Here is a 57,671-nt window from a genome sequence, read left to right as displayed (position 1 = left end):
CCTGGATCAGGTGCGACGTCAGCTCGAAGCTCGGGCCGATGCGCATCTGGCGATGATCGAGCCGATTGTGCGAGAACCACTCCGCCCACGCCTGCTGGTTGCTCGTCACGCCGAGCAGCGTCTGCTTCGTCGCCCATTGCGGCGTGACGGCCGCGCCGGTCGTCGCGTCGGGGCTCGCGATCGCGACCAGGAATTCGTTGTAGAGCCGGTGCGCGCGCAGCCCGGGCCACTCGCCCGCGCCGACGGTGATGGCCGCGTCGATATCGTCGAGGTGGAAATCGACGTTGCCGATCCGCGAATGCAGATGCACGGTCACGCCCGGATGCGCGGCGTAGAAGTCGTGCAGATGCGGCAGCAGCCATTTCGAGCCGAACGTCGGCAGCGTCGCGAGGCGCAGCGTGCCGGCGCCGGCCTGATGGGACATCGCCTGCAGCGTCGCGCCGCGAATGCGGCCCAGCGCACCGCTCAGTTCGGCGAAGTAGCGGCGCCCGACCTCGGTCAGCTTGACGGAGCGCCCTTCGCGCCGGAACAGCGGCACGCCGAGCTGGTCCTCCAGCGTCTGGACCTGCCGGCTGATCGCACTCTGGCTCAGCGACAACTCCTCGGCCGCGCGCGTATAGCTTTCATGGCGCGCGGCCGCCTCGAACACGAGCAGCAGGGACATAGACGGGGTCAGGCGGCGGTAATTCATGAGTTTTATGCAAGTATCGCCGGACAAGAATTCGTTTGTCCGGCACGGGTATTACAAAGATACTGGAATTCCCGACGCGGCGAAATCTTGCTCAAAAGTCATGGTTTTGCGGAAGCGCAAGCGCCGGGGTCCAACCTTTTTGCGTCCCTGCCCATGTCGATCGCCCCGTTGCCCCGTCCCGCCGCGCCGCCGGCCCGCTCGTACACCGATTTCCTGGCCGCGTTGCGCGCGGCCGGATTCGAAGGCGAAATCCGCGCGGACCATGCGAACCGGACCGTCCAGGCGACCGACAACTCGATCTACCAGCGTCTGCCGCAGGCCGCGGTCTGTCCCGCGCACGCGCGCGACGTCGAGCTCGTCGCGCGGCTGCTCGCCGAGCCCGCGCACCGCGGCGTGGTGGTCGCGCCGCGCGGCGGCGGCACCGGCACCAACGGCCAGTCGCTGACCGACGGCCTGATCGTCGACCTGTCGCGCAACATGAACGGGATCCTCGAAATCAACGTCGCGCAGCGCTGGGTGCGCGTGCAGGCGGGCGTCGTCAAGGATCAGCTCAATGCCGCGCTGAAGCCGCATGGCCTTTTTTTCGCGCCGGAACTGTCGACGTCGAACCGCGCGACGGTCGGCGGGATGATCAATACCGACGCGAGCGGGCAGGGCAGCTGCACCTACGGCAAGACGCGCGATCACGTGCTGGAGCTGGACTTCGTGCTGATGGGCGGCGAGCGGCTGCACAGCAGCGCGCTCGCGGCCGACGAACTCGGGCGCCGCTGCGCGCGGCAGGACCGCATCGGCAAGGTCTATCGCACCGCGCGGCGCATCAGCGACGAGAAGGCCGCGCTGATCGACGCGAAGTTTCCGAAGCTGAATCGCTGCCTGACCGGCTACGATCTCGCGCACCTGCGCGAGGCGGACGGACGCTTCAACCTCAACAGCGTGCTGTGCGGCGCGGAGGGATCGCTCGGCTTCGTCGTCGAGGCGAAGCTCAACGTGTTGCCGATTCCGAAGTACTCGGTGCTCGTCAACGTGCGCTACGCGGCCTTCATGGATGCACTGCGCGACGCGCGCGCGCTGCTCGCGCACCGGCCGCTGTCGATCGAGACGGTCGATTCGAAGGTGCTGCTGCTGGCGATGAAGGACTTCGTGTGGAGCAGCGTCGCCGAGTATTTTCCGCAGGACGAACGGCGGCCGACGCTCGGCATCAACCTGATCGAATTCAGCGGCGACGATGCGGCCGAGGTCGATGCGCAGGTCCGCGCGTTCACCGAACATCTGCGCGCCGATACGAGCGTCGAGCGGCTCGGGCATACGCTCGCGGTCGGCGACGAGGCGGTCAAGCGCGTCTATGCGATGCGCAAGCGCGCGGTGGGGCTGCTGGGCAACGTGCAGGGCGAGGCGCGGCCGCAGCCGTTCGTCGAGGACACGGCCGTGCCGCCGGAGAACCTCGCGGCGTACATCGCGGAATTCCGCGCGCTGCTCGACAGTCACGGATTGCAGTACGGGATGTTCGGCCACGTCGATGCGGGCGTGCTGCACGTGCGGCCGATCCTCGACATGAAGGATCCGCGGCAGGCGGCGCTGGTGCGTCCGGTATCGGACGGCGTCGCCGCGCTGACGCAGCGTCACGGCGGGCTGCTGTGGGGCGAGCACGGCAAGGGCGTGCGTTCCGAGTATGCGCCGGCGTTTTTCGGCGAGCTGTATCCGTCGCTGCAGCAGCTGAAGGCCGCGTTCGATCCGTACAACCAGTTCAACCCGGGCAAGATCGCGACGCCGCCGGACCCGACGATGCGGCTGCTGAAGATCGACGAAGTGCCGACGCGCGGCGAGCACGACCGGCAGATCGACGAGCGCGTCTGGCAGAGCTACGGCACGGCGATGCACTGCAACGGCAACGGCGCCTGCTACAACTTCGACCCGGACGACGCGATGTGTCCGTCATGGAAGGCGACGCGCGAGCGTCTGCATTCGCCGAAGGGGCGTGCGTCGCTGATGCGCGAATGGCTGCGCCTGCAAGGACAGGCCGGCGTCGACGTTGTCGCGGCCGCGCGCATGCCGCAGTCGTTCGTCGGCAGCCTCGCCAGCCGCTGGCGCAACAGCCGCGCCGCGCGTCGCGGCGAAGCGGATTTTTCGCATGAAGTGTATGACGCGATGGCCGGCTGCCTCGCCTGCAAGTCCTGTGCGGGGCAGTGCCCGGTCAAGGTCAATGTGCCCGAGTTCCGCTCGCGCTTTCTCGAGCTGTATCACCGCCGCTATCTGCGGCCGCTGCGCGACTACCTGATCGGTTCGCTCGAATTCACGATGCCGTGGATCGCGAAGGCGCCCGCGCTGTACAACGGGCTGATGCGCGCGGCTTGGGTGCGCACGCTGCTGGAGCGGCATGTCGGGATGGTCGACAGTCCGCTGCTGAGCCGCTACGACCTCGCGGCCGCGCTTCGTCGATGGCAGGTCCGGCCGGCGGATCCGCGCGCGCTGGCCGCGTTGAGCGACGCGCAGCGCGAACGCAGCGTCGTGATCGTGCAGGACACGTTCACGCGCTACTTCGACACCGAGCAACTGGCGACGCTGATCGAGCTGGCTGCGCGGCTGGGCTTCCAGGTCTGGCTGGCGCCGCTGCTGCCGAACGGCAAGGCGCTGCACGTGCAGGGTTTTCTTGCCGCGTTCGAGAAGGCGGCGATCCGCAACGCGGCGCAACTGCATGCGCTGGCGCACACCGGCGTTGCGCTGGTCGGGCTCGATCCGGCGATGACGCTCGCCTATCGGCAGGAATACCGGAAGGTGACGGGGCTCGCCGACGTGCCGGACGTCGCGCTGCCGCAGGAGTGGTTGCTGCACGCGTTGCCGGAAGGCGGTGCGGGCGGGGCGAACGCGACGTATCGGCTGCTGCCGCACTGCACCGAAAAGACCAACGCGCCGGACAGCGGCAAGCAATGGACGCAGCTGTTCGCGCGTCGCGGGCTGCGCCTGAAGGTGGAGGCGACCGGGTGCTGCGGGATGTCCGGCACCTATGGACACGAAGCGCGCAATCTCGCGACGTCCAGGACGATCTATGCGCAGTCGTGGGCGGCGCATGTCGACGGGCCGGACGACGAAGGCGAAGCGCTGGCGACCGGGTATTCTTGCCGCAGCCAGGCGAAGCGGATGTCGGCGCGGCAGTTGCGGCATCCGTTGCAGGCGTTGCTCGATCATGTGCGGGCGGGGGCGTGATCGCCGGCGGTTCATCCGGGTCTTGAATCGCTTCGGCGGCGCGGGCGCGCCGAAGCGATCGGCATTGCTGACGGGATGCGCCGGATCAACGCCTGGAAGCCTGTCGAAACACGCTGTCAGGTCGTTACCCCCTTCTTGAGATCCTCGATGCACGGTATGCCAGCTCGCCGCCTGGGTCGCAGGAATTTCGGCACCGCACCCGGCTGCCCGACGCCCGCCTGGCTTTGAGCGGTCTTCGGCTTCAACGCGGCCGGTCGGGCCTTGTGCGGAATCCGGCAACCGCCGGCCGGCAGGTCGGCGTATGGATCGTCTTCGGCGGCGGGCGCAGCCGGCAGCGTCGGCGCGGCCGCCGCGACCAGCATCGGCGCGAACGGCAGCGCATGGACCCGCTCGCCGGTCAGCACGAACGCGCCGTTGGCGACCGCCGGCGCGATCGGCGGCACGCCGGCTTCGCTCAAGCCGGACGGATGCGCATCCGACGGGACGAAGAACACGTCCACCGGCGGCGCTTCCTGCATCCGCACGGGCGGGTAGTCGGCGAAGCCGGCGTTGCGCACCGCGCCATGCTCGACGTCGATCGCGAAGCCGGGCTTCGTGGTCGCGAGGCCGAACAGCGCGCCGCCCTGGATCTGCGCTTCGGCGCCGGTCGGATTCACGATGCGGCCGGCATGCACGCCCGCCGTCACGCGATGCACGCGCGGCTGCTGGGCCGCGATCGACACTTCCGTCACGTACGCGACGACCGTGCCGGCGGTTTCGTGCATCGCGACGCCCCACGCATGCCCGGCCGGCAGCGTGCGCGTGCCGTAGCCGGACTTCTCGACGGCCAGCGCGAGCGCCTGGCGATGGCGCGCGTGCTCGGGACCGGCCAGCCGCGCCATGCGGTAGGCGACCGGATCCTGGCGCGCCGCGTGCGCGAGCTCGTCGACCAGCGTCTCCATCACGAACGCCGTATGCGTGTGACCGGCCGAGCGCCATGACTGGACCGGCACGTCGACCTCGGGCTGATGGACCGACAGCCGGACCGGGAACCCGTACGGGCTGTTCGCGACGCCGTCGGTCAGGTCGGGATCGGTGCCGCTCCGGAGAACCGTCGTGCGTTCGAGCGGCGAGCCCTTCAGCACCGACTGGCCGACCACGACGTGCTGCCAGTCGCGCACCGCGCCGCTGTCGTCGACGCCGATGTCGACGCGATGCAGCACCATCGGGCGGTAATAGCCGCCGCGCAGATCGTCTTCGCGCGTCCAGATCGTCTTGACCGGGCCGAGGTGGCCGGCCGCCAGATATGCGGCCGACACGCGGGCGGCTTCGACCACGTAGTCCGAGGTCGGCGTCGAGCGCCGGCCGTAGTCGCCGCCCGACATCATCGTGAAGATCTGGACCTTCGCAGGCGCGACGCCGAGCGCCCTGGCGACTGCCGCGCGGTCGGTGGTCTGCAGCGACGAGCCGCCCCAGATCTTGATCCCGCACGCGCAGTTCGCCGGCCCGACGTCGACCGTGCAGCTGAGCGGCTCCATCGGCGCATGCGCGAGATAGGGGAATTCGTAGTCCTTGCGGATCCGGGTCGCTGCCGGCGGCGCGTTGCCGGCGTCGGCCGTGCGTACCACGGTGCCCGGCGTGCCGGCGAGCTGCTTGTACATCTGCATCTGCTCGGCGGACGTGACGGTCGAGCCGCTGTCCTTCCAGGTGATCTGCAGCGCGTCGCGACCGAGCCTGGCGGGCCAGTAGCCGTTCGCGATCACGGCCACGCCGGTGCCGCCGCGGTCGGTCGGGATCTCGACGACCTCGACCACGCCCTTGACGGCCCGGGCCGCCGCCGCGTTGTAGCTGGCGACCTGTCCGCCGAAGCGCGGCGGGCGGGCCACCACGGCCACCATCATGTCCGGCAGGCGCCAGTCCATCCCGTACTGGAGCGTGCCGTCGAGCACCGCGCGGGAGTCGACGCGCGGGGTCGGCTTGCCGATGATGCGGAACTGGTCGGGCGACTTCAGCGGCACGTGCTGCGGCACCGGCATTGCCATCGCGTCCGGCGCGAGTTCGCCGTAGGTCGCGCTGTGGCTGCCGGAGGTGACGACGCCGTGCGCGGTCCGGCACGTGGCCGGATCGACGTTCCAGCGTTGCGCGGCCGCGGCGACGAGCATCGCGCGCGCGGATGCGCCGAGTTCGCGGTATTGCGTAAACGAGTGGCTGACCGACGTCGAGCCGACCGTCATCTGGATGCCGGTGACCGGATCCTTGTACGGCTCGCCGGCCGGTGCGAGCACCGTGCGCACATTGCGCCAGTCGGCATCGAGCTCGTCGGCCAGCGCCATCGGCAGCGCGGTGCTGACGCCCTGGCCGGATTCGGTGCGGTTGACGGCGACCGTCACCGTGTTGTCCGGCGCGATGATCAGGAATGCTTGCGGTGACTGGGTTCGCGCGGCGTTGCCGGCCTGAGCGCCGGCGCGCGTCGGTGCGAGTCCCAGCGCGAGGCAGCCGCTCGCCGCCATCGTGAGCTTCAGGAAGCCGCGCCGGTCGAGCCCCGGAGAACGGGCTCCGGTGACGGGCGTGGCGTCGGGGGCGTCGGTGATGGCCGGGCGCCCGGCAGTGCGAATACGCATGGTCGTGATCTCCCGGCAGGCTCAGGCCAGTGCGGCGGCCGCGTCGTGAATCGCGGCGCGGATGCGCTGGTAGGTTGCGCAACGGCAAAGATTGCCGCTCATCGCGCTGTCGATGTCGGCATCGGTCGGCGACTTGTTGCCGCGCAGCAGCCCGACCGCGCTCATCATCTGCCCGCTCTGGCAATAGCCGCATTGCGCGACATCGTGGCGGACCCACGCGTCGAGGACGGCCTTGCCGACCGCATCGTCCGCGAGGTGCTCGGAGGTCGTGATGCGCGCGTTCCCGACCGACGAGAGCGCCAGCGTGCAGCTATGCACCGGCCTGCCATCGACGTGCACGGTGCATGCGCCGCAGTCGCCGGTGCCGCAGCCGAACTTGGTGCCGGTCAGGCCGAGGTTGTCGCGCAGCACCCAGAGCACCGGCGTCGACGGATCGGCATCGACCTCCGTCGCCCGGTTATTGATGTTCAACGTCGCCATCGTGAAGTTCTCCCTTGGACACCTCGTTATCTTTCTCGACACGAAATCGCAATGAGGCGGCTGAATCAATTAAAGCAGATTCGAGAAAAGGCATGCATCCGTAAATCTGGATTTTTTGCCTTTCTTAATGATTCGACGGAGACAGTTAAAACATGAAGTTTTACATCAAGCATACTAATCATCGAATGTTCCGGAAAGATTGTTGAGTTTTGACAAAAACGCGCTGTGCCGATGGAAAACGTTTGCGAGTCGGGCCTATATTTGACTCGCGATCACGCCGGGAGGCTTGCAGATCGGGCGACAGGCGGCGATGAATCGATCTGTCGAGCGGTTCGGATCCGGTTGTTCCGCCGAGTGAAATTCAGCGTTTGCTTACCAGGCGCGAGGGCGATGTCGGCGGCGGTTCCGTACGGGTTGTCGTTTGATCTGCAGGGACAGGAGCGCGACGGACGCAGTCGAGTGGCGGCGTCTCCGATTTGCCGGAGGCAGCGGCTTTGAATAAGTAGAAAATTTACCGGGAAGATGAGGGGGCTTAAAAGTAAAAAATGCCGATTAAATAATTCTGGTTGATTAATCTTCGCCGGTTTTAAATCCGGTCATCGATTCAGGTTCGATGGCGGGGGGCGATATTTATCAAAAAATATCGAATAGCACGTTCCTGCATTTTCCTTCTGCATTCTTTGGCGCCGGGAACGGATTTCCGGCTCGTCGATTCTCTTCATGGGAAGGTGTAATTATGCGTATGCGCATGAGTTCAAAAAAGAAGCGCGCGGAAGCACGTCCGAAACTCGTCGTACCGACCGGCATGCTGCTCGCGCTGGTCGGCGCCGGAATCGTCCCGGCGGACGCACTGGCTGCCTGCACCGGATCTCCCGCGGTCACGTGCACGGGGGCCAACACCAGTTATTCGAACGGCACGAGCAATCTCAACCTGAGCGTCGCACCCGGCGCGACCTTCACGGTGTTGCCGCTGCTCGGCGGCACCGCGCTGTCGCTGACGGGCAGCGGCGTCACGCTGACGAACAGCGGCACGATCGACCCGTCGTTGTCGGGCGTGAGCATCGTGTCGAACGGCGCGATCGTCGGCAACGTTGCGTCCGCGAGCACCGTCAATGTCACGAACACCAGTGGCGGCGTGATGATGGGCTCGACCAGCTCGTTCCTGAACGGGCCTGCGCTGATCGTGAACAACGGCACGGGCGGCACGACCAACATCACGAACGCCGGCACGATCGGCACGACCGGCCTGCTCGGCTTTTCCGCCGGGCCGACCGCGCAGGTCGTGACCGCGTCGGGCGGCGCGCAGGTCAACTTCACGAACGCGAGCGGCGGCACGATCAACGGCTCGGTCGCGCTCGCGCCCAGCGGTGTCGCCGGCACCGGCAACACGTTTACCAATAGCGGAACCGTGACGGGGAACGTGTCGCTCGGCGCGGCCGTCGGCGCGTCGAACACGTTCAATGCGATGACCGGATCGTCGGTCGGGCTCGGCGTCGATGCGGGCCTCGGCGGCAACAACACGCTCAACCTGCAGCTGAACCCGACCGGCGCGGCGAACGGCAGCATCGCGGTCGATACGTACGGCAATTTCACCAATCTCGCGGTGCAGGGCGGCACGTGGAACATCACGGGTGCGTCGAGCGCATCGAATGCATCGCTGACCGGCGGCACCGCGATCGTCAACGACAACCACGCGTTGGGCACCGGGACGCTCACCGTGACCGGCGGCACGCTGGAGGCCGGCTCGACCGGCCTGAACCTGCAGAACAATGTGGCGCTGGGCGGCGCGCTGACGGTCGATGGTGCGACCGGGTTCGGAATCTCGGGCGCGATTTCCGGCGGCGGCGCGCTGAATGCGGCCGGCACCGGCACGCTGGCGCTCGACGGCGTCAATTCGTTCTCCGGAGGAACGAATCTGACCGGCGGTGGCGGCCTCGTCGTCGGCGCCCCGACGGCGCTCGGCACCGGCACGCTGAACGTGAGCGGCGCGGGCGGCACGCTCGGCACGAGCGTCGGCGGCACGCTGATCGGCAATGCGGTGAACATCGATACCGGCGTCACGCTGGGCCTGAACGGCTCGGCCGACCTCGGCCTCGGCGGCGTGATCGGCGGCAACGGCAGCCTCGCGCAAACCGGCACCGGCACGACGACGCTGTTCGGCGCGAACACGTTCTCGGGCGGCACGACGCTCAGCGGCGGCGGACTGATCGCCGGCAGCGGTGCAGCGCTCGGCACCGGCGCGCTGCATGTGAGCGGCACGGGCGGCTCGCTTGGCGCGAGCGTCGGCGGCACGCTGCTCGGCAATGCGGTGAATCTCGACGCAGGCGCGACGCTCGGCCTGAACGGCGCAGCCGACCTCAGCCTCGGCGGCACGATCGCCGGCAACGGCAGCCTCGCGCAAACAGGCAGCGGCACGACGACGCTGCTCGGCCCGAACACCTTCTCGGGCGGCACGACGCTCAGCGGCGGCGGGCTGATCGCCGGCAGCAACGCGGCGCTCGGCGCGGGCGCGCTGCATGTGAGCGGCGCGGGCGGCACGCTCGGCGCGAGCGTCGGCGGCACGCTGCTCGGCAACGCGGTCAATCTCGACGCGGGCGCGACGCTCGGCCTGAACGGCGCGGCCGACCTGAGCCTCGGCGGCACGATCGCCGGCAACGGCAGCCTCGCGCAGACCGGCGCGGGCATGACCACGCTGCTCGGCGCGAACACCTTCACGGGCGGCACGACGCTCGGCGCCGGCGGGCTCATCGCGGGCAACGCCGCGGCGCTCGGCACGGGCGCGCTGAACGTGACGGGCGCGGGCGGCACACTCGCGACGAACGTCGCCGGCACGGTGCTCGGCAATGCGGTGAACCTCGGCGCGGGCGCGACGCTCGGGCTGAACGGCGCGGCCGATCTCGGCCTGGGCGGCACGATTTCCGGCGCGGGCGGTCTCGCGCTCGGCGGCACCGGCGCGACGACGCTGTCCGGCGCGAACACCTTCACCGGCGGCGCGAGCCTGACGGGCGGCGGCAGCCTGATCGTCGAAGGCGGCTCGGCGCTCGGCATCGGCGGGGCATTGAACGTGAGCGGCCTCGGCGGCTCGCTGAGCGCGGATCTCGCCGCCGGCGCGACGCTGGCGAACACGATCAACCTGAACGGCGCGTCGCTGACGCTGAACGGCGCGCACGATCTCGGCCTGAACGGCGCGATCAGCGGCAGCGGCGGTCTCCTGCTCGACAGCACGGGGACGACGACGCTGTCCGGCGCGAACACCTTTGGCGGCGGCACGACGCTGAGCGCCGGCACGCTGCTGGCCGGCAGCAATTCGGCGCTCGGCACCGGCGCGTTGAACGTGGCGGGCGCGGGCGGCGCGCTCGGCGCGAGCGTGAGCGGCACCGCACTGAACAACGCGGTGAACCTCGGCACGGGCGCGACGCTCGCGCTGACCGGCGCAAACGATCTCGGGCTGAGCGGCGCGATCGCCGGCGACGGCGGCCTCGCGCAGGTCGGCTCGGGCATCACGACGCTGCTCGGCGCGAACACGTATACAGGCGGCACGACGCTGAGCGGCGGCGGGATTCTCGCGGGCAACGGCAGCGCACTCGGCACCGGCGTGCTGAACGTGACGGGCGCGGGCGGCACGCTCGGCACGACCGTCGGCGGCACCGTGCTCGGCAACGCGATCCAGCTCGGCGCCGGCGCGGCGCTGTCGGTCGGCGGCGCCAACGACCTCGGCCTGGGCGGGATCATCTCCGGCGCCGGCGGTCTGTCGGTGAGCGGGCCGGGCACGACGACGCTGACCGCCGCCGAGACATTTACCGGCGGCACCACGATCGGCAGCGGCAAGCTCGCGATCGGCGCAGGCGGCAGCCTCGCGGCGTCGAGCCCGCTCAACCTGACCGGTGCGGGCGCGCAGTTCAGCATCGCCGGCGCGACCACGCCGCAGTCGATCGGCAGCTTGTCGGGCGTCGCGGGTTCCGCGATCGATCTCGGTTCGAACCATCTGACGCTGGCCGGCAGCGGCAACGGCGTGTTCGCCGGCAACATCGGCGGCGCCGGCGGGCTGACGCTTGCGGGCACCGGTTCGCAGGCGCTGACCGGCAACAACACGTATGCGGGCGGGACCGCGCTGACGGGCGGCAGCCTGGTGGTCGGCGGCGACGCGGCGCTCGGCCTCGGCGCCCTCGACGTCACGGGCTCGGCTTCGCTCGGCGCGAGCGTGCCGGGCGTCACGCTCGGCAACGCGGTCAATCTCGGCACCGGCGTCACGCTCGGGATGAACGGAGCGACCGATCTCGCGCTGAGCGGCACGATCGCCGGGAACGGCAGCCTCGCGCAAACCGGCACCGGCACGACGACGCTGCTCGGCACGAACACGTTCACGGGCGGCACGACGCTGAGCGGCGGCGGGCTGATCGCCGGCAACGGCGCGGCGCTCGGTACGGGCGCGCTGAACGTCGCGGGTGCGGGCGGCACGCTCGCGACGAACGTCGCCGGCACGCTGCTCGGCAACGCGGTGAGTCTCGGCGCCGGCGCGACGCTCGGCCTGAACGGCTCGGCCGATCTGAGCCTCGGCGGCGTGATCTCGGGCGACGGCGGCCTTGCCCAGACCGGCACGGGTACGACGACGCTGCTCGGTGCGAACACGTTCAAGGGCGGCACGACGCTGAGCGGCGGCGGGCTGATCGCCGGCAATGGCGCGGCGCTCGGCACCGGTGTGCTGAACGTTGCGGGTGCGGGTGGCTCGCTCGGCACGAGCGTCGCCGGCACCGTGCTCGGCAACGCGGTGAATCTCGGCACGGGCGTGACGCTGACGGTTGGCGGCGCGAACGATCTCGGCCTGGGCGGGGCAATTTCGGGCGCCGGCAACCTGTCGGTGAACGGTCCGTCGACGACGACGCTGACCGGCGCGGGCTCGTATACCGGCAACACGACGATCGGCGCCGGCAGCACGCTGGCGGTGGGCGCGGGCGGCAGTCTGTCGGGCGGCAGCCTGTTCGATCTGTCCGGCGTCGGCGCGACGCTCGACCTCGGCGCGGCCGGTTCGCCGCAGACGATCGGCGGGCTGGCCGGCGTCGCGGGCTCGACGGTGAACCTCGGCGGCAACGCGCTGACGCTGGACGGCTCGGCCAACGCGAGCTTCGGCGGCACCATCGGCGGCACGGGCGGGCTGACGATGTCGGGCACCGGCACGGAAACGCTGCTGGGCGCCAACACGTATACGGGCGGCACGACGATCAACAGCGGCACGCTGGCGATCGGCGGCGGCGGCAGCCTCGCGGCGAGCGGCGCGGTGAACCTCGCCAGCGTGGGCGCGGCCTTCGACCTGAGCGGAGCGGCGCTGCCGCAGACGATCGGCACGCTGTCGGGCGTCGCGGGCGCGACGGTGAATCTCGGCGGCACCGGCCTGACGCTCGGCGGCGCGGGCAGCGGCACCTATGACGGCACGATCGCGGGTGCGGGCGGCAGTCTCACGCTGGCCGGTACCGGCACCGAGACGCTGACCGGTGCGAACACGTATGGCGGCGGCACGAACCTCATCGGCGGCGGCACGCTGATCGCCGGCAACGGTTCGGCGCTCGGCACGGGCGCGCTGAACACGAGCGGCGCAGGCGGCACGCTGGCCGCGAGCATCGGCGGGACGACGCTGAACAATGCGGTGAATCTCGGTGCGGGCTCGGCACTCACGCTCGGCGGCACGAACGACCTGGGCCTCGGCGGCATCATCTCGGGCGGCGGCAGTCTCGCGCAAACCGGCACCGGAACGACCTCGCTGACCGGCCCGAACACTTACACGGGCGGCACGACGCTCAGCGCCGGCGGTCTGTCGGTCGGCAGCAATACGGCACTCGGCACGGGCACGCTCGGCGTGAGCGGCGCCGGCGGCGCACTCAGCGCGAGCACGGCCAACCTGCTGCTGGCGAACGCGGTCGATCTCGGCGCCGGCTCGGCGCTGAACCTCGGCGGCGCGTTCGACTTCGGCCTGAACGGCATCATTTCCGGCGCGGGCAGCGTGGTGCAGTCCGGCTCCGGCACGACCACGCTCGGCGGCGCGAACGCGTACACCGGCGGCACCACGTTGAACAGCGGTGGGTTGAGCGTGGGCAGCAACACCGCGCTCGGTTCCGGCGCGCTGAACGTCACCGGGAACGGGACGCTGAGCGCGAGCGTGAACGGCACGACGCTCGGCAACGCGGTCACGCTCGGCGGCGGCGCGACGCTCGGGCTGAACGGCGCCAACGATCTCGGCCTGAGCGGGACGATTTCCGGCAGCGGCGGCCTCGCGCAAACCGGCGCGGGTACGACGACGCTGACCGGCACGAACACCTACGACGGCGGCACCACGCTGAGCGGCGGCGGCCTGATGGCGGGTAACGGCAGCGCGCTGGGCTCGGGCGCGCTGAACGTGACGGGCGCGGGCGGCTCGCTCGGCACGAACGTCGGCGGCACGACGCTGGGCAATGCGGTGAATCTCGGCGCCGGCGCGACGCTGACGGTCGGCGGCGCGAACGATCTCGGCCTCGGCGGCGCGATCTCGGGCAGCGGCAATCTGTCGGTCACAGGCCCGTCGACGACGACGCTGACCGGCGCGGGCTCGTACACCGGCAACACGACGATCGGCACCGGCAGCACGCTGGCGGTCGGCGCGGGCGGCAGCCTGTCGGCGGGCAGCGCGATCGACCTGGCCGGCACGGGCGCCGCGCTCGACATCAGCGCGGCGACTTCGCCGCAGACGAGCGGGATGCTGTCGGGCGTGGCGGGCACCAACGTCAATCTCGGCGGCAATACGCTGACGCTGGCCGGCAGCGGCAACGGCAACTATGCCGGCACGATCGGCGGCACCGGCGGGTTGACGATGTCGGGCACCGGCACGGAAACGCTGACCGGGGCCAACACGTATACCGGCGCGACGACGATCAACAGCGGTACGCTGGCGATCGGCGCGGGCGGCAGCCTGTCCGCAAGCAGCCCGGTGAATCTCGCCGGTGCGGGCGCAACTTTCGACGTCAGCGGCGCCACGACGCCGCAGACGACCGGTACGCTGTCGGGTGTCGCCGGTTCGACGGTGAACCTCGGCAACAACGGCCTGACGCTGGGTGGATCGGGTAGTGGTACTTACGACGGCACGATCGCCGGTGCGAGCGGTAGTCTCACGCTGGCCGGTACGGGTACCGAAACGCTGACGGGTGCGAACACGTATGGCGGCGGCACGAACCTGACCGGTGGCGGCACGCTGATCGCCGGAAACGGTTCGGCACTCGGCACGGGCGCGCTGAACACCAGCGGCGCGGGCGGTACGCTCGGCACGAGCGTCGCGGGAACGACGCTGACCAATGCGATCAATCTCGGCAACGGTTCGACGCTGACGGTCGGCGGTGCGAACAACCTCGGCCTCGGCGGTGCGATTTCGGGCGGCGGCAACCTGTCGGTGAGCGGCCCGTCGACGACGACGCTGACCGGTACGAACACCTACACCGGTAATACGACGATCGGTAACGGCAGCACGCTGGCGGTCGGTGCGGGTGGCAACCTGTCGTCGGGCAGCGCGGTCGATCTGGCCGGCACGGGTTCGACGCTGGACCTGAGCGCGGCCACGACGCCGCAGACGACGGGTGCACTGTCGGGCGTGTCGGGCTCGACGGTGAACCTGGGCAGCAACACGCTGACGCTCGGCGGCTCGGGTAGCGGCACGTATGGCGGCACCGTCGCAGGCACCGGTGGTCTGACGCTGTCGGGCACGGGCACCGAAACGCTGACGGGCAACAACACCTACACCGGCGCGACGACGATCAACAGCGGTACGCTGGCGATCGGTGCGGGCGGCAGCCTGTCGGCATCGACGCCGGTCAGCCTGACGGGTGCGGGCGCAACCTTCGACGTCAGCGGCGCCACGACGCCGCAGACGACCGGCACGCTGTCGGGCGTGGCCGGTTCGACGGTGAATCTCGGCGGCAACAACCTGACGCTGGGCGGCACGGGCAACGGCACGTACGGCGGCACGATCGCCGGCACGGGCGGTAGCCTGACGCTGTCGGGCACGGGCACCGAGACGCTGACGGGCAACAACACGTACACGGGCGGCACGACCCTGGCCGGCGGCGGCACGCTGGTCGCGGGCAGCGGCACGGCGCTCGGCACCGGCGCGCTGAACGCGAGCGGCGCAGGCGGCACGCTGAGCGCGAGCACGCCGGGCACGACGCTGAGCAACGACGTGAATCTCGGCGCCGGCGCGACGCTGACGGTCGGCGGCGCAAACGGCCTCGGCCTGGGCGGCGCGATCGCGGGCAGCGGCAACCTGGCCGTCACTGGCCCCGCGACGACGACGCTGACCGGCGCGAACACCTACACCGGCGACACGACGATCGGCGCCGGCAGCACGCTGGCGGTCGGCGCGGGCGGCAGCCTGTCGTCGGGCAGCGCGATCGATCTGACCGGCACGGGCGCGAAGCTGGACCTGAGCGGGGCGACTTCGCCGCAGACCACGGGCGCGTTGTCCGGCAACGCGGATACGAGCGTGAGCCTCGGCGGCAATACGCTCACGCTCGGCGGGTCGGGCAATGGCACGTACGCGGGCGTGATCGGCGGCACGGGCGGGCTGACGCTGTCGGGCACGGGGACCGAAACGCTGACCGGCAACAATACCTACACCGGCGCGACGACGATCAACAGCGGCACGCTGGCGATCAGCGGCAACGGCAGCCTGTCGTCGAGCAGCCCGGTCAGCCTGACGACGTCGGGCGCGACGCTCGACCTGAGCGGCGCCTCGTCGCCGCAGTCGACCGGCGCGATCTCGGGCGTGGCCGGCTCGACGGTGAACCTCGGCAACAACAACCTGACGCTCGGCGGCCCGGACAACGGCACCTATGCGGGCAACATCGCCGGCACGGGCGGCGTGACCATGACGGGCACCGGCACCGAAACGCTGACCGGCGCGAACACCTATACGGGTGCGACGACGATCAACAGCGGCACGCTGGCGATCGGCGCGGGCGGCAGCCTGTCGGGTTCGACGCCGGTGAACCTGACGGGTGCGGGCGCAACCTTCGACCTGAGCGGCGCAACGACGCCGCAGACCACGGGCGCTTTGTCGGGTGTGTCGGGTTCGACGGTGAACCTCGGCGGCAACAACCTGACGCTCGGCGGCACGGGCAGCGGCACGTATGCCGGCACGATCGCGGGTGCGGGCGGCAGCCTGACGCTGGGCGGCACGGGTACCGAAACGCTGACGGGGACGAACACGTACACGGGCGGCACGAACCTGACCGGCGGCGGCACGCTGCTCGCCGGCAGCGGCTCGGCGCTCGGCACGGGTGCGCTGAACACCAGCGGCGCGGGCGGCACGCTCGGCGTCACCGTGGCCGGCACGACGCTCGGCAACGACGTGAACCTCGGCGCGGGCTCGACGCTGACGGTCGGCGGCGCGAACGGCCTCGGCCTCGGTGGCGCGATTTCGGGCAGCGGCAACCTGTCGGTGAGCGGCCCGTCGACGACGACGCTGACCGGTACGAGCTCGTACACCGGCAACACGACGATCGGCACCGGCAGCACGCTGGCGGTCGGCGCGGGCGGCAGCCTGTCGGCGGGCAGCGCGGTCGATCTGGCCGGCACGGGTTCGACGCTGGACCTGAGCGGCGCGACTTCGCCGCAGGCGACGGGTGCTTTGTCGGGCGTCGCCGGTTCGACGGTGAACCTCGGCAACAACGGCCTGACGCTGGGTGGATCGGGTAGTGGTACTTACGACGGCACGATCACCGGTGCGAGCGGTAGTCTCACGCTGGCCGGTACGGGTACCGAAACGCTGACGGGTGCGAACACGTATGGCGGCGGCACGAACCTGACCGGTGGCGGCACGCTGATCGCCGGAAACGGTTCGGCACTCGGCACGGGCGCGCTGAACACCAGCGGCGCGGGCGGTACGCTCGGCACGAGCGTCGCGGGAACGACGCTGACCAATGCGATCAATCTCGGCAACGGTTCGACGCTGACGGTCGGCGGTGCGAACAACCTCGGCCTCGGCGGTGCGATTTCAGGCGGCGGCAACCTGTCGGTGAGCGGCCCGTCGACAACGACGCTGACCGGCGCGGGCTCGTACACCGGCAATACGACGATCGGTAACGGCAGCACGCTGGCGGTCGGTGCAGGCGGCAGCCTGTCGTCAGGCAGCGCGGTCGATCTGGCCGGCACGGGTTCGACGCTGGACCTGAGCGCGGCCACGACGCCGCAGACCACGGGTGCACTGTCGGGTGTATCGGGCTCGACGGTGAACCTCGGCAGCAACACGCTGACGCTCGGCGGCTCGGGTAGCGGCACGTATGGCGGCACCGTCGCAGGCACCGGTGGTCTGACGCTGTCGGGCACGGGGACCGAAACGCTGACGGGCAACAACACCTACACCGGCGCGACGACGATCAACAGCGGTACGCTGGCGATCGGTGCGGGCGGCAGCCTGTCGGCATCGACGCCGGTCAGCCTGACGGGTGCAGGCGCAACCTTCGACGTCAGCGGCGCCACGACGCCGCAGACGACCGGCACGCTGTCGGGCGTGGCCGGTTCGACGGTGAATCTCGGCGGCAACAACCTGACGCTGGGCGGCACGGGCAACGGCACATACGGCGGCACGATCGCTGGCACGGGCGGCAGCCTGACGCTGTCGGGCACTGGCACCGAGACGCTGACCGGCCCGAACACGTACACGGGCGGCACGACCCTGGCCGGCGGCGGCACGCTGGTCGCAGGCAGCAACACGGCCCTCGGCACCGGCGCGCTGAACACGAGCGGCGCAGGTGGCACGCTGGCAGCCGGTGCGCCCGGGACGACGCTGGCCAACGCCGTGAACCTCGGTACGGGTTCGACGCTGACCGTCGGCGGCACGCAGAGCCTCGGCCTGAGCGGCGCGATTTCCGGCAGCGGCAACCTCGCGTTCACCGGCCCCGCGACGACGACGCTGTCGGGCGCCAACACCTATACCGGCGGCACCAGCGTCAGCGGCGGCGGTACGCTGCTGGCCGGCACGTCGACGGCACTCGGCAGCGGCACGCTGAATGTCGGCGGCAAGGGCGGCACGCTCGGCACGAGCGTCGCAGGCACGACTCTTGGCAACGCGGTGAATCTCGGCGCGGGCTCGACGCTGACGGTCGGCGGCGCGAACAACCTCGGCCTCGGCGGGGCGATTTCGGGCAGCGGCAACCTGTCGGTCACCGGCCCGTCGACGACGACGCTGAGCGGCGCGAACGCCTACACCGGCAATACGACGATCGGCAACGGCAGCACGCTGGCGGTCGGCGGCAAGGGCAGCCTGTCGGTCGGCAGCGCGCTGACGCTGGCCGGCAACGGCGCCAAGCTCGACATCGGCGCCGCGACGACGCCGCAGATGACGCGCGCGCTGTCGGGCACCGCGGGTTCCACCGTCAATCTGGGCGGCAACACGCTGACCGTGGCCGGGCCGGCGGGCGGCAACTTCGGCGGCATGATCGCGGGCACCGGCGGCTTCACGGTGCAGGGCGGCGGCACGCAGACGCTGAGCGGCGCGAACACCTACACCGGCGACACGACGATCGGCAGCGGCAGCACGCTCGCCCTCTCCGGTGCAGGCAGCCTCGCGCCGACCAGCCCGGTGACGCTCGCGGGCAGCGGTGCGACGCTGAACCTTGCCGGCTCGACCGCGCCGCAGTCGATCGGCACGCTGTCGGGCACGACGGGTTCGAACGTGAACCTCGGCAATACGCCGCTGACGGTCAACACCACCGGCACCAGCACGTTCGCCGGCACGCTGTCGGGCACCGGTCCGTTGACGCTGACCGGCACGGGCTCGCAGCTGCTGAGCGGCACGAACACGCTGTCCGGGCCGACGACCGTGGCCGGCGGCACGCTCGCCGTGTCCGGCTCGCTGGCCAACTCGCCGGTGACCGTCGGCAGCGGCGCAAGCGTCACCGGGACGGGCACGATCGGCGGCCTCGTCGTGTCGACGGGCGGCACCGCGTCGGTCCTGCAGCTCGGGCAGCCGCTGAAGGTGGCGGGCAATGCGACGTTCCAGCCGGGCTCGACGCTGCAGGTCGGCGCCACGCCGCAACAGAGCGGCGGCCTCGACGTGACCGGTTCGGCCACGCTCAATGGCGGCTCGGTGCAGGTCGTCGCGGCGACCGGGCAGTACCAGCCGAACAAGATCTACACGATCTTGAATGCCGGCGCGGGCGTGCAGGGGCAGTTCAGTGCGGTGAATTCGACGTATGCGTTCCTGACGCCGACGCTCAACTACGATGCGACGCGGGTGCTGCTGTCGCTGGCGCCGAACGGTACGCCGTTCGCGTCGGTGGCGACGACGCCCGACGGGCAGGCGGTGGCCGGCGCGATCGGCACGCTCGGCGCCGGCAACCCGGTGTTCGACACGGTGCTGACGTCGGACGCGCCGACCGCGAACCACGCCTTCGCGCAGCTTGCCGGCGATCTGTATCCGAGCACGAAGAGCGTGTTGCTGTCGGACAGCCGCTATGTGCGTGACGCGGTGCTCGACCGTGCGCGGCTCGGCTCGCAGCCCGGCGGGGCGTTGTGCGGCTGCGAGGCGCCGGTGTCGGCGGACGACCACGCGGCATCGCTCGATCGGCGCCTCGCATCGGAGAACGGCTGCACGCCGGCCAAGTCGTACAAGCCGGCGGTGTGGGGCCGCGTGTACGGGTCGCACAGCCGCTTCGACGGCGATGGCGTCGCGACGGTCGACCGCAACCTGTACGGGTTCATCGTCGGGACGGATGCGGAGGTCAGCAGCCACTGGCGAGTCGGTATCGCGGGCGGCGCTTCGCGCAGCCTGCTCCATACCGACGAGAACGAATCGGCGACGGTGAACGGCGAGACGATCGCGCTGTACGCCAGCGGTCGATACGACGCGTGGAACGTGCGCGGCGGCCTGGCGCAGTCGTGGTATCGCGTGCATAGCGAGCGCAATCCGTCGTTCGCCGGCTTTTCCGACCACGATACCGCCAGCTACGACGCCAACGCGACGCAGGTGTTCACCGAGCTCGGTTACTCGACGGCGTTCCGCAATATCGCGCTCGAACCGTTCGTCGGGCTGGCGTACGCGAGCCTGCATACCGGCGGCTTCAAGGAGGACGGCGGCGCGGCGGCGCTGCAGGGCGAGTCCGGCACGAACGGCATCGGCTACTCGACGCTCGGCGTGCGGGCATCGACCGACGTCGCGGTGACCACCAAGGGCAAGGTCACGGCATTCGGTACGGTCGGCTGGCGGCATGCGTTCGGCAATACGCAGCCGGGCTCGACGCTGTCGTTCGCGAGCGGCGGTTCGCCGTTCAGCGTGGTCGGCGTGCCGATCGCGCGGGATGCCGCGGTGCTGGAGGTCGGCGTCGATGCGGCGGTCACGAAGAACCTGTCGCTCGGCTTGTCGTATAGCGGCCAGCTCGGCGGCAGCATCAGCGACCACGCGCTGTACGCCAATCTGCTGTGGAAGTTCTAAGGGGGAATCGGCCGCTCGCGATGCGGGTGTCGCGAGCGGCCGGTTGTTGATCGAGGGTTTGATGGTCGGCCTGTTGGTTTGCATCGTGAATGTTTCGTGATGCGAATGGATGTTGTGTGCGAAGGCTCGCGTGCTGTCGAACCGGCAGGTTTCGTTTCAACGGTTTCAGCTGTTTCAACGCTTTGTCATATCGGGCAATTGATTCGTCGTTCCGTCCGATTCGGGCAATCCGCCAACGATTCATGCCGCCTGCGGGCGACAGGGTCCAAGCGTCATCGCTCGAGCTGTCCCGCGGTTGTCCAACCGAAATGAGGTTATTCATGAAAACGAAAATGAACGTGAAATTGACGGGCATCGCCTTGTCGGTCGCGGCTTTGTTCAGCATGGCCGCCGGTTCATCCGAGGCGGTGGTCGTGACTGCCGTCCCGGGAAGTCTCAGTAACACCGACGGCGTGATCATCGAAGGCGCATCGCCGGCGTCCGGGGGGCTGATCGGCACCGTGACGGGATGGGGGAATGGAGCGGTGTCGGTTGGCAGTCCGGCGAACGGCGGAGGCATCTCGATCGGGATGGCGGGAACGGGGACGGGAAGCGCGACGGTCAATATCGGTAGCGGGTTGCTCGAGCCGGTGGCGGGCGTGGCCGGCACGGTGACGGGGGCGCTTGGCGGAGTCGGGGGCAGTGGTGGCGCAGCAGGCGGCCTGGGTGGTGTGGTCGGAACGGTGGGCAATGCGGCTACGGGGGCGGTCGGCGCGGTGACGGGTGCGTTGGGTGGTGTTGGTGGCAGTAGTGATCCGACGGGTGGTCTCGGTGGCGTGGTCGGTACGGTGACCGGGGCGTTGGGTGGCATCGGCGGGAGTGGTGGCTCGACCGGTGGTCTTGGTGGTGTCGTCGGTACGGTAACGGGTGCACTGGGCGGCGTTGGTGGCAGCGGGGATCCGATAGGTGGTCTCGGCGGCGTGGTCGGTACGGTGACGGGGGCGTTGGGTGGCATCGGCGGAGGTGGTGGTGCGACCGGTGGCCTTGGTGGTGTCGTCGGTACGGTAACGGGTGCGCTGGGCGGCGTTGGTGGCAGCGGTGATCCGACGGGTGGTCTCGGTGGCGTGGTCGGTACGGTGACGGGTGCGCTGGGTGGAATCGGGGGAAGTGGTGGCTCGACCGGTGGTCTTGGTGGTGTCGTCGGTACGGTGACCAACGCGGCGACCGGTGCGGTCGGTACGGTAACGGGTGCGCTGGGCGGCGTTGGTGGCAGCGGTGATCCGACGGGTGGCCTCGGTGGCGTGGTCGGTACGGTGACGGGGGCGCTGGGTGGCATCGGCGGAAGTGGTGGTGCGACCGGTGGCCTTGGTGGTGTCGTCGGTACGGTGACCAACGCGGCGACCGGTGCGGTCGGTACGGTAACGGGTGCGCTGGGTGGCGTTGGTGGCAGCGGTGATCCGACGGGTGGTCTCGGTGGCGTGGTCGGTACGGTGACCGGGGCGTTGGGTGGCATCGGCGGAAGTGGTGGTTCGACCGGGGGCCTTGGTGGTGTCGTCGGTACGGTGGCTAATGCGGCGACCGGTGCGGTCGGTACGGTGACGGGTGCGCTGGGCGGCGTTGGTGGCAGCGGTGATCCGACGGGTGGTCTCGGCGGTGTGGTCGGCACGGTGACTGGTGCGCTGGGTGGCATCGGCGGAAGTGGTGGTGCGACCGGTGGCCTTGGTGGTGTTGTCGGTACGGTGGCCAATGCGGCGACCGGTGCGGTCGGTACGGTAACGGGTGCGCTGGGCGGCGTTGGTGGCAGCGGTGATCCGACGGGGGGGCTCGGCGGTGTGGTCGGCACCGTGACTGGTGCGTTGGGTGGCCTCGGTGGCAACGGTAATCCGGCTGGCGGTCTCGGCGGGGTGATTGGCACGGTCACCGGGGCATTGGGCGGTAACGGCAACCCGGCCGGCGGCCTTGGCGGAGTCGTCGGGACGGTAGCCGACACGGCAACCGGCGCGCTCGGTACCGTATCCGGCGCACTGGGTAGTGTCGGTGGCAGCGGCAATCCGACCGGCGGTCTGGGCGGCGTGATTGGCTCCGTGACAGGCGCATTGGGCGGCAGCGGTGATCCGACTGGCGGTCTCGGTGGAGTCGTCGGCACGATTGCCAATGCAGCAACGGGGACCGTCGGTACCGTGACCGGCACCCTGGGTGGCGTCGGCGGTAGCGGGAATCCGGCCGGTGGCCTTGGCGGTGTGGTCGGCACGGTGACTGGCGCCCTGGGTGGGCTCGGCGGCACCGGAAATCCCGCTGGCGGTCTCGGTGGAGTCGTCGGCACGGTTGCCAATGCAGCAACCGGTGCAGTCGGTACCGTGACAGGCGCCTTGGGTGGTGTCGGCGGTAGCGGGAATCCGACCGGTGGCTTGGACGGCGTGATCGGTACGGTGACGGGGGCGCTCGGTGGCAATGGCAATCCTGCTGGTGGTCTTGGCGGCGTGATCGGCACAGTGACGGGCGCTTTGGGCGGCAACGGCGATCCGGCCGGTGGCCTTGGCGGTGTCGTTGGCACGGTGGCCAACACGGCAACGGGCGCAGTCGGGACGTTGACCGGAGCACTTGGCGGCGTTGGCGGTGTCGGTGGCGCAGCGGGCGGCCTCGGCGGTGTTGTCGGTACGGTGGCCAACACGGCAACGGGCGCGGTCGGGACGTTGACCGGAGCACTCGGCGGCGTTGGTGGTGTCGGTGGCGCAGCGGGCGGCGTCGGCGGTGTCGTCGGCACGGTCGGCAACTCGGCAACGGGCGCGGTCGGGACGTTGACGGGAGTACTGGGCGGCGCTGGCGGTGCCGGTGGCGCAGCGGGCGGCCTCGGCGGTGTCGTCGGCACGGTCGCCAATACGGCATCGGGCGCGGTCGGAACGTTGACCGGAGCATTGGGCGGCGTTGGCGGTGTGGGTGGCGCAGCGGGTGGCCTCGGCGGTGTCGTTGGCACGGTCGCTAACACGGCAACCGGTGCAGTCGGAACGTTGACCGGAGCACTTGGCGGTGCAGGCGGCATCGGCGGCACAGCAGGCGGCCTTGGCGGAGTCGTCAGCACCGTAGCCAACTCGGCCACCGGCGCGCTCGGTACGTTGACCGGGACGCTGGGCGGCGTTGGCGGCGCCGGCGGTCCGATCGGCGGCCTGGGTGGCGTCGTTGGAACGCTCGGCAGCACCGGCACGGGCGTCGTCAACGCCGTTACGGGGGCCGCGGGCAACGGTGGCGCGCTGATTACGCCGATCACGAGCGTCGTCGGGTCCCTTGGCGGCTCGCTGCCGGTCGGGGCTGCCACCGGCGCAATTGGCGCGACGTCCGGCGCGGTAACCGGGATCGCCGGCAGCGGCACGGCGGCGATCACGCCGATCGCATCGGCGGTGACTTCGCTGATCGGGCCTGCCACGAGCGGCGCTGGTGGCGTCATCGGCTCCGGAACCGGCGTCATCACCGGCGCAACCGGTGCGGCCGGATCCCTCGCGACGGTCACGACAGGCCTTGCGGGCACGCTGGCGAACACCGTCACCGGCACGACCGGCGCGGTGGCTGGCACTCTGCCGGCACTGAGTGTCGCGCTCAACGGCGGCACGGCATCCGGTGCGGTCGGAGGCGCGACCAATGCGGTCGGCGCGCTCGTCTCCGGTGGCGCGACGATCGCCAACGCGGCGGTGCATTCCGTCGGTTCGGCAGTCGGATCGGTGGCCGGCGTGGTCCCCGCACTGGCGGTCTCGCTGAACAGCAACTCCGCGCAAGGCGGCGGTGCTGCGTCTGGCGGCGGCCTGCTTGCGCCGGTGACGTCGCTCGTCACCTCGCTTACGGCGCCGCTGTCGAGAAAGTAAGCGACACGGATGTCCCGGCCGCCGCATTCGATGGGCGGTCGGGAATACTCGGGCGCGTCACCGAGGCGCGCGGCGGGATGACGATTCGGAAGCTTCCTGCTGACTTGTCTCGGTGTTGCGCCGCTTTGCATTCAAGTCCGGCACATCGGATCGTGCTGTCAGTCAGGCGTCGTACCGATTGATTGCGACGGACAACGTTCGCGCGTTCAGGGCAGTGCGCGATAGCGGCAAACAGCGGGCGCGTCGGCCGGTGAATCTATCGGCGTCGACATGTCGCCGCCGGCGGTCCATTCACGTCAACATTCCTGGCAACCGCTTCGAGCGTGTGCGCCGGCTTTTGACTGTGTCGGTACCTTCGCGTGTCCGCCGCGCGTCGCCAGCCAGCACAGAGTCGATCCGCCGCAAACCATCAGCGCGCCCTGCCAGAACCCGGCTGACAGCGGTGCATGCAGCAGCGCCGTCGCGAACGCCGACGCAATCACCGGCGTGAAGTACGATGCGCCAACGATAACCGTGACATTGCCGTGCAGGATTCCTGTGTTCCACGCAGCATAGCCAAATCCCATCGCGCAGGCCGCGAGCATGAGATAGACGATCGCATGAAGATCGAACCTCATCGCGCCCCCGCCGTCGCTGAAATACTTGATCCAAAGCACGACGGACACGAGCACGAAAAACGGCGTGACCGCGTTCTTGCCGTTGGCGGTGCGCGCCGTCACCGTGCAATACGCGGCCCAGATCAGCGCGCCGAGAAACGCGAGGCCGTAACTTGTCGGATTGACTCTCACGTTTTCGAGCATGCCTGGCAGGTCGAGTCCGCGATCGCCGCCCAGCACCCAGCCGATGCCGAGCATCGACAGCGCGAAGCCGGGGACGATCAGCAGGTTCGCGCGCTGCCGGTTGAACAGGATCGCCGATGCGAGCGTGAAGGTCGGCCACAGGTAGTTGACCATCCCGACTTCGATCGCCTGCCGGCTGTCGCTCGCATATCCGATCGACAGCGACAGGCACAGTTCGTACGCCACGAACAGCGCGCCGCCCCACAGCAGATAGCTGCGCGGCAGCTCGCGCAGACGCGGGAAGCCGATCGTGAATGCCAGCAACCCCGATGCGACGGAATACATCATCGCGGCGCCGCCGGTCGCGCCGAGACTTTCGCTGAGGCCGCGAACGAGCGCGACGACCGAGGACCACAACAGGATCGCGACGAGGCCGGCCAGCGTCGCCTTGTCCTTGCTTCTCATACTTGTACTACCACTTATTTCCACTCCGAAAGAAACGGTTCACCGCGTGCATACTGCCGGGCGAACGAAAATAGCCGGTCGCGGCTACTCTTCGAATGGCCGCGACCGGCAGCATGATACGACGTGCTTATGCGGCAGCCGCAGGCACGTCGATCCAGATGGTCTTGATCTCGGTGTACTGATCGTGCGCACAGACGGATTTGTCACGACCGCCGAATCCGGACTCCTTGTAGCCGCCGAACGGTGTCGTGACATCGCCTTCGCCGAAGCAGTTGACGGTTACGACGCCGGCGCGGATCTCGCGCGACAGGCGAATCGCGTGATTCAGGCTGCCGGTATAGACCGACGCGGCAAGTCCATAGACCGAATCGTTCGCGAGTGCGATCGCCTCCTCGATATCGGTGAACGTCGTGACCGACAGCACCGGTCCGAAAATCTCTTCGCGAAACAGCCGGCTGTCCGGTCGCACGCCGTCCACGATGGTCGGCTCGACGAAAATGTCGTTGGCCGTGCTGCCGCCGAACGCGACGCGCAGGCGTTCGGCGTCGACGTGCGCGAGATACGAACGCACCTTTTCGAAGTGCGCCTTGCTGACCATCGAGCCGAGCCGGTGGTCCGGGTCGAGCGGATTGCCGGTCTTCCATTCGCGCAACTGCACGCCGATACGCCGCAGCAGTTCGTCCTTGATGTCGGCATGGACGATCAGCCGCGACGATGCCGAACAGTTCTCGCCCATGTTCCAGAACGCGCCGTTGACGACGTGTTGCGCGACTGCGTCCAGATCCTCGGCATCGCGCATCACGACGGCCGGATTCTTGCCGCCACATTCGAGCACGATGCGCTTCAGATTGGACTCGGCAGCATAGTTGAGGAAGCGGCGGCCCGTGTCGGTCGAGCCGGTGAAACTGACCATGTCCACATCCGGGTGTCGGCCCAGCGGCTCGCCGACTTCCTTGCCGCCGCCGGGCAGCACGTTGAAGACGCCGGCCGGCACGCCTGCCTCGTGGGCCAGTTCGGCGACACGCAACGCGGTCAGCGTGGTTTCCTTCGCTGGTTTGACGACGATCGAGCAGCCGGCCGCCAGCGACGGGCCGATCTTCCATGCGAGCATCAGCAGCGGGAAATTCCACGGCAGCACGAGGCCGACGACACCGATCGGCTCACGCACGACCAGCGCCAGCGCATTCGCGCCCGTCGGCGCGGTGCTGTCGTAGATCTTGTCGATCAGCTCGGCATGCCAGCGAATCGTATGGATCGTTTCCGGCACATCGGTGTTCTGGCATTCGCGAATCGGCTTGCCGCTGTCGAGACTCTCCATCGTGGCGAGTTCGTGCGCGTGCCGTTCGAGCAGATCCGCGAATTTGAGCAGGATCGACTTGCGTTGCGAAGGCGGCATTCGGCGCCAGCGCCCGTCGCGGAACGCCTGTCGCGCGCTGGCGACCGCGACGTCGACGTCCGCCGCGTTGCAGGCGGCGATCTCGGTCAGGATCGTGTTGGTGGCGGCATTGGTCGTCGCGAACGTGTCGCCTGAACTCGACGGGCGGAACGCACCGTCGATGAACGCCTGATTCGGAAGCTGCAGTTCCGCAGCGATCGCCGCGTACTGCGCGGCAGTGAGCAGGTCGGCCATCAGGCGGCACCTCCGATGATCGATGCGACTTCGCGCCTGACCCCGGCCACGATTTCCTTCAGCGCCTGCTTTTCCTGCTCGTCGAGCGGGCCGAGCGGTGCGCGTACGCTGCCGGTGCGCAACCCCGCGAGTTCGCAGCCGTACTTGATCGACTGCACGAATTTTCCGCTCTCGAGGAAATCCATCAGCGGCAGCATCGCGGACATGATGCGGCGGCCCTTGTCGAAGTCCTTTTCGATCGCGCAAGCCTCGTATAGCGCGATGTGTTCGGTCGGCAGGAAGTTCGAACCCGCGCATACCCAACTGCGCGCGCCCCATGCGAAGAACTCGAGCGCCTGGTCGTCCCAGCCGCACGAAACGCGGATGTTCGGAAACTCGCGAACCAGCATGTGCAGTTGCGCAGTCTGCCCCGAGCTTTCCTTGATCGCCACGAAGTTCTTCGACGCCGTGCATACGGTGCGGAAGAATTCGCGATCCATCGACACGCTCATTCGGGCCGGGTAGTTGTACAGCATCGCGGGCAGGTCGGCCGCGCGGTCGATCGTCAGCGCGTGGGCCGCGTTTTCCTGTTGCGTGGGAAGCGCATACGGCGGCGAACCGATCAGGATTGCATCCGCCTTGATCGCCTTCGCGGCCTTTGCGTACTCGACCGAATCTTCGGTGCGCACGGCGCCGGTGCCGATAACCAGCGGAACGCGCGAGCCGATGACGTCTTTTGCCCATGCGCCGAGATCGAAGCGCTCCTGCGCGGTATGCGCATAGTATTCGCCGGTCGAGCCGCCGACGATGATGCCGTGCACACCGGCGCCGATCAGCGATTCGAGCACTTCGGCAAAGGCCGCCTTGTCGATCTGGCCCGCGTCGGTCAGCGGCGTGATGGCGGGGGTATAGATGCCTTCGAAGTTCATGATGGAGTTCCGCAGGGGTGAAAGAACGTGTTGACGAACGGCGTGTCGACGTCCATCGGACGGCGACACGCCGACGATGGAGATTCAGTGATTGAGCGACGCAGCTTCCTGCAGGCTGAGCGATCGCGTTTCCGGCGCCAGCGCGAGCGACGCGATCAGACCGACGAACGATACGGCTGCGGCCGCGTACATCGTGTTGCCGATCCCGATGGTCTGCAGTGCAATCGGCACGAGCCACGTGCCGACCGCTGCGCCGATGCGCGACAGCGACGCGCCCATGCCGACGGCGAACGCGCGGATGTCGGTCGGGAAAATTTCGTTCGGATAGACCAGTTGCAGCACTTGCGCGCCGCCGATCAGCACTGCATAGGCGCCGAACAGCACCAGAATCAGCAGTGCGGAGCTGCCTGAACAGGCGCCGAGGCCGAGCAGCGCCAGCCCGGACCACAGGAAGCTGTGGATCACCATCGCGCGCCGGCCGAGCGTGTTGATGATGCGCGTCGCGAGAATGCAGCCGACCACGAACAGTAGCGTGATCGCCACCGACCCGAGCGATTCCCACTGGCCCGTCAGGTGCAGCGCTTCGAGCACGCGCGGCGCGAACGAATAGACCGCGAATACGGGGATCACCGAGCAGCTCCAGAACACCGTGACGAACAGCATGCGTTTGCCGTACCCGGAATGCAGCAGCGCCCACAGCGAAATCTTCTTGTCGGTCTGTTCCTCGGGCAGATTCTGCACGGAGAACGACGGACCGTAGACCTTGCGGATCACCGCGTCCGCTTCAGCGATGCGGCCCTTGCTGAGCAGCCAGCGCGGCGACTCGGGCGTACCGATGCGCACGATGAACAGCACGAGACCGATCGCAGCCGGGCTCGCGAGTACCCAGCGCCACGCATCGTGCATGCCGGTGCCGAGGATCAGGTTGCCGACGATGTAGGCCAGCGCGGCACCGAAGAACCAGATGATCGTCAGCGCGGCGAGGCGCGGGCCGCGATATTTGCGCGGCATGAATTCGACGAGCAGCGACCCTGCTACCGGATATTCGATGCCGACGCCGATGCCGATCAGAAACCGCAGCACGAACAGGGCCTCGCCCGACTGAACCCAGAGCTGTGCGAGCGAGCAGACGAAGAAGATCACCGGCCCGAAGAAATAGGGCTTCTGGCGGCCGAGTCGATCGCTCAGCCAGCCGCCCGCGAAGCCGCCGAAGAAAATGCCGATCAGCGCGGAGGCGGCCACCATCCCTTGCCAGAAGCTGTTCAGGTCGAGCTCGGTCGAGAATTGCACCATCGCGACACCGATGATGCTCAGCACGTAGCCGTCCATCAGCCAGCCGCCGCCCGAACGCACGGTGAGCAACTGGTGAAATCTGTTGAGGGGAACATCCTCGATGGATAAGTGATGCTTCTGCATTGCCTGTCTCCTTCCATGAAAGTTCGCGGAACATGCGGTTCGGACTTTACTTCGTTTTCCTTATCGTATTCGGGCCGACGAATCAGATCGGTTCGTGAGAATTGCCTCCGGCCGGACGTCGATACGACCGCCGGCGCGGCTGCCCGAAGCCGGTTCAGCTTTCGAGTCCCGCCTTGCGTTGCCCCCACCACAGGGTCGCGTTGACGCCGATCGACAGGAACGGCTCGGGCGGATTCCGGTTCGGTCCAGAGGTCGCGAGCAGGAAGTCGGTCAGGTCGCTGCGCTTGCCAGCAAGCCAGTCGGCGAGCAGCGTGCCTGTCACGGTGCCGCGTGTGATGCCGAGGCCGTTGCAGCACAGCGCGCCGTACACGTTCGGTGCGAGCTGTCCGAAAAATCCCTTGTGGTTGTGCGACAGCGCAAGCGAACCGCTCCACGTGTATTCGAACTCGACGTCGGGCAGCATCGGGAAGCGGCGCTCGAACGACAGGCGATGCCGCTGCGCGAAGCGCGGCAGGTATGCCTCGCGTGGTCGGCCGTCCGGATTGAAGCTGAAGCTGTTGCGCACCAGGATGCGGTTGTCGTGCGTGCGGCGCAGCGTGCTGCCGAACGGGTCTGCAGGAATCACGCCCCAGAACGGCTTGCCGCCGAGTCGGGCCTGTTCCGCGGTACTCAGCGGCCGCGTAAGGCTCGCATACAGGAACACCGGCAGCATCGTGCGTTCGAGAAAGCCGAAGCGCATGCCGAAGGCGTTGTTCGCCAGCACCAGCTTGTCGGCCGTAATGCGGCCGTTGCGATGTGCGAGTACGACCTTGTCGCCGTAGTCGACACCGGTGATCGGCGTGTTCTCGCACAGCGTGACGTTCGGCGGCAGGCAGTCCGCCAGTCCCTTCACGAGGGCGGACGGCTGGACCAGCACGGTGCCGGGCGTAAACAGCCCCTTGCGGTAGAACGAGGTACCGATATGTGCCGGCAGATCCTTGCCGTCGATCACTTCGTACGCTTGTCCGAGCTTGTCGAGGCCGCGCCGATATGCGTCGAGTACCGCGACGCCTCGCTCCGCCACGGCTGCCTGGTATTTTCCGGATGCGTGCAACTGGCAGTCGATGCGGTGCGTCGATACGAGGTTGCGCAGGATCGTCTGGCCGAGGAGGTTCAGCTTCAGTGTGTTTCTGGCGGTCGGGATATCACCGATGTAGTCGTCCGCGCCGATATCATGCGGCAGGTCAATCGCGAAACCAGCGTTGCGCCCCGACGTGCCGTATCCGACTTCCTGAGCGTCGACAAGAATTATTTCGTCGTCCGGAAAATTAAGCGCGAGCTGACGCGCGGCAGCCAAGCCGGTGAATCCGGCGCCGACGACTGCCCAGCGCGCCGTCGATTCGCCAGCGTGGGATGGCCTCGGCAGGCGCGGCGGGCTCGTGTGATACCAGCCGCACATCCGGTCGTCCGCAGGGAGCGATGTAACCTTTTGCATTCCTAAATCCAATATCGCTGATGAATCAATCGTCGCCCGGAGACGGCGATGCGCGCATGGCGGCGCGCATCGTCGCGGGCGCGCTTTACAACTGGATCGGCACGTCCAGCCCTTCTGGGATTACGTACTCGGTCATGCGCCGCCTCGACAGCTCCATGTGGCTACGCACCAGTTCTCCGGCACGCTGGGCGTCGCCTACCGCAATGGCGTCGATGATCTGGTCGTGCTGCTCGACGGCCGTTTCCAGATCCCGTTGCATGTCGCTTGTCGCCGGCGAGCGGTAGAAGATCTTGCCGAGCCGCGCATGATCGATCAGCACGCGACGCAGGCTCGGCATCAGGTATGCGTTGCGGGCGATCCGGCCGATCTCGAAATGAAACTCGTCGTTGTGCAGCACGCGTGCCTGCAAGTCGTTTGCGTCGATCGCCGCACGAAACTGCGTCTGAATCTGCCGCAGCCGCTCGACTTCCTCGGCCGTTGCGTGGCTGGCCGCCAACTGCGTGGTGGCCACATAGAGCAGCGGCGCCGCCAGAAAGAAGCTGCGTAATGACTGATAGCTCATCGGCGATACGCGCGCCGGACGATTCGGTTCGAGTTCGAGATATCCCTCGGCCGCCATCTGACGCATCAGCTCACGCACGGGCGGACGTGACAGCCCGAACTCTTCGCTCAATGCGAGTTCGTCGACGACCGCGCCGGGCGCGAGCTCCATGCCGACGATGCGTCTGCGCAGCGTTTCGGCCATCACGTTTTTCCGATCCGCCGAGGGGCCCGATTCGGTATCCGCGGTGGCCGGCTGAAGCTTTTGTCTGGACATGATTTCATTGTCTACAAACTGTAGACACAGTTTAGGTTGAGAATAGACACGTAAAAAATAAGGGTTTACACCTTATCTTGAGGGAACCCCGATCGAGAGCAAGGCGATGCCGTGAAACGGCGGCCTGAGCTGCGAACCCGTTCTGGCTTGGTGAAACGATACCGGCCGTGCGCCGATCCCCAAAATCGCAACTAACGGCCTCATCCTGCCGCTAACCGCAAGCGTCGCGATTCGACGTTGGACGACGCTTCGCGTGATCCAGTTAGAGACGGTTGTGAAGGTCCGATGCGGACGATGAGGAGGACAACAGCGGAGGTCGGCAAGAGAAGTGCTAGGGCGGCGACCCACGGGCGCGTTCAGGCGGTCGCGGGTTGTCGACGATGGCGTTGTTCGCCTACGGCGATGACCCGAAGGAGCGGGTGCGCGGCGCGACTGTGCGTGTGCCGATGGATGCGGGGCGTCCGCGCGCAACAAACGCGCCGCGACGGAATTCGCTATCCGGTGTGCGTGACTCAATGACGTCGTGTGCAGCCGTCCTGTCGATGCGGCTGCCATTTCTCCCGACCCAGCGGCCGCCGGAGGTGCTCGACACGGGTCACGACGCCGTTGTCCTATCCTTCTCCGACCGCGTATTCGCTGCAGGAAACGCGCCGCCTCCCCTCGGCCGTTTCGGCTCGATCCGCGTCTGCCGGATCACGCGCCGGAAATCGATCTCGTGCGCGGCCAGCGCGCCGATCAGCTTCGCGATGACCGCGAGGTGCGAAGGGACCGTGCCCTTGCTCGAATAGTTCGTGATGGAGCTCTCGTTCATCCGGATCAGCCGGGCGAACTCCCGCGCCGTCAACTGCGCCTTCTTCAACTCCTGTTGAAATTCGGCATACGCCATTGCGCACATGCTGCTTCTTCTCCGTAAAACAGGATTCGGCCCTCGTCGCGCCGGCGCCGACGGGCGGCGAGGCCCGTCGTGCCGGCGTCGTGGCGGCGGTTACATGCGGACCTGGTCGAGGAAGGTCTTCTTGCCGCTCTTGTAGCCATAGATCGAGATGATCCCGTGCGTCAGGTCGCCCTTCGAATCGAAGGTCGTCGTGCCGATCACGCCGTCATACTTGGTCGCCGGCATCGCGGCGAGGATCTTCGCGGGGTCGGTCGAGTTCGCGCGCTTCATCGCGTCGACGACGATGTAGACCGCGTCGTACGCGAACGGCGCATCGAACTTGATGCCCTGGTTGAAACGCTTCTGGTACTTCGCGACGAACGCCGCGCCGCCCGGCATCTTCTCGAGCGCGGCGCCGGCCTGCGAGCACAGCACGTTGTCGGCCGCCGGGCCGGCGAGCTCGGCCAGCGAGTCGGTGCACACGCCGTCGCCGGACAGGATCTTCGCGCGCAGGCCGAGCTGCTTCGCCTGCTTCGCGAGCGGGCCGCCGGTTGCGTCCATGCCGCCGTACATGATCGCGTCGGGGTTCTCGCCCTTGATCTTGGTCAGGATCGCGCGGAAGTCGACCGCCTTGTCGTTGGTCGCGTCGTGCGACAGCACCTTCAGGCCGAGCGCCTTCGCCTTCTTCTCGAACTCGTTCGCGAGGCCCTGGCCGTATGCGGTCGAATCGTCGACGACGGCGACGCTCTTCACGCCCTTCGACTGCGCATAGCTCGCGAGCGCCGGCCCCTGCTGCGCGTCGGTCGCGACCACGCGGTAGGTCGTCTTGAAGCCCTGCTGCGTGTAGGTCGGGTTGGTCGCCGACGGCGAGACCTGCACGATGCCCGCGTCGCTGTAGATCTTCGAGGCGGGGATCGACGTGCCCGAATTCAGGTGGCCGATCACGGCGACGACCTTGTCGTCGACCAGCTTCTGCGCGACCTGCGTGGCCTGGCGCGGGTCGGCCGCGTCATCCTGCGGATCGAACTGCAGCGTGATTTTCTGGCCGCCGATCGTCAGCCCCTTCGCATTGATTTCCTCGACCGCGAGGCGCGCGCCGTTCTCGTTGTCCTTGCCGAGGTGCGAAATGCCGCCCGTCGTCGGTTCGACGCTGCCGATCTTGACGACCTGATCGGCCATCGCGCCCGACGCAGCCGTAAATGCGGCAACGGCCAGGGCCGCGGTGATCAGGGGTTTGCAGCGCATGCCGACAATGCTTCGTTCCATCAGCCATCTCCGAATTGATTGATATTTCTATTCACGTCCCGACCGGCCGGTCGCCCTCGTGAGGCGGCGCGGCCGGCCGAACGAGTCTCCAGTGACCCATGCGGGTTCGGCTGCATGTCGTCCGTCGCCGCATTGCCCGGGCGAGCGGGCCGGCGATTCTCCAGACGAAATGCAAGGGTACGAATATAGCCGAACCTGTCGTTGCCCGCTTGCCGACACCTTGTCGCGACGCCGGACGCGCCGGACGCCCTTCGGCGATTGAACCGATTATTCGATCGCGCAAGCGTCGATGGCCATGGACAGTCCGTTGCGATCAATCGACAACTGTTCGGTCGGTTTGTCTGCACACTTCGGCGAAGGCGCCTGGCGGTCCGGCCGATTCCGGCGCCTGCCGCGCCATGTTGCAACTAACGGTCAGCCCGACAGGCGTCCACGAACTACGCCGCGCCGGCTAGGAACGTCCACGCCACGCGACGAACACCACGCCGGCAATCGCCAGCAGGCCGCCCAGCACCGTCTCGATACCGGGCCGTTCGCCCGTCAGCGCGATCGACAGCGCAGTGGCGACGGCCGGCGTCAGGTAAAGGAAGCTGGCCGCACGCGCCGCGCCGAAATAGCCGAGTGCGAAGGTCCAGGTCGCGTAACCCAATGCCGCGGGAAACACGCCGAGCATCACGACTGCCCACACCGTGTCGCGCGACGCGTCGCCGCCGAGCGCCGTCAGCGCACCGGGCAGCCACGGCGTGAGCAGCAGCGCGCCGGCCAGCAGCGTATAGGCGGTGCAGGTCAGCGCGCCATACACGGGAATCAGCCGGCGCTGCAGCACGAAGTAGCTGGCCGAACACAGTGCGGCACCGAGTATCAACGTGCTCCCCGCGCCGAGGACCAGGCCGCCGGGCTGTCCGCGCGCGATCACCGCGATGCCGGCGAGGCTGACCAGCGAACCGAGCCATCCCCAGCGATTGAACCGCTCGCCGAGAAACACTGCGGCAAGCAGCGCCGTGAAAATCGGCAAGGTGTTGACGATGAAACTCGCGGCGCCGGCCGATACGGTTTGCTCGCCGGTATTAAGCAGCGCGTTGTAGAGCGCGATGCCGAGCAGGCCGCACAGCAGGAAGCGCAGCGCGTCGCGCTTCGTCGGCCGACGGGGGCGTCGCCACAGCAGCCACGCGACGATGAGCACGGCCGCGGTGGCGAAGCGCGACGCTGCGAGTTGCAGCGGCGTGAGCCCGTGCAACCCGATGCGGATGAATGGAAAGGCACTGGCCCACGACGCAATCGTGAAAGCGACGGCGCCTGCCGCGACGAGGGATTGGCGCGCGTCGCGCGACGAGGAGGAGAGCGTGTTCATGCGGTCATGGTGCCGCGCGGCCAGATGCTAAGCTAGCGCACATATCGACCACCGGATATGAATATGGCTCACAGCTCGACCCGGCGGCGCGACGCGGCGTCGCCGCGTACGCGTCCAGTCGCGACGGCGTCGCCCGTTGCGTTGCCGGCAGCGCGGCCGCCGCTCGCGAGTCTCGAGACCGTGTGCACGGTCGCGCGGCAGGGTTCGTTTCTCGCAGCGGCCGAGGTGTCGGGCGTGACGCACGGTGCGATCAGCAGGCGGGTGGCCGCCGTCGAAAACTGGCTGGGCATGACGCTGTTCGAACGCCATGCGCGGGGCGTGCGCCTGACACCGGACGGCCAGCGCTTCGTCGGCCGCATCGAACAGGCGTTTGCCGTGATCGACGGCGCGGCCGAGCAGTGGCGTACGCCGCGCAGTCCGCGGCTGGTCAGGATGAGCGTGGTGCCGGCGTTTGCGCAGCTGTGGTTCTTCGCTCGCCAGCAGGCGCTCGAAAGCGAAGCGCCGGCATTGCGCGTCGAACTCCATATCGATCTTCGCAACGTGGATATCGCCGGCGGCGAAGCGGACCTGTCGGTTCGATACGGGCGCGGCAACTGGCGGCAGCTCGAGGTCAGGGCGTTCATGCCCGAGACGCTGTACCCGGTCGCGCACCCGCGGCTCGCCGCACAACTGGCTACGCCGCGCACGCGGCGCGATGCCGCCGCGCTGCTCGACATGCCGCTGCTGCACGACTCCGATGTGACGGGCTGGCGTGCGTGGTTCGAGGCGCTGGGCATTCCGTTCAAGCCGCGCGTGCAGGATCGCCGTTTCGAGGATTACAACCTGGTGCTGGCCGCGGCCGAAGCGGGACTCGGCGTCGCGCTCGCGCGTACGCCGCTCGCCGCTGCGTATCTCGAACGCAGCGAACTCGTGCGCGTGAGTCGCCATGAAGTCGAGTCGCCGCAGAAGTATTACTTCGTGCACGCGAAAGGGGAGAGCCGGCCGGAGGTGCTGGCGCTGATGGAGCGGATGTTGCTGGCGCTCGAATAGCGCAGCGGCGGTTCTATCGCACCGGGTCGTCCAGTTGCCCGCGCAGGTCGTCGAACGGGATCATCACATGCGTGCGGTAGGCGGGCCGCGCCTTCAGGCGCGCATACCACGCTTCCACGTTCGGCAACGGCGGCCGCGCGATGTCGAGTTCGAAATACCGATAGAGATGCGTGCCCGCCGCGATATCGGCGAGCGTGATCGCGTCGCCCGCCAGAAACGGCTGGTCGGTCAGCACGTCGTCGAGCAGCCGGAAATATCGCGCGCATTGTGCAATGCTCTGCTCGACGCGCGCGTTGTCGCGCTGTTCGGGCGGCGTCCGGAAGTACGCCCGGAACACGCCCGTGAGGAAGGCGGGCTGCAGTGTCGTTTGCGACCAGTCCAGCCATCGGTCGGCATGCGACTGCAGGCCCGGGTCGTCGCTCCAGAAGCGGGGGCGCCCGTAGCGGGCCGCGAGATAGCGCAGGATGCTGTGCGATTCCCAGACGACCGTGCCGTCGTCGTCGATCACCGGCACGCGTCCGTGCGGATTCATCGCGAGAAAAGCCGGTGCGTCGAGGCCGCCGAACGGGCCGCCGGCCGGCACGTGCCGATGCGCGAGCCCGATCTCGCCGACGAGCCACATCACCTTCTGCACGTTGAACGCATTGCGGCGACCCCATACCGTCAGCATGCGCATCTCCCGGAGCGTCGAACGCCGCCAGTGTAAACCGCGCGGACGCACACCGCAGCGCGCCTGTTTACGCCTTCCTGATCAGTTCGAGCTGCATCAACGCCGTCACGCCATCGTCGAGCCCGAGTTCCTCGACGATCAGGCCGTCCTTCAGGCGCAGGACCGTCGTGCCGGTGAAGTGCATCCGGCGACCGGTCGCGGCAGGCAGCGATCCGACCAGGAAGTCGCTGAAGGCCGGGCCCGTATGCGTGCCGCCGCCTTCCCACTGACCGACCACGTAGTCGCCTTCGGCGATCAGGTCGGTGACGCCCCAGAAGTTGAGGTCCGGGAAGGCCGCGCGGAAGTCGGTCATGAATGCCTTGATGTCCTCGCGGCCGCGACGCGGCTCATGCAGCGAGTACTTCAGCAGCATGTCCGGTGCAGCGATCTCGTCGACGATGCTGAGGTCGCATTTCTCGCCCCAGAACTTCGTGAACCAGCGGCCGACGACTGCCTTGTTATCGTCTTCCTTCGACATGTTCGACTCCTTGATGATCGTGGTTGATGGAGAGACGGAGTGGCTCCGCCCGGAACCAACGATAGCGACCGGACAGGCGCACTTCTATTCGTTTCTTGGCGTGTCATTCAACGAACTGCCATCGGCATCGCGATGCATCGAAGGGCCGGCATTCGGCGGCAAGAAGCGGATCGAAAAGCCTGTCTGCGACGGGTATGGTCCTGCATCAGCAGGCCGGTCGCGTGACCGCGGAAGCTCGCGTACGCGTGTGTTCGACGACATGGGTCGAGTCGCCTGGAGACTCGTCTCGAACCGGATGAGGATGCAATGACCGCTCGGATGAATGACAGACAAGGCGCGACGAAAATCGACGCTCGATTCGCAGGCGATCGCGCAGACGTGGTGCTGCGCGTGCTGTACGAACAGGCGCGGATATCGACGCCGCAGAACGAAGTTCGACTGGATCGGCTGGTCGCGCGCTCGCTGGATCTCGACGATCACGAAGCACGGATGCTCGAGGAACTGGCCGGCGCAGCGTGTGCGCCGGCGACGAGATCACCGGCGCACTTTCTGGCCGCCTTGGAACAGGCGATCGCCGAGCTGAGATTGTCGAGGCTGTTCAGTTCCAGCGGGCAGGGCGAATTCCATCGCGGCATTTGCCCGGCCGCCTATGACGAGCGATCGGGCGAGCATCATCCGGCGGAAATGGCCGCGTGGCGCGCCGTCTTTCGCGCGATGGCGCCGGAACAGCAGATGATGGCGGCGACGATCGTGTGGCTGTATCGATCCGGAGCGGATTCCACCTGGTTGCGGCGCGTGCCGTGCACGTGGCGCGCGCACGAGGCCTTGCGCTACATGCACGACGCCGGCTGCCTGACGATCTGGGTACGCCTGATCGCAACCTTTCCGGGATGGTGACGCGACTCGCTGTGCGCGAGTTCGATCGCAAGAAATGGAGTTCCGATCCGCGCTGTCGAATGTAGATTGGCTGCATGACTGCTCACGTCCGGACAAACGCAATGAAAACTCGACCGATCATCTCCGCGTTCGCATACGATTTCCGCACGCTGGCGGGTCTATGCGAGGGTCCGATCCGGTATGCGCGGACTCGAACCGGGCGCGATACCGTTCCGGTCGATAGCGCGTTTTTTTTCGATGAAGGCGAGCATGATCGCTTGAATCGACCCAGCGCGTTTTTCCCGAACGTTGGCGTGCGTTACGACGGGTTTGCGCCTCCGCAGGCGCTGATACAGCGCAACAGGCCGGCCGGAGCGTGCGCCCGATGAGTTCCGCGATGGAGAACACTCTCGCGACGACGATGGCCGGCTTCGACTGGCCCGAGATCGAACGATCGCTCGACACGCACGGAAATGCCGTGCTGCCCGGCTTGCTGACCGAAGCGCAGTGCGATGCGATTGCCGCGCTGTATGCGACGCAATCCTGCTTTCGGACCACCATCGTGATGGCGCGTCACGGTTTCGGCCGCGGCGAGTACAAGTACTTCGCGTACCCGCTGCCGCGTCTGCTCGACGCGTTGCGACACGCGTTGTATGCGCGACTGGCGCCCGTCGCCAATCGCTGGAACGACGCGATGGGTGTCGGTGTGCGCTTTCCGTCGAAACTGGATACGTATCTGCGCCAGTGTCACGAAGCCGGGCAGACGCGACCGACTCCGCTTCTTCTCGAATATGGTCGGGGCGACTACAACTGTCTTCATCAAGACCTGTATGGCGAACATGTCTTTCCGTTGCAGGTGGCGATTCTGCTGTCGAAGCCCGGCGTCGAGTTCGAAGGCGGCGAGTTTGTGATGACGGAGAGGTCCACCCGCGGGCAGCGCGCGGACGTGGTGGCGCTGAACAAGGGCGATGCGGTGATCTTCACGGTCAATCAGCGGCCGTCGACGGGCGCGCGAGGTAGGACGCGGCGCGTCATGATGCGCCACGGCGTGAGCGTCGTCCGGCGCGGAAGGCGTTACACGGTCGGGTTGATTTTTCACGATTCTCGCTGAATGAATACGCGCTCGATGTTCCTGTTTGAATGCATTGCATCGGTCGGGCGTGACGCAACGGGCGTTCCGTCGCGCGCCGAATGCGCCGCATGCCGCGCAAACGCGGAGGGGACATGCCAATGAGCAAACGGGACGCACGAAGCGATTTCGGGGCGATCTCGTGTGTCGACGCGGAGGCCTTGCGGTCCGAAATCGAGGCGCAGTGTCAGTCGCTCGTCGATGCGGGAATCGCGTTCTGGCGGATCAACGAAAACGGCGACGCGGAGTTGCAGATGGTCAGTGGCGAAGCCTATCTGCTCGGCGAGGCCGGCGTGACGCGCTGCAGATGATCGAGCCGAATGCCTGGTCACGCTGCGCGGTGTCGGAAGGGGGGCGGTCGAGATGCTCCTGAGCTATATGATGGCCCGTCTGAAGATCGCGCCTGCGAAAGATTCCGGCGTGCGCGAAGGCTGCCGGTGCTTGAAAGGGCACGACACGACCCCGACAACCCGGCTCGCCAGAGTTTGATCGCAAGAATCGGGGTGCTTGCGATCGATCTCGCGACTATTCTCGAATCGTGATCAAATTTCCTGCGCGATTGCCATGGAATCGACTGTTTCAACCACGAACGCCTACACGACGGACGACGAACGTTGGGAAGCGGTGCGCACGCGAGACCGCCGTGCCGACGCATGTTTCGTGTATGCGGTGAAGACGACCGGCGTCTATTGTCGGCCGAGCTCGTCGACTCGCCAGCCCAGACGCAGCAACGTCGTGTTCTTCGCGACCGCCGCGGAGGCCGAAAAGGCTGGCTATCGGCCGAGCCGGCGGGCGAGCGGCGACCGCTCCAGCGCGGAGGCTGCACGCATCGACGTCGTCGCGAAGCTGTGCAGGCTGATCGACGAAGCCGAGACGCCGCCGAAGCTCGACGAATTGGCTGCGCATGTGGGCATGAGCCCGTTCCATATCCATCGCCTGTTCAAGGCGGAAACGGGATTGACGCCGAAGGCCTATGCGTCGGCGTCCAGGGCGCGCAAGCTGCGTTCGAAACTGAACGGCCCCGGCGCGTCGGTGACCGATGCGATCTACGATGCGGGTTTCAATTCGAACAGCCGCTTCTACGAACATTCCGATCAACTCCTCGGCATGCGCGCACGCGACTATCGGGCGGGCGGTGCCGGAACGGCGATCCGGTTCGCGGTTGGCCAATGCACGCTGGGCGCGATACTCGTCGCGCAAAGCGAGCGCGGGATCTGCGCGATCCTGCTGGGCGACGATCCCGACCTGCTCGTCCGGAACCTGCAGGACCAGTTTCCGCAAGCGCAGTTCGTCGGAGGAGACGCCGACTTCGAGACGCTGATCGCACAGGTGGTCGGATTCGTGGAGGCGCCGTCCATCGGCCTGAACCTGCCGCTGGACGTTCGCGGCACGGCCTTTCAGGAGCGCGTGTGGCAGGCGCTGCGCGACATTCCGCCGGGAACCACCGTCAGCTACGCGGAGATCGCGCAGCGGATCGGCGCGCCGAAGGCGACGCGCGCCGTCGCGCAGGCTTGCGGCTCGAACCCTATCGCGGTTGCAATACCTTGCCATCGCGTCGTACGGCGGGACGGCGACATCTCCGGATACCGCTGGGGTGTCGATCGCAAGCGCGAACTGCTGCGCCGCGAAGCGAAGTCCTGAGCGCTGCGCACTCGAACCCGACCGTGACTTTCAACATGAACGAAATCTCCATCCGTTGCGACGCGCCCGACTGGACCGACATTGGCGCTCAGCTCGATTCCGACGGTTACGCACTGCTGCCCGGTGCGTTCGCGCCCGACGAGGCCCGTGAACTTGTACGCCGGATCGCGGCGGACGGTATCGCTCGTCGCGTGTCGCTCGATTCGCTCGAACTCGGGCGCGGTGAAATCAGGCGCTTCGGGGCGCAACTGCCGGAGCCGCTGGCGTCGTGGCGCGCCGCGCTGTATCGGGATCTCGCGCCCATCGCCAATCGCTGGAACGAGACGCTGGGCGTCCCGTATCGATATCCGCCGGAGCTGGGCGCGTTCCTGAAACGCAACGCCGAAGCCGGGCAAAAACAGCCGCTGTGTCATCTGAGCCGTCTCGGTGTCGGCGACTATCTGGCGCTGCATCAGCGCAGCGACGGCGAGCATGTCTTTCCGATGCAGGTCGTCGTGCTGCTGAGCGAACCCGGCGAGGACTTCACGGGCGGGGAGTTCGTTCTGACCGAGCAACGGCCGCGGATGCAGTCGCGCCCGATGGTGTTGCCGCTCGCGCTGGGCGATGCCGCGATCATCGGCACTGCGCAGCGTCCGTTCAAGGGAAGCAAGGGCTACTACCGCGTCAATCTGAAGCATGCGATCAGTCGCGTTCGCGACGGCGAGCGGCTTGGCATCGAACTGTCGTTTCATCACGCGCCGTGACGACGCGGAACGCAAAGGCCATGTCGCAATCCACGCATTTCAGCCTCGTCGGCCGGGACGGCAAACTGTACGACAGCGTCGTGCCGGGCACGCTCGGCGGACATCGGCGCAATCGCATCTATGGTCGGCTCGACTGCCGGTCCGCGCTGCAGGCGATCGCGCGCGGCGGCTATGTCGAATACCGCGTGTTCTTTCGGGATGAAGAGACCGCCGTCGCGGCCGGCTATCGTCCTTGCGCGGTCTGCCTGCCGGAACAATACGCTGCCTGGAAGGCGGCTTCGACCGCGCGTTCGAACCGGTCGCACACGAGGAAGCCGGGATGACAAGTACGCAAGCAACGCTGATGTTCGACGCCGAGCGCGTCGATGCGGATGAAGGATCGGCGGATGCGTCGATCGACGCGAAGCTCGGCGCGATCGACTGGCGCGCATTCGAGTGCGACCTCACGCGTGACGGGTATGCGGTGCTTCCAGAAATGCTCGCGCAATCCCTTTGCCGCGAGGTCGCGGATTACTTCCCGCAGGAACGGCGTTTTCGCAGCCGCATCGTGATGGAGCGCTACGCATTCGGTCGCGGCGAATACAAGTATTTCGCGCGGCCGCTGCCCGATATCGTCGGGCAGTTGCGCGAATCGCTTTATGCGCGTCTGGCGCCGATTGCGAACCGCTGGCACGGCCTGATGCGCATCGACACCCGGTTTCCCGACACGCTCGAAGCGTTCCATGCGGTGTGCCGTCACGCAGGGCAGACCCGGCCGACACCGCTGCTGCTGCGATACCAGGAAAACGACTACTGCTGTCTACACCAGGATCTGTACGGCGAGTTCGTGTTCCCGTTGCAGGCGATCTTCCTGCTTGACGAACCCGCGCGGGATTTCGACGGCGGCGAACTGCTGTTGACCGAAAGCGATCCGAAGAAGCCGGGACGGGCCGAGGTCGTGCCGCTCCGGCAAGGCGACGCAGTCGTGCTGGCGGTGAACCATCGGCCGGTGAAGTCGTCGCGCGGATTCTATCGCGCGTCGCTGCGACATGGCGTGAGCCGGGTGCGCCGCGGCGAACGGCGCACGCTCGGCGTCATTTTTCACGACGCGAAGTAGGTCACTGGTTCTCCCGGGCGGGGCATGTCCACGAATTCGAGAATTCGAACGCAAGAGACGGAGTTCGGCCGCACCGTCTCGCACGTACAGTAAGCGCATGGTTTCTGATTTTCGACCGGGAGCACATCATGCAGCTTTTTCAAAGTCGCTTCGAAACCCCGATGGGTGACATGCTGGTCGTCACCGACAGGCACGACGCAATTCACGCACTCGAATTCGCCAGCCACCTGTCGCGCCTGCGTCGCGGCATCGCCGAGCGCCACGGGGTGTCGGAGCCTGCAAGCCGCGCGGTGCCGGAGCCGATCGCGAGCGCGTTCAGCCGGTACTTTGCAGGCGAGCTGACAGCGCTCGACGAATTGTCGATCGTCACTGCCGGCACCGATCTGCAACTGCGCGTGTGGCAAGCATTGAGGCTCGTTGCGCCGGGCACGACCACGACGTACGGCAAGCTGGCGAAGGCGCTGGGCTTCGACGATCCGCGTGCGGCGATCGATGTGGGCGCGGCCAATGCGGCCAATTCCATCGCAATCGTGGTGCCGTGCCATCGCGTGATTGCAAGCAACGGCGACCTGAAAGGGTACGCGTGGGGCGTGCACCGGAAGCGCTGGCTGCTCGGGCACGAGAAGGTTCCGGCGTTCTGTGGGCCTGTTCCTGAGGCGTTGACGCTTCCGGGGTTCTAGAACTGCCCGCACGCATCGTCGATCCATCGAGAGCGGCGACGCGATTCATCGAAAATCGTGGACCTGCCGCCTTGAGACTCCATCGTTCAAAAAAATCGAAAACGGGTAAACACTGACTCGCGATCCCCGCCCCAAACGTGTCCTGCGATCTATAATTTATCAAACGATAAGTATCGTGGAAGGCGGATGCGCGACACCCCGTCTCCAGGCGGGTCGTTGGACAGCCGCGTCGCGCCTGGCGGTAGTCGCCTGAGCAATATTATTCGGACTACAGAGGGTGGATGTCTGCGTACGGCTATTCCAGCTGTCGCCGAATCGGTTTGTCGAATGTTCCAGTCGGACGAGAGAGAAGATATGTCGATCGAGAGAGCAGTACGGATAGTCGCGGCCGCGTTGCCGCTTGGATGGGCGTGGGGCGCGTGCGCTCAGAGCAGTGTGACCTTGTACGGCATTGTCAATCCCGATGTGGTATTCGTCAGCAATGCACAGACCGGGCGCGTGGCGGGAGCGCTTCACGGCGACCGGCAGATATCGCTTCAGGACGCCACGACCTCGGCCTATGTCGGCAGCCGATTCGGCATTCGCGGGCGGGAAGACCTCGGCGCGGGAACGTTCGCGGTATTCGCGCTGGAGAACGGATTCAGCGTCGCGAACGGCTCGCTCGGGCAGGGCGGTGCGCTGTTTGGCCGGCAGGCATTCGTCGGTGTGTCGAACGAGCGGTTCGGCAGCGTGATGCTCGGCCGTCAATATTCGCCGGTGATCGATTTTCTTGCGCCGCTCACGACGGTATCGCAGTGGGGCGGATTCATTACCGCGCATCCGGACGACATCGACGATCTGGGCCTGACGGTCAGGCAGAACAATGCGGTGAAGTTCTCGACGCCGGTCTGGCATGGATGGTCGGCCGGTGCGATGTACGCGTTGGGCGGTGTCCCGGGCCACGTGGGCCGGAATCAGGTCATGTCGGCCGGGGTCGGCTACGCGGGCAGTTCGTTGCGGATCGGCGTCGGCTATCTCAGCGCGTCCGCGCCCAACGTGTCGATGTGGGGCGGACAGCCGAACGGCGGCGGCAGCGCGGCGAACAATATCGGCTCGTTCGGGTCGGCGACGGTGCCCGAGCGCAATCCGGTGATGGCCGGCTACGCATCGGCGAGCCGCGAGCAGACGGTCGGCGCGGGCGCGAGCTATGCGCTCGGCAATGCGACGATCGGCGCGGTCTATACGAACACGCGCTTCGTCGGACTGGGCTCGGACGCGGGGCCCAATCCGCGCGGCTATGCGGGCAGCGCGAGCTTCAATACGGTCGAACTCAATGGCAGCTACCGGATCGGCGCGGCCGTGTCGCTCGGCGCGTCGTATTCGTACACGCTCGCGCGCGGGCCCGACGCGATCGGCGCGCATTACCACCAGGTCAACGCCGGCGTGCACTATGCGCTGTCGAAACGCACGGACGTCTACATGATCGCGGTCTATCAGCGCGCGGCCGGCACCGATTCGCTCGGACAGCCCGCAGTCGCGTCGATCAACGGGATGACGCCGTCGGCTTCGCGCCAGCAGTTCGTGGATGCCGTCGGCATCGCGCATCGCTTCTGACGCGCGCTTTGCCGGCCGCTCAAGCGCGCCCCATGACGCGGGTGCCGAGCGAGATGCCGAGTTCGGACAGCGACGCATTGGTCGCGAGCTGAACCGCTTCCCAGCGCGACAGCGCGGCGTCGAATGCGGTGCCGCGCACGACGCCGCGCAATGCCTCGGCAAGACCGACCGCGTTCTCCGCCGCCTTCGCGACACCGGCGGCCGTGTGCGGTCGGACCAAGCAGGCCGCGTCGCCGATCAGCACCGCGCGGCCGAACGCCATGCGATCGACCGCGAGATCCAGGATCGATTGCGCGAACGGCGCGTGCGTCGCCTCGACGAGCGCGGCGAGCGTCGGCGCGAGCAGGCGACGGCCGGCGTCGACGAGTTCGAGCCGGTTATCGTCGCGCATCGCGCCTGGCGGCAGCGAGCCGTCGCGCTGTGTGCCGTCCTGCGCGAGGAACAGCGGCGGCAGCCGGTCCGGTGCGAGCCGCCGGTACCAGACCCAGTTCACGCGGCGTTTGCCCGGCTCGGTCGCACCGTCGCGGCCGGGCACGAGGTAAGTCAGGAACAGATGCGCGTCGCCTTGTTGAAACGTGAAGCGGTCGCGCAACACCCGCAGCACCGTGTCGGGCAGCAGGTGCTCGTCGACGAGGCCGCGCCACGCGACATAGCCCGCGTAGGCAGGCCGCGCATCGGGCAGCAACTGCGCGCGGACGTTCGAGCGGCCGCCGTCGGCGCCAACCAGCAGGTCGGCCCGCTCGGCGCGGCCGTCCGCGAAATGCGCGATCACGTCGTCGCCTTCCCGCGTGAACCGCTCGAACGATACGCCGGCGTGCACGACGTCGGCGGGCAGCGCGCGCTTCAGCGCCGTATAGATCACGTTCCATGCGGTCTGCGTTTGCGGCATGTACAGGCGCTGCACGATCCGGTCGTCCTCGTCGAGATAGATCCGGTCGACGGAATCGACGCCTGCATCGCGTGGCAAAGGCACGCCGCCGAACGCGAACGCGCGTTCGATCGGCGCCTGCAGCACGATGCCGCCGCCGCGACTGTCGAGATCGTTCGGCGATTGCTCGAACACCTTGACGCGCCATCCGGCCGCCCGCAATGCGGTCGCCGCGAACAGCCCGCCCACCGATCCGCCGATGACGACCGCCAGCGGGCTCGAAACGCTGCTCATGATGGCTGCCTCCCGGTGATCGTTTGCGGGCGCGGTGGTTCGGCGCGCTCGGAGAGAGCCTCCGGGAAACGCGTCGCGACGCGGGCGCGGCGGTCGTAGCCGGCGCCCGGCACGCTGCCGGCACCGAGGCAGGAGTGCGGTCGGACGCCGTCCGCAGTGGCAGTGTGAGAGGCGATCGAAGGCTCGACGATGGTCATGTGACGGTGCATGTTGGGTTGGACCCGCGTGCCGCCGGCGGCGCGTGCGGAGGCCTTTCGAGCATAGGCGACTCGATCGGCTCGCCGGATAAATTGTTCTGAATTCGTCTTGTGCCCCGTCGGCATTCGCTGCCCCGCGGCGACCGCCGCCGTGTCACGCGCGCCGGCGCCGCCGGGCGGTCCCCCCCGACGCGAGTTGCTTCAGCGCGGCGGGCGTGCCATTCAGGAACGCGTCGATCAACCGTTCGATTTCAGTGTCGAGATCGTCGGGCACCGGCAGGCCGTATACCCATTTGCGAACGCCGAAATAGAAGATGCTCGCGTGCAGGCTCCAGACCAGTTCGATTTCGGCATTGCGCTGCGCCTCGGTCGTCGGCGTGGCGATCTCGTACTCGTGGCGCAGCTCGCGCAGCACCGGCAGGAAGACGCGTTCGCGCAGCCGCGACAGGTAGCGCGTGTTGAACCCCTCGCGGCTGAGCCCCGCGAAGATGAAGGTGCGGATCCATTCGCGTCGCAGGATGGTTTGCGCGTACGCGCGGTAGAACGCGACGAGCCGCTCCTGCAACGGGACCGCGCGATCGGCGATCAGTTTTTCCCAGTCGGGGTTCCACGTGTAGATCTCGTCGTAGACGCGATCGATCAGTGCCTCCTTGCTCGGGAAGTACCGGTACAGCAGCGGCTGGGTGACGCCGATCTGCCGCGCGAGTTCGCGCGTGCTGCCGGAAAAGCCGTGCGTGGCGAAGTGCTCGATCGCTTTCTCGACGATCTGCCGCTCGCGCGCCTCCGGCGCGAGCCGGCGGCCCGGCGTGACGGCGTTGCCGTCGGCGTCCGTCCCGCGTTCGCGGGCGGGCGCGCTGCGTTTGGTTTCGGTCATTCATCGGCTCCTGGTGGTGAGCGTGCCTAAACTATCGATCGAAAAATAACACGATCGGCGTGTCGGCTCCGGTTTGCGGCGCAGGAAGCCTCCCCGCATCGAACCGGATCGGCCGTCCGTGCCGCGACCGGCCGGCGCATTCAGAAAAATTCAGGCCGCGGCCATGACATTAAGGCTTTCCTTAACTAGTCTAGCTGCCGAGCCGCCGCATGGGCCGGATGCCAGCCGGCAAGCCGGGCCGGCCGGCGCAACCGGAGCGGAACATGCGTTATCTGATCTCGCCGCGCCCAGGCCGGGCCGGCGCCGTCGACACTTTCCAGGAAGCCGCGCCATGCCGCCACAACCCGTAACCGCGGCAGCCGCCGCGCCCGACCGCGTGCGCGGCGAGGACGTGTTTCTCGCGTCGATCGCCGGCTATGTCGACACGCTCGGCTTCGTCGCGCTGTTCGGCCTGTTCACCGCGCACGTCACCGGCAACTTCATCCTGATCGGCTCGGGGCTGGCCGGCGTCGGGCAAGGGCTCGCGATCAAGTGGCTCGCGTTTCCGGCCTTCATCGCCGGCATCGTCGGCGCGCGCGTGCTCGACCATCGGATGCGCACGCTGGGGCACGGCGTGCGGGCGCGTTCGCTGTATGCGCTGCAGGCCGTGCTGCTGGCCGGATTCATGCTGGCCGGCGTGATGGCCTCGCCGATCGCCGACGCCGATGCGCCGAGGACGATTCTGTGCGGCCTGCTCGGCGCCGCGGCAATGGGCGTGCAGAACGCGCACGGCCGGCTGACGGCCCGCTCGGTGGTCGCCAACACGGTGATGACGGGCAATGTCACGCAGGCGGTGATCGATGCGTTCGACTGGCTCGTGCCGCTCGCCGCGCCGGCCGAACGGGAGGCCGCGCGGGTGCGGCTGCGGCGCACGCTGCCGCCGGTCGCGGGCTTTGCGCTCGGGGCCGGTGCGGGCGCGGCGGCCTATCTGTTCGCGGCCTTCTGGGCACTGGCGCTGCCGCTCGCGACCCTGTGCTTCCTCGCCTATCAATCCGGCCGGTCCGACGAACGGCCCACGCCACGCTGAATGCGCGCGCGGCGTACGGCTGCGCTTGCCACTTTCAAGGAGAACTCGATGATTGCACCGAAACTGCAGCAAGGATTGCGGATGACGGCTGCGGCGACGGCCATGCTCGGCGCGTTGCTGGCGACCGCGCCGGCCCACGCCGATGCGACGCGCCTGACCCAGTCCGCGTCCGCGCGCGTGCCGGCCGTCGCGGTCGGCCCGCAATACGACACGACGCACGTGTGCGTCGCACCGGAGGATTTCGACCGCTTCACCGACAGCTTCGTCGCGACTTTCGGCGGCAAGAAGTCGCAGCAGGGCGTGTTCCAGGTCACGCCGACGCCGAGCCAGACGATGTCGCAGCTCGTGTTCACGCCGGCCGGCACGATTTCCGTGTTCGGCTTCAAGACGCCGATCCCGTATCCGTTCTGCGCCGAGCGCACGGGCTACCTGGTCAGCGACATGGACGTCGCGATGAAGTCGGCGCGTGCGCACGGCGCGGATGTGATCGTCGACACGTTCCCCGACCCGATCGGCCGCGATGCGATCGTCCGCTGGCCGGGCGGCGTCAACATGCAGCTTTACTGGCACACCCAGGCGCCGCACTACGACCCGCTGCAGACGGTGCCGGAGAACCGCGTGTACGTGTCGCCGGAGAGCGCGAACAAGCTGGTGCACGACTTCGTCGCGTTCTCGCGCGGCAAGGTTGTGTCCGACGTGCGCAAGGCGCCGGGCGTCGAGATCGGCCGGCCCAACGACACGTACCGCCGCATCCGCATCGAGTCGGGTTTCGGCAAGATGACCGTGCTGGCGACGGACGGCCATCTGCCCTATCCGTTCGGCCGCGAGCTGACGGGCTACGAAGTGCCGGATCTCGCCGCGACGCTGAAGCAGGCGCAGGCCGCAGGCGTGACCGTGCTGGTGCCGAGCTTCACGTCGGACGGGCGCGATGCCGCGCTCGTGCAGTTCCCGGGCGGCTACGTCGCCGAAATCCACGCGCAGTCGAAGTAATGGCGCGCGGATCGATCGGGCGCGCCTGGCGCAGCGTGTTGCCGGCCGCGGTCCTGGCCGGCGGCGTCGCGACCTGCGCAGGCACGGCGGCCGCGGCCGAGGTAGCCGCGACGCCGGGCGGCACGACCTGCACCGCCAAGCGTCCCACGGTGCTGTTCAACCGCTGGCAGGAAGACTGGTCGGTCCTCGCGAACCCGTGCGTGCCGCGCGAGCCGCTTGACGGGCTGAAGTACATTCCGCTGGGCGCCGATCCGTCGACCTACCTGTCGCTCGGCGCGAACCTGCGCGAGCGCTTCGAACTGAACAACGCACCGCTGTTCGGGCTCGGCGCCGCGCATGACGACAACTACGTGATCCAGCGCGCGACGGTGCATGCGGATCTGCGTTACGCCGGGCATTTCCAGGCCTTCGTGCAGTTCGTCGATGCGCGGCCGTTCGGCAAGGATACGGTCGGGGCCGTCGACAAGGATCAGCTCGATATCGAGCAGGCGTTCGTCGCCTATGTCGACCAGTTGGGCGGCGGCGTGTTCAAGACGCGCATCGGCCGACAGGAGATGGCGTTCGACTTGCAGCGGTTCGTGTCGGTGCGGGACGGCCCGAACGTGCGCCAGGCGTTCGACGCGCTGTGGGCCGATTACGAGATCGGCAAGTGGCGGCTGATCGGCTATGTGACGCGCCCCGTGCAGTATCGCGACGACGCGGTATTCGACGACGTGTCGAACCGGCACCTGCGATTCGACGGCGTGCGCATCGAGCGCAACGGTACGGGCCCCGGCGACCTGTCGGGCTACTGGTCGCGCTATACGCGCGACAACGCGCGCTATCTCTCCGGCGCCGGCACCGAGCGGCGCGACGTCTTCGACCTGCGCTACGCGGGCAAATCCGGCCGGCTCGACTGGGACGTCGAGGCAATGCTGCAGACCGGTCATATCGGCCAGGACACGATCGGCGCATGGGCGTTCGGCGCGCTCGGCGGCTATACCTTCGCGAAGACGCCCGGCACGCCGCGCATCGGCATCCAGGTCGACGGTGCCTCGGGCGACAGGCATCCGGGCGACGGGCGCATGGGCACCTTCAATCCGCTGTTTCCGAACGGCTATTACTTCACGCTCGCCGGCTACACAGGCTACAGCAACCTGATTCACGTGAAGCCTTCGCTGACGTTCAAGCCGTCCTCCAGCGTGACGGTGCTGACGGCGCTCGGTTTTCAGTGGCGCGAGACGACGGCCGACGCAATCTACGGGCAGGGGATGTCGGCGGTGCCCGGCACGGCCGGCAAGGGCGGTGCGTGGACGGGCATGTATGCGCAGGCGCGCGTGGACTGGCTCGTCAATCAGAACGTGGCGCTGGCCGTCGAGGCCGTGCACTTCCAGATCGCCGACTCGATTCGCGCGCTTGGGGCGCGCAACGCCGACTATGTCGGCATGGAAGCGAAGTTCGGCTGGTAGCGCGTCGCGCCGCGCGGCTCAGTGTTGCGCGCGCGCCAGCGTCTCGACGAAATCGATGAACGCCGCGACGCGCTTCGAGCCGCGCTGGTTCGGCAGGTACAGCGCGGTGACGACCGAGCGGGCCGTATCCGGCGTGACGTCGTACTGTTCGAACAGCCTGCGCAGGCGGCCCGACTGGACGTCGGCATCGACGAGCCAGTCGGGCAGCAGCGCAATGCCGGCGCTATCGAGCACGGCCTCGCGCAGCACTTCGCTGTGGTTCGATTTCAGGCGTCCGGTGACCAGTACCCTGGTCGTGCCGTGCGCATCGGCAAAGGCCCACGCCTGCTGATCGCCGCCGAAGTGAAAGCGCAGGCATTCGTGATCGACCAGTTCGCCCGGCGTCGCGGGCGTGCCGCGCGCGTCGAGGTAGTCGTGGCTGGCGACGACATAGCGATGGAACGCGCCGAGCGGCCGCGCGACGACTTCCGCGGACGGCGCCGCTTCGCCGAGCCGGATCGCGACGTCGATCCGGCCGGTCACGAGATCGACGCGCTCGTCGGTGAGCTGCAGGTCGAGGTCGAGCTTCGGATAGCGCGCGAGGAAGGCCGCGACGTGCGGTGCGATGCGGCGCACGCCGTAGGCCACCGGCACCGACACACGCAGCGGCCCGGACGGCTCGTCGCCGCGATCGGCGACCAGCGCGTCGGCTTCCGCGAGTTCCTCCAGCAGTTGCTTCGCGCGTGCGTAGTACACGGCGCCCGCGTCGGACAGCGTGACCTGCCGCGTCGTGCGGTTCAGCAGCACGGTGCCGAGCGACGCCTCGAGCGCATCGACCGCGCGCACCACCGACGACGCCGCGAGTTCGAGACGCCGCCCCGCGCTCGAGAAGCCGCCGGCTTCCGCTACTTCCACGAATGCGCGCAGCGCGGAGAATTTGTCCATGTGATCGCCTTTGTGCGTGCCGCAACGATGCGTTGCGTGCCGTTCGCATTCTATCGCCGGCGCACCGGCGCTATCTTCGAGACTGCAATGTAGCCATGTACAGGAGGCAGCCATGAAGCCTATCGAAGTAACGGTGATCCACGATCTCATCTGCCCGTGGTGCTGGATTGCCGGGCACCGGCTCGCGCAGGCGATCGATGAAGTCGGCCTGACCGGCAGCGTGAACGTCCGGTTCGTGCCGTTCGAACTGAATCCGTCGATGCCGGCCGGCGGGATGGACCGCAAGGCATACCGGAGCGCGAAGTTCGGCAGCTGGGCGCGCTCGCAGGGACTCGACGCGCATGTGGCCGAAGCCGGACGGGCGGCGGGCCTCGTGTTCGATCATGCGCGGATCGCGCGTACGCCGAATACGCGGCTGGCACACCGGCTCGTCTGGTTCGCGCAGCAACGCGGCAGCGCGGTCGCGCTCGTCGATGCGCTGTTCGCCGCATATTTTCGCGATGGCCGAGATATCGGCGACGCGGACGTGCTGGTCGAGATCGCGACCGGCGCCGGTCTGCCGGGCGACGCGGTGCGTGCGTTCCTCGCGTCCGACGCAGGGCTCGACGCGGTGGTCGAGCTCGAAGCGGGCACGGTGAGCGAAGGCGTCGCGTCGGTGCCGTCGACGCGCATCGGGCAGGCGGTCGTCAGCGGCGCGCAGCCGGCTGCGGTCTTTCGCGATGCATTGATCGCCGCGCAGCGCGTGCATGACGCGGCGGCCTGAGTCCGGACCGGCGAGCGGTGGGCGATGCCGGCACGCCGAAGCGCGTCGCCGAGCGGCGTTATGCGATCGGTGTCGCGCGTCGCGTCCGCGTGGCGCGGGCAATCGCGCGGCTCAGCGGGACAGTTCGCGCCGCCATGCGCCGGGCGGGTGGCCAACGATGCGGGCGAACACGCGGTTCAGATGGCTCTGGTCCGCGAAACCGCACGCCGCCGCGATTTCCGCGAGCGTCATCGAGGTCGTCTCGATCAGTTGTCGGGCACGGATCACGCGCTGTTCGAGCAGCCATTGATGGGGCGTGCGTCCCGTCGTTCGCGAGAACGCACGGATGAAATAGCCGCGCGACAGCTCGCATTCGCTCGCGACTTCCTCGATCGACACGCCGAGATCGGCTTTTTCCATCAGCAGTTCCTTGGCGAGCGCGATCTTGGCCGGCGACAGTCTGCCCTTGCGCTGCAGGTCGCGCACGCTGGCGTTGCCGTACTGGCGCGCGAGATGCGTGCCGATCGCGAGCCCCATCTGCTCGATGAACAGCGTGTTCAGCGCGCCGCGCCCGTCGAGGCTGTCGGCGACGGCGTGCGCGAGATGGCCGAGCACCGGGTCCTGCACGTCGGGCGCGCAGGTCAGGCCGCCGATTTCCGTGCCGTCGTGTTCGCGGCCGAGGTCGTCGAGGTAGCGGTGCGACAGCTCGACCAGCACGAAGTCGAACTTGCCGTACAGGTCGGCGCGGAAATTCCGGGAGAAGTCGCGAATGTAGATCGTGTTGTGCTGAAACCGCCGCTCGGATTTGCCGCTCCCGCCATAGATCGTGCGATGGTGTCCGCCGTTGAGCGACACGCCGATCAGGAAGCCGCGATCGCTGGCCGCCATTTCGATGCGCTCGAATTGTTCGTCGCGCATGCATTTGCGATGGAGCGTCAGGCCGCCGACCGACCTTTCAATATCCTTGGACAGCAGGCTCGACAGACATCCGAGCGTGTCCTTCGGTGGCGCCGGCGGCGCGGCGAGGGGAGCGGGCATGACGGAACGATCCTTCGTTGGAGGGGCGGCGCGCGAGCGTTTTTACGAGCAGTTTATACGGCGCGCCTGACAGTCCCAAGACGACTTGAACAAATGTCCACATCCGACGCAATACCAGTGCGGCATCGACCCGTGCCGCGCGACGCGCGGCCCGCACGCGAAGGTGCGCCCGCCAATGATGTTGCCCCGTTTATGTGGGCGCGGCGCGCGCGGGGCGGCATGCGGTGGCGGCGGCCGTCAGCGCATTTTCCTTCAAGATTTTTGTTTATGCGGCGGTTACACTCCGCTTGCTTTCTGAGTCTTTGCATCCAGCTTGCAACGCTGGCCGGATGCGGACTTCCGCCTGAGTGAACGGCCATGTTCACACGGCGGTCATCGTGGGGAACCTGGAGGTGGCCATGATCCAGATCGGGACGTTGTCGGTGGATTTCGAGCAGCGGGACATTCGCCGCCATGGCGCGTCGCTGCGTATTGGCGCACGCGCGCTTGACATACTGGAAGTACTGCATCGCGCCAACGGTTCCGTCGTGTCGAAGGACGACATCATGGATGCCGTCTGGCCGGGCCTGATCGTCGAGGAGAACCGGCTGCAGGTCCATGTCGCGACCTTGCGCAAGGCGCTCGGCGCGAACCGCGACCTGATCAAGACGGTGCCGGGCCGCGGCTATCTGCTGATCGCGAATCCTGTCGTCGCGCAGGAGGCGGTGCCGCGCGCGATGCCGGTGCCGCGCGAGGTCGTCACGACTGCCCGTCCGCAGCCGCTCGTCGGACGTCAGGCCGAGATCGAACAGATCGTCGACATGATCGAGCGTGCGCCGGTCGTCACGCTGGTTGGTGCGGGCGGCATCGGCAAGACGAGCCTCGCCGACCGGGTCGCGCACGAGGTGCGCGGCCGCTCCGGCGAACGCGTCGTGTTCGTCGCGCTGGCGAGTGCCGCGACGCGCGACGAGGTGCTGCTTGCGATTGCCGCAGCGCTGGAACTCGAGACGGACCACGTGCCGGGTGTCGACAGGATCGCCGATGCGTTCGCCGCGTCGCCCGGGCTGATCGTGCTCGACAACGCGGAGCACGTCGTCGACCTGGTGGCCGACCTGGTCGATACGCTGACCTCGCGCGCCGCGTCGCTGCGCGTGCTCGTGACGAGTCGCGAGCCGCTGCATATCTCGGCCGAAGCCGTGTTCCGCGTGAGTCCGCTGGCGGTGCCGGACGGCGATGCGTCGGTCGACGAGATGATGCGCCATTCGGCCGTCGAGCTGTTCCTGGCGCGGATCCGTGCCGCCACGCCCGAGTGCGCGATCGACCCGGCCGGCATCCGGCTGATCGGCGATATCTGCCGGCGTCTCGACGGGCTGCCGCTGGCCATCGAACTGGCTGCCGCGCGCGTCGCGACGCTCGGACTCGAGGTCGTCGCGTCGCGTCTCGACGACCGGCTGAACCTGCTGACGGGCGGGCTTCGATCGGCCTTGCCGCGCCATCAGACCTTGCGGGCGACGTTCGACTGGAGCTACGTGCTGCTGGACGCACCAGCGCGCGCGCTGTTTCGCCGCATGGCGTGCTTCATCGGTCCGTTTACGTTCGACGCCGCGCGCGAGGTGGCGATGGATCCCGCGATGTCCGCCGCCGACATGATCGCGGTGCTCGGCGAACTGGTGGCGAAGTCGCTGGTGAGCGTCGAGTTCAACGGCACGCAGGTGCGCTACCGGTTGACGGAATCGACGCGTGCGTATGCGCTCGAAAAGCTGCACAACGAGGGCGAATTCGAATCGGTTGCCGCGCGTCATGTGCGCTACGAGCGCGAGCAGGGCGAAGCGCGGATGCAGGCGGCTGCCGACCGGGCGAGCCTGCGGGGTGCTGCGGGCGCCCCGGCGTCTTGCGAGACCGTGACCGTCGAGCCGCCGGCAGCGGATGGGGAAGCGGTAACGGCAGCGGACGCGCTGGCGCGTGCGTTGCTGGAGCCAGCGCGGATGCGTGAATGTTCGATGCCGGCGCGGCGAACGCTCGAGGCGGCTGAAGCCGGCGAGGCCGGGGCTATCGACGCGGCGCGCGAGATGCGCTTGCGCGCTGCCTATGCGACCGCGCTGCTGCATACCGATGGCGATACGCAGACCGCGGCCACGATGTGGGACCGGACGCTCGCGCTGGCGGGCCGCACCGGCGACGCGGCGTTCGATGCGCGCGCGCTGGTCGGGCTGTGGAATACGATGCTGACGCGTTCCGACATCCACGAATCGCTGCGCTACGCGATGCGCTTCGAGCGCGCCGCCGAGCGGCGCGGCGACCGACCGCAGCGGCTGCTGGCGAACGCGATGGTCGCGACTTCCCTGCATTATTTCGGCGAGCATGCGCAGGCGCGCGAGCGGCTGGAGGCGGCGACGGCCGAGCTGGCCGAGGTCGGCGAACCGGCCTGTGCGCAGGCGGCGCTCGGCGTCGACGTCGCGACGCTCGGCCGGACCATGCTGACGCGGCTCGTGTGGATGCAGGGCGATCCGGAATACGCGATGCGGCTGGCCGCGCAGGCGGTCGAACACGCGCGCCGCGCGGGTTCGGGCGCGGCGCTGTGCGTCGTGCTCGGCGCGGCGGCGGTGCCGATCGCGCTGCGCTACGGCGACCACGACGTGATTGCCGACTATCTCGGCACGCTGCGGATGGCCGCGGAAACAAACGGCTTCGACATCTGGCTCAGCCACGCGGAATGCCTGGCCGGACAGTTCGACATGCAGGCCGGGCATCCGGGCGCCGGTCTCGCACGGCTCGAACCCGCGCTGCGGCACATCGAAGCCAGCGGATTCCGGCGCCTGCTCGCGCCGCTGGTCGTCGCGTACGCGGAAGGGCTGACGCGCACCGGCCGCGCGGCCGAGGCCTGCGCGAAGCTCGACGCGACGCTCGTGCGCTGCCGCGCGCACGGCGAGCATCTGTTCGTGCCGGAGCTGTTGCGCGCCAGAGGGCTGGCGATGCTCGAACAGGCCCGCGCCGTCGATACGGATCTCGCCATCGCCTGCGAAGCCGAGGGACGTCGTCATCTGCTGACGGGGATCCATACCGCGAACGGGCAGGGCGCAGCGATATGGGCGCTGCGCGGCACGCTCGATCTCGCCGATCACCTGATCGAGCGCGGGCGCATCGCGCAGGCCGCGTCGCTGGTGGCCAGCCTGCCGGCGCACTTCGATCCGCAATCGCGCGCGTTCGACCTGCGCCGTCTCGCGCGCGTGCAGAACTTCGTGCGTCCGGAGCCGACACCGTCGAGCGGCCGGACGCGCACGCGGCACGAGGCGGCGGACGCGATGCAGACGGTGGCGTAGCGGCGCCCGGCCCGCGCAGGAGGCGGCCGCGCGACTGCACCGCGGCCCGCCGGCCCAATCGTTCAATGTTCAAGGGGAAGTGGATGGTCCGTCAATCGTCAAACCGGGGGTACGCGACGCGCGGCCCGGCCTGCGGCGCAAGCGGGAGGCCCGACGGTGCTTAAGGCGAAGGAATCCGCCGCAGCGGCGGACCTCATCGTATGCAACGGCAAGATCGCGACGCAGGACGACCGGCAGTCGTTCGTGACCGCACTCGCGGTGAAGGACGGCCGGATCCTCGCGACCGGCAGCGGGCACGAGGTGATGCGCCATGCGCGCGCCGACACGCTTCGCATCGACCTGAACGGCCGCACCGTCATTCCGGGGCTGAACGATTCGCACCTGCACGTGATTCGCGGCGGCCTGAATTTCAACCTGGAGTTGCGCTGGGACGGCGTGCCGACGCTGGCCGACGCGCTCGCGATGCTGCGTCGCCAGGTGTTACGGACGCCGGCGCCGCAGTGGGTGCGCGTGGTCGGCGGCTGGACCGAATTCCAGTTCGCCGAAAAGCGCGGGCCGACGGTGGCCGAACTCAACGCGATCGCGCCCGACACGCCGGTCTTCATCATGCACCTCGGCGACAGTGCGCTGCTGAACGCGGCCGCACTGCGCGCGATCGGCTATGGTCGCGACACATCCGATCCGCCCGGCGGCGAGATCCAGCGCGATCGCCTCGGCCGGCCGAC

Annotated in this window: 38 protein-coding genes and 1 pseudogene (2 of these 39 running past the window's edge); 21 read left to right on the top strand and 18 right to left on the bottom strand. The window is 68.0% G+C overall.

Features of this window, described 5'->3' with window-relative positions:
* Positions 1-691, bottom strand: the 5' portion of a protein-coding gene (locus WS57_RS18445) for a LysR substrate-binding domain-containing protein (RefSeq protein ID WP_069244687.1). Its footprint begins 191 nt before the window's first position; 691 of the gene's 882 nt are visible here — the first part of the coding sequence; its start codon is at positions 689-691; its stop codon lies off the left edge, out of view.
* Positions 692-844: 153 nt separating this feature from the next.
* Between WS57_RS18445 and WS57_RS18440 the strand changes: the two genes are divergently transcribed.
* Entirely contained in the window at positions 845-3,892 is a 3,048-nt protein-coding gene (locus tag WS57_RS18440; protein ID WP_069244686.1) for an FAD-binding and (Fe-S)-binding domain-containing protein, read from the top strand.
* Positions 3,893-4,008: 116 nt separating this feature from the next.
* Here WS57_RS18440 and WS57_RS18435 read toward each other — a convergent pair whose 3' ends face one another.
* Complete coding sequence (locus tag WS57_RS18435; protein WP_069244685.1) at positions 4,009-6,492, bottom strand: xanthine dehydrogenase family protein molybdopterin-binding subunit; 2,484 nt, start codon at positions 6,490-6,492, stop codon at positions 4,009-4,011.
* Between the two features lie 21 nt (positions 6,493-6,513).
* Complete coding sequence (locus WS57_RS18430; RefSeq protein ID WP_009695629.1) at positions 6,514-6,972, bottom strand: (2Fe-2S)-binding protein; 459 nt, start codon at positions 6,970-6,972, stop codon at positions 6,514-6,516.
* Between the two features lie 736 nt (positions 6,973-7,708).
* Here WS57_RS18430 and WS57_RS18425 point away from each other — a divergent pair.
* Complete coding sequence (locus WS57_RS18425; RefSeq protein ID WP_069244684.1) at positions 7,709-20,419, top strand: autotransporter-associated beta strand repeat-containing protein; 12,711 nt, start codon at positions 7,709-7,711, stop codon at positions 20,417-20,419.
* 320 nt (positions 20,420-20,739) lie between these two features.
* On the top strand, positions 20,740-24,252 hold the full coding sequence (locus tag WS57_RS38205; RefSeq protein ID WP_069245450.1) for a beta strand repeat-containing protein: 3,513 nt from the start codon (positions 20,740-20,742) through the stop codon (positions 24,250-24,252).
* Between the two features lie 296 nt (positions 24,253-24,548).
* On the opposite strand, the gene yddG is transcribed toward WS57_RS38205, so the two are convergent.
* From yddG to WS57_RS18375, 9 genes are all read right to left on the bottom strand, one after another.
* Positions 24,549-25,496, bottom strand: a complete 948-nt coding sequence (gene yddG / locus WS57_RS18415; RefSeq protein ID WP_069244683.1) for an aromatic amino acid DMT transporter YddG — start codon at positions 25,494-25,496, stop codon at positions 24,549-24,551.
* A 127-nt stretch (positions 25,497-25,623) separates the two neighbouring features.
* Positions 25,624-27,126, bottom strand: a complete 1,503-nt coding sequence (locus tag WS57_RS18410; protein ID WP_069244682.1) for an aldehyde dehydrogenase — start codon at positions 27,124-27,126, stop codon at positions 25,624-25,626.
* Positions 27,126-28,034, bottom strand: a complete 909-nt coding sequence (locus tag WS57_RS18405) for a dihydrodipicolinate synthase family protein (RefSeq protein ID WP_069244681.1) — start codon at positions 28,032-28,034, stop codon at positions 27,126-27,128. The genes WS57_RS18410 and WS57_RS18405 overlap by 1 nt, the downstream gene beginning before the upstream one ends.
* Before the next feature lie 84 nt (positions 28,035-28,118).
* Complete coding sequence (locus WS57_RS18400) at positions 28,119-29,450, bottom strand: MFS transporter (RefSeq protein WP_069244680.1); 1,332 nt, start codon at positions 29,448-29,450, stop codon at positions 28,119-28,121.
* A 154-nt stretch (positions 29,451-29,604) separates the two neighbouring features.
* Positions 29,605-30,924, bottom strand: a complete 1,320-nt coding sequence (locus WS57_RS18395; protein WP_069244679.1) for an NAD(P)/FAD-dependent oxidoreductase — start codon at positions 30,922-30,924, stop codon at positions 29,605-29,607.
* 85 nt (positions 30,925-31,009) lie between these two features.
* A complete protein-coding gene (locus tag WS57_RS18390) occupies positions 31,010-31,741 on the bottom strand; it encodes a GntR family transcriptional regulator (RefSeq protein WP_060299845.1) in 732 nt (243 codons plus the stop codon).
* A 595-nt stretch (positions 31,742-32,336) separates the two neighbouring features.
* Positions 32,337-32,636, bottom strand: coding sequence for a hypothetical protein (locus WS57_RS18385; protein ID WP_060253766.1), 300 nt, complete (start codon positions 32,634-32,636; stop codon positions 32,337-32,339).
* Positions 32,637-32,726: 90 nt separating this feature from the next.
* Positions 32,727-33,881, bottom strand: coding sequence for a branched-chain amino acid ABC transporter substrate-binding protein (locus WS57_RS18380; RefSeq protein ID WP_059513563.1), 1,155 nt, complete (start codon positions 33,879-33,881; stop codon positions 32,727-32,729).
* A gap of 451 nt (positions 33,882-34,332) precedes the next feature.
* Entirely contained in the window at positions 34,333-35,232 is a 900-nt protein-coding gene (locus WS57_RS18375) for a DMT family transporter (protein WP_069244678.1), read from the bottom strand.
* Positions 35,233-35,289: 57 nt separating this feature from the next.
* Here WS57_RS18375 and WS57_RS18370 point away from each other — a divergent pair, with 57 nt between their 5' ends.
* Complete coding sequence (locus tag WS57_RS18370; protein WP_009693555.1) at positions 35,290-36,261, top strand: LysR substrate-binding domain-containing protein; 972 nt, start codon at positions 35,290-35,292, stop codon at positions 36,259-36,261.
* A 13-nt stretch (positions 36,262-36,274) separates the two neighbouring features.
* On the opposite strand, the gene WS57_RS18365 is transcribed toward WS57_RS18370, so the two are convergent.
* Positions 36,275-36,931 (bottom strand): glutathione S-transferase family protein, encoded by a 657-nt coding sequence (locus WS57_RS18365; protein WP_059513879.1) that lies wholly within the window; start codon positions 36,929-36,931, stop codon positions 36,275-36,277.
* Positions 36,932-36,998: 67 nt separating this feature from the next.
* Positions 36,999-37,448, bottom strand: coding sequence for an ester cyclase (locus tag WS57_RS18360; RefSeq protein ID WP_060336677.1), 450 nt, complete (start codon positions 37,446-37,448; stop codon positions 36,999-37,001).
* Between the two features lie 318 nt (positions 37,449-37,766).
* Between WS57_RS18360 and WS57_RS18355 the strand changes: the two genes are divergently transcribed.
* The 11 genes and pseudogenes from WS57_RS18355 to WS57_RS18315 all read left to right on the top strand — a co-directional run bounded on the left by WS57_RS18355 (position 37,767) and on the right by WS57_RS18315 (position 45,206).
* Positions 37,767-38,345 (top strand): hypothetical protein, encoded by a 579-nt coding sequence (locus WS57_RS18355; protein ID WP_155774326.1) that lies wholly within the window; start codon positions 37,767-37,769, stop codon positions 38,343-38,345.
* A 101-nt stretch (positions 38,346-38,446) separates the two neighbouring features.
* Positions 38,447-38,713: a hypothetical protein gene (locus tag WS57_RS37155; protein WP_155774325.1), complete on the top strand. Its 267-nt coding sequence runs from the start codon at positions 38,447-38,449 to the stop codon at positions 38,711-38,713.
* Positions 38,714-38,721: 8 nt separating this feature from the next.
* Complete coding sequence (locus WS57_RS18350) at positions 38,722-39,435, top strand: 2OG-Fe(II) oxygenase (protein ID WP_155640984.1); 714 nt, start codon at positions 38,722-38,724, stop codon at positions 39,433-39,435.
* A 119-nt stretch (positions 39,436-39,554) separates the two neighbouring features.
* Positions 39,555-39,764, top strand: a complete 210-nt coding sequence (locus WS57_RS18345) for a hypothetical protein (protein WP_060336674.1) — start codon at positions 39,555-39,557, stop codon at positions 39,762-39,764.
* A 7-nt stretch (positions 39,765-39,771) separates the two neighbouring features.
* Positions 39,772-39,927: pseudogene (locus WS57_RS38060) on the top strand (DNA-3-methyladenine glycosylase 2 family protein); the annotation flags it as partial.
* Positions 39,928-40,017: 90 nt separating this feature from the next.
* On the top strand, positions 40,018-41,094 hold the full coding sequence (gene ada / locus WS57_RS18340; protein ID WP_069244676.1) for a bifunctional DNA-binding transcriptional regulator/O6-methylguanine-DNA methyltransferase Ada: 1,077 nt from the start codon (positions 40,018-40,020) through the stop codon (positions 41,092-41,094).
* Between the two features lie 35 nt (positions 41,095-41,129).
* A complete protein-coding gene (locus WS57_RS18335) occupies positions 41,130-41,837 on the top strand; it encodes a 2OG-Fe(II) oxygenase (RefSeq protein WP_059513570.1) in 708 nt (235 codons plus the stop codon).
* Positions 41,838-41,857: 20 nt separating this feature from the next.
* Positions 41,858-42,160, top strand: a complete 303-nt coding sequence (locus WS57_RS18330; RefSeq protein ID WP_069245449.1) for an Ada metal-binding domain-containing protein — start codon at positions 41,858-41,860, stop codon at positions 42,158-42,160.
* Positions 42,157-42,933, top strand: coding sequence for a 2OG-Fe(II) oxygenase (locus WS57_RS18325; RefSeq protein ID WP_409070474.1), 777 nt, complete (start codon positions 42,157-42,159; stop codon positions 42,931-42,933). The genes WS57_RS18330 and WS57_RS18325 overlap by 4 nt, the downstream gene beginning before the upstream one ends.
* 128 nt (positions 42,934-43,061) lie before the next feature.
* Positions 43,062-43,613 (top strand): methylated-DNA--[protein]-cysteine S-methyltransferase, encoded by a 552-nt coding sequence (locus WS57_RS18320; RefSeq protein WP_059605232.1) that lies wholly within the window; start codon positions 43,062-43,064, stop codon positions 43,611-43,613.
* A gap of 435 nt (positions 43,614-44,048) precedes the next feature.
* Positions 44,049-45,206, top strand: a complete 1,158-nt coding sequence (locus WS57_RS18315) for a porin (protein WP_335645808.1) — start codon at positions 44,049-44,051, stop codon at positions 45,204-45,206.
* Positions 45,207-45,225: 19 nt separating this feature from the next.
* Here WS57_RS18315 and WS57_RS18310 read toward each other — a convergent pair whose 3' ends face one another.
* Together WS57_RS18310 and WS57_RS18305 are read right to left on the bottom strand one after the other, a co-directional pair.
* On the bottom strand, positions 45,226-46,368 hold the full coding sequence (locus tag WS57_RS18310) for an FAD binding domain-containing protein (protein ID WP_069244675.1): 1,143 nt from the start codon (positions 46,366-46,368) through the stop codon (positions 45,226-45,228).
* Between the two features lie 351 nt (positions 46,369-46,719).
* Complete coding sequence (locus tag WS57_RS18305) at positions 46,720-47,439, bottom strand: TetR/AcrR family transcriptional regulator (RefSeq protein WP_069244674.1); 720 nt, start codon at positions 47,437-47,439, stop codon at positions 46,720-46,722.
* Between the two features lie 331 nt (positions 47,440-47,770).
* On the opposite strand from WS57_RS18305, the gene WS57_RS18300 reads away from it, so the two are divergent.
* From WS57_RS18300 to WS57_RS18290, 3 genes are read left to right on the top strand one after another with little or no spacing between them, the layout of a single operon-like run.
* Complete coding sequence (locus WS57_RS18300) at positions 47,771-48,505, top strand: YoaK family protein (protein ID WP_059605244.1); 735 nt, start codon at positions 47,771-47,773, stop codon at positions 48,503-48,505.
* 48 nt (positions 48,506-48,553) lie between these two features.
* A complete protein-coding gene (locus WS57_RS18295) occupies positions 48,554-49,495 on the top strand; it encodes a hypothetical protein (RefSeq protein ID WP_059605455.1) in 942 nt (313 codons plus the stop codon).
* Complete coding sequence (locus tag WS57_RS18290; protein WP_059513592.1) at positions 49,495-50,943, top strand: alginate export family protein; 1,449 nt, start codon at positions 49,495-49,497, stop codon at positions 50,941-50,943. Before WS57_RS18295 ends, WS57_RS18290 begins: the two co-directional genes overlap by 1 nt.
* An 18-nt stretch (positions 50,944-50,961) precedes the next feature.
* Here WS57_RS18290 and WS57_RS18285 read toward each other — a convergent pair whose 3' ends face one another.
* Positions 50,962-51,867: a LysR family transcriptional regulator gene (locus tag WS57_RS18285; RefSeq protein WP_059513595.1), complete on the bottom strand. Its 906-nt coding sequence runs from the start codon at positions 51,865-51,867 to the stop codon at positions 50,962-50,964.
* A gap of 112 nt (positions 51,868-51,979) precedes the next feature.
* Here WS57_RS18285 and WS57_RS18280 point away from each other — a divergent pair, with 112 nt between their 5' ends.
* Entirely contained in the window at positions 51,980-52,630 is a 651-nt protein-coding gene (locus tag WS57_RS18280) for a DsbA family oxidoreductase (protein WP_069244673.1), read from the top strand.
* Between the two features lie 111 nt (positions 52,631-52,741).
* On the opposite strand, the gene WS57_RS18275 is transcribed toward WS57_RS18280, so the two are convergent.
* Entirely contained in the window at positions 52,742-53,647 is a 906-nt protein-coding gene (locus WS57_RS18275) for a helix-turn-helix domain-containing protein (protein ID WP_009688502.1), read from the bottom strand.
* Between the two features lie 398 nt (positions 53,648-54,045).
* Here WS57_RS18275 and WS57_RS18270 point away from each other — a divergent pair, with 398 nt between their 5' ends.
* Both WS57_RS18270 and WS57_RS18265 read left to right on the top strand, forming a co-directional pair.
* Entirely contained in the window at positions 54,046-56,946 is a 2,901-nt protein-coding gene (locus WS57_RS18270; protein ID WP_069244672.1) for an ATP-binding protein, read from the top strand.
* A gap of 156 nt (positions 56,947-57,102) precedes the next feature.
* Positions 57,103-57,671, top strand: the beginning of a protein-coding gene (locus tag WS57_RS18265) for an amidohydrolase (RefSeq protein ID WP_069244671.1). Its footprint extends 1,309 nt past the window's final position; 569 of the gene's 1,878 nt are visible here — the first part of the coding sequence; it begins with the start codon at positions 57,103-57,105; the stop codon falls past the right edge of the window.

The organism is Burkholderia pseudomultivorans, assembly GCF_001718415.1.
Lineage (GTDB): Bacteria > Pseudomonadota > Gammaproteobacteria > Burkholderiales > Burkholderiaceae > Burkholderia > Burkholderia pseudomultivorans_A.
This window is presented reverse-complemented; position numbering and strand designations above follow the sequence as displayed.

Bases quoted from the DNA above. Each gene is read 5' to 3' on its own strand.
- WS57_RS18440 (WP_069244686.1), top strand. From the start codon at position 845: ATGTCGATCGCCCCGTTGCCCCGTCCCGCCGCGCCGCCGGCCCGCTCG.
- WS57_RS18435 (WP_069244685.1), bottom strand. From the start codon at position 6,492: ATGCGTATTCGCACTGCCGGGCGCCCGGCCATCACCGACGCCCCCGAC.
- WS57_RS18430 (WP_009695629.1), bottom strand. From the start codon at position 6,972: ATGGCGACGTTGAACATCAATAACCGGGCGACGGAGGTCGATGCCGAT.
- WS57_RS18425 (WP_069244684.1), top strand. From the start codon at position 7,709: ATGCGTATGCGCATGAGTTCAAAAAAGAAGCGCGCGGAAGCACGTCCG.
- WS57_RS38205 (WP_069245450.1), top strand. From the start codon at position 20,740: ATGAAAACGAAAATGAACGTGAAATTGACGGGCATCGCCTTGTCGGTC.
- yddG (WP_069244683.1), bottom strand. From the start codon at position 25,496: ATGAGAAGCAAGGACAAGGCGACGCTGGCCGGCCTCGTCGCGATCCTG.
- WS57_RS18410 (WP_069244682.1), bottom strand. From the start codon at position 27,126: ATGGCCGACCTGCTCACTGCCGCGCAGTACGCGGCGATCGCTGCGGAA.
- WS57_RS18405 (WP_069244681.1), bottom strand. From the start codon at position 28,034: ATGAACTTCGAAGGCATCTATACCCCCGCCATCACGCCGCTGACCGAC.
- WS57_RS18400 (WP_069244680.1), bottom strand. From the start codon at position 29,450: ATGCAGAAGCATCACTTATCCATCGAGGATGTTCCCCTCAACAGATTT.
- WS57_RS18395 (WP_069244679.1), bottom strand. From the start codon at position 30,924: ATGCAAAAGGTTACATCGCTCCCTGCGGACGACCGGATGTGCGGCTGG.
- WS57_RS18390 (WP_060299845.1), bottom strand. From the start codon at position 31,741: ATGTCCAGACAAAAGCTTCAGCCGGCCACCGCGGATACCGAATCGGGC.
- WS57_RS18385 (WP_060253766.1), bottom strand. From the start codon at position 32,636: ATGTGCGCAATGGCGTATGCCGAATTTCAACAGGAGTTGAAGAAGGCG.
- WS57_RS18380 (WP_059513563.1), bottom strand. From the start codon at position 33,881: ATGGAACGAAGCATTGTCGGCATGCGCTGCAAACCCCTGATCACCGCG.
- WS57_RS18375 (WP_069244678.1), bottom strand. From the start codon at position 35,232: ATGAACACGCTCTCCTCCTCGTCGCGCGACGCGCGCCAATCCCTCGTC.
- WS57_RS18370 (WP_009693555.1), top strand. From the start codon at position 35,290: ATGAATATGGCTCACAGCTCGACCCGGCGGCGCGACGCGGCGTCGCCG.
- WS57_RS18365 (WP_059513879.1), bottom strand. From the start codon at position 36,931: ATGCTGACGGTATGGGGTCGCCGCAATGCGTTCAACGTGCAGAAGGTG.
- WS57_RS18360 (WP_060336677.1), bottom strand. From the start codon at position 37,448: ATGTCGAAGGAAGACGATAACAAGGCAGTCGTCGGCCGCTGGTTCACG.
- WS57_RS18355 (WP_155774326.1), top strand. From the start codon at position 37,767: ATGAATGACAGACAAGGCGCGACGAAAATCGACGCTCGATTCGCAGGC.
- WS57_RS37155 (WP_155774325.1), top strand. From the start codon at position 38,447: ATGAAAACTCGACCGATCATCTCCGCGTTCGCATACGATTTCCGCACG.
- WS57_RS18350 (WP_155640984.1), top strand. From the start codon at position 38,722: ATGGAGAACACTCTCGCGACGACGATGGCCGGCTTCGACTGGCCCGAG.
- WS57_RS18345 (WP_060336674.1), top strand. From the start codon at position 39,555: ATGAGCAAACGGGACGCACGAAGCGATTTCGGGGCGATCTCGTGTGTC.
- ada (WP_069244676.1), top strand. From the start codon at position 40,018: ATGGAATCGACTGTTTCAACCACGAACGCCTACACGACGGACGACGAA.
- WS57_RS18335 (WP_059513570.1), top strand. From the start codon at position 41,130: ATGAACGAAATCTCCATCCGTTGCGACGCGCCCGACTGGACCGACATT.
- WS57_RS18330 (WP_069245449.1), top strand. From the start codon at position 41,858: ATGTCGCAATCCACGCATTTCAGCCTCGTCGGCCGGGACGGCAAACTG.
- WS57_RS18325 (WP_409070474.1), top strand. From the start codon at position 42,157: ATGACAAGTACGCAAGCAACGCTGATGTTCGACGCCGAGCGCGTCGAT.
- WS57_RS18320 (WP_059605232.1), top strand. From the start codon at position 43,062: ATGCAGCTTTTTCAAAGTCGCTTCGAAACCCCGATGGGTGACATGCTG.
- WS57_RS18310 (WP_069244675.1), bottom strand. From the start codon at position 46,368: ATGAGCAGCGTTTCGAGCCCGCTGGCGGTCGTCATCGGCGGATCGGTG.
- WS57_RS18305 (WP_069244674.1), bottom strand. From the start codon at position 47,439: ATGACCGAAACCAAACGCAGCGCGCCCGCCCGCGAACGCGGGACGGAC.
- WS57_RS18300 (WP_059605244.1), top strand. From the start codon at position 47,771: ATGCCGCCACAACCCGTAACCGCGGCAGCCGCCGCGCCCGACCGCGTG.
- WS57_RS18295 (WP_059605455.1), top strand. From the start codon at position 48,554: ATGATTGCACCGAAACTGCAGCAAGGATTGCGGATGACGGCTGCGGCG.
- WS57_RS18290 (WP_059513592.1), top strand. From the start codon at position 49,495: ATGGCGCGCGGATCGATCGGGCGCGCCTGGCGCAGCGTGTTGCCGGCC.
- WS57_RS18285 (WP_059513595.1), bottom strand. From the start codon at position 51,867: ATGGACAAATTCTCCGCGCTGCGCGCATTCGTGGAAGTAGCGGAAGCC.
- WS57_RS18280 (WP_069244673.1), top strand. From the start codon at position 51,980: ATGAAGCCTATCGAAGTAACGGTGATCCACGATCTCATCTGCCCGTGG.
- WS57_RS18275 (WP_009688502.1), bottom strand. From the start codon at position 53,647: ATGCCCGCTCCCCTCGCCGCGCCGCCGGCGCCACCGAAGGACACGCTC.
- WS57_RS18270 (WP_069244672.1), top strand. From the start codon at position 54,046: ATGATCCAGATCGGGACGTTGTCGGTGGATTTCGAGCAGCGGGACATT.